The following is a 57,671-nucleotide window of genomic DNA, read 5'->3' on the forward strand; positions in this document are numbered from 1 at the left end:
TTTAGAATGTCATTCATATTACAAAACGTTAACATCAATTTTCTAATTAATCTAAATATTGATTTCTCTTAACGTAAAATACGATGGCATCAACTTTGTCTTCTACTTTTTATAATGTACCGATGATAAAAAATTTTCTCAAAAATTACAAAGTGTTAACACAGCACACAAATACATTTTTTTCTGTTAGAGTATTACTCGTTGTAAAAATGAATTACACGACTTACACGTATAAAATGTTAGTTACTCAAGCATATGGTCTTAATTGATAATATATAGAATTCTTTTTAGGAGGACTTTTTCAAATGAAAAAATTAATCGCTACAACTTCAATCGCTACTGCAGGTGTAGCTGCAATTACTTTAGCACACGGACATGACGCAGATGCTGCGGAATATAATGGTGGTTATAACCCTAATGACCCAACTTCATATAGCTATAGCTACACAATTGACCAAAACAATAACTACCACTTTACTTGGCAAGGTAACTGGTCTCCAGCACAATTTAACGGCGGAAATGGTTCAAGCTATTACTACACAACTCAAAATAATTATAATTACACATCAACTTCAAAATATCGCTACAACACTACTGCTTCTAATTATAATTACTCTGCACCAACGACTTCAGCTCCAAAAACAACAACGTCTAATCAGTCATACACAACTTCATCAACATCTGCTTCACGCACAGTTTCTAAAGGTACATCAGGATCCAACTTATACACTGCCGGTCAATGTACGTACTATGTTTTTGATCGTGTAGGTGGTACGATTGGTTCAACATGGGGTAATGCGAATAACTGGGCAAGTGCAGCTGCAACAGCAGGTTACACAGTTAATCATACACCTAAAGCTGGTGCGATTTTACAAACAACTTCAGGTCCATTTGGTCATGTTGCTTACGTTGAATCAGTAAACAGCAACGGTACCATCACAGTTTCTGAAATGAATTATGGACAAGGTCCTGGCGTTGTAACATCACGTACGATTTCAGCAGCTGAAGCAGCAAGTTACAATTACATTCATTAATTTAAAAAAAGAGGTTTCCGTCATTAACGGAGAACCTCTTTTTTTAAAACCAATATGCTATAGTGACCCAATATCCAAATGCGAATAAATATAATAATGGAAAGTTTTCCATTTGTTTCGATTTTATTTGTCTTCTCACGACATCTACACCGACGCCAACAAGTAATGCCGTCAGAATCAATCGTACAGTCAACATCATCGAAACATTTTCAACGTCATGGTTTGAGAACGTTAGTAAAACCAGTATTATCGACAATACAGCAATAATTACTGTATAAACCAGTGTATCAATAGACTTACGCAAGTGAGAGTACACCCATGCCACAATAAAGCCAAATATTGTAATTAGGATTAATTCATGGACTTTAAACACAAAAGTATGGGTTTCAGCTCTATAAAGTACAATCGCTACAAAATACAAGATAAAGCTGAAAACCCAAGAAATGATAGAAGGACTTTTTACAACATGTAAGTCTTTTTTGATAAATTGGTGTATCCCAAACCATAATAGTATCATCGCTACAAGACCTATTAAGTAAAATATGGAATCACCTCATTTACAGTTATAATATAACCGTTATTCAAATTTTTAAACATAGATGAACTTTAAAATCTTAAAAATATCAATTTAAAACACGCTGTTCACTCTGTTGTTTTTTTATGCTTATTCCTGTAAAACCATAACATAATGCAATGACAATACATAAATAACATGGCACCGCCCAAACAAAAAACTCCCCGACGTGAACACCTAATTGTTGTGTGTAATAGACACCTGATGTTCCCCAAGGAATAAGAGGCAACACCATTGTTCCTGAATCTTCGAGTGTTCGAGATAAATTCACACGGTCATATCCCATTTTGTTATACATATCCATAAGTAATACGCCGACCATAATAATGGCGACTGAAGCAACACCAGCAGCTAGTACCATCATTAAGGTACCTAAAACTGTCACTAATATTAATGAACCACGCGTATTGATTTGTTTAGAGATGCGTGCAAGTAATACATCTAAACAACCTGCCTTTTCAACGATACCTGCAAATGCATACCCACAAAATATCGTGACAATAATTTGTGTCATACTCATAATGCCACCTTGTTCAATCAAAGTTAATGCATTTTTAGATAATCCATCAACATTAGTGGTTAACATGTCAGGCGTAAATCCTGTGAATGTTGCTATCAATCCATCTTGAAATTTAAAACCATGGTTGAAAGTACCGACAATAATCGCTGAGGCGCTAGAGATTAACATTGCTGGTACTGTGGCCATTTTAAAGATTAAACAAACCACAATCACAACAATAGGTATCCAAACAATGATGTTGATGTGATACATCGCATCAATATCAGATAAAATCTTTTGAATATTTTTAGTGTTCGCATTGTGTGCTAAACCTATAGAAGCGATATGCCAAACTATCATTCCTATGATTGACGCAGGTATCGTCGTCCATATCATATGTTTAATGTGACTAAAGATATTCACACGTGTGACCAGCGAAGCAAGGTTCGTCGTATCTGATAATGGCGACATTTTATCTCCAAATACTGCACCTGATATAATAGCGCCCGCTGCCATACCCGCAGGAATATCCATTTGCAAAGCAATAGCGATTAATGCGATGCCTGCTGTAGAGGCAGAGCCCCATGCAGTACCCGTAGCAACTGAGCACACTGCCGAAATTAAAAATGCCGACACTAAAAAGTATTGAGGACTTAAAAATTTCAATCCATAATAAATTAAACCAGGCACGGTCCCTGAATACATCCATGTCCCCACAATAATACCTACAGCTAAAATGATAAATAGCGCTGGCATTGCTGTAGTTAATCTATGTACGATACCTTCCTCTAAATCTTGCCATTTTAGCCCGACACGCCATGCGATAAATGCAGCATAAGCTGAAGCCAAAATAAGCAACGGTTGGACTGGAATTTTAAAAATGATAAATCCAACACATACAATGATCATCATAACGATAATCGTTGAAATAGCTTCTAGAAATGACGGTTTGCGTGTCATACACCCTTCCCCCTCTACATTAGTATGATGTTAAACCGACGTTTTCACGGCCTAAATCTTCTATAGTGAGACCTTCTTTATAGAAATCACGTTCTAAAATCGTTGAAGCAATCACGATTATCGCATCTATATTTGGTGTAGGTACACCAATTTCACGACCTAAACTTGACCATAAAACAAGCCCATAAGCAATATCTTCTGTTAAATAACGATTATTCACTTGATGGGGACCACGAATTTGTGAAAATACTGGACTATCATTAAATAAATTTTTAAGCGGTTTATCCTCGTCTTCACGCTCGAGATAGCCCCTTTCGATGCGTCCTTCTTTTGCTGTTTCAAGCTCAAATCCTAATTTACGCCCTAACGTTAAACGTTCCAGTTCTACCGCATGCAATAATCTAACAGTATGTTTTGTAATCCCTTCTTTATAAAGTGCAAAGTCACCACTATAATCTATACGCCCTACATTTAGAAGTGTAGGTCCTGGGTGCACCTCTGGATTTCCATTTTCAAGATTTGTTCTCCATAGGCTTTCTTCTTTAACAATATATGGATATAGCGACTCAATTTTCTTAAAGGTCTCACTTAAATCAGCCTCATTAAATGTTGAAAAATAAACTTTACGTACATTTAAAGATAAATTGACAATTGCTTCATCAAAGTCCACACGCGTACCATATGTAAGCGTATTTGCTTCTGCAAAAATTGGACGCACATCATTTTTTAACTCTTTCAATACTTTTATAAAACGTGCAGATCCCATTGCCGCAGCCATATTAAAGAAGATGACTTGTCCTTCATGAATGTGCGAAGCCATGAGTTCAGCATAATATTCTATAAATGAAGAAGGAATAATTAGCATAATCACTTCGGCATCTTCTAAAACGTACGACATATCATCACTGATATTTGTAAATGGGACAAATGATTCTTGTCCTTCTTCATTAAATTCAAAGCCACCTTTAGCTTTTGCTTGATCAAATTTATGGATACTTTGATTTCTACAATATAAACGTACATCGTGACCCTTATTTGTCATTTGAACTGCAGCTGTAACTGCACCATTACCAGATCCTACGATAGCAATTTTCATAATACACTCTCCCCACTTAAAGTTATAATTATGTCTCATAAGCATGTTAACAAAGCTAACGATAAAATGAAATCAATAACTTAAATGCTTTAAAACCTTTTAAACCCTGTATCTTTACATTTTCAATAAATGAATTATATTACAACTTATGTTACGCTATAAATAATAAACTGACCCAAAATAGGAGGTTATAAAATGAGTCAATATAACGAAGATACGACGCACGCACCACCAGTTTCTAGTACATCCTCTTTACCCAATGACGATGAAAAATTAATGGCAGTTCTTATTTATGTTACATCTATTTTTGCACCCATTATAGGACCCCTTTTAATTTGGTTAATCAAACGTGACAATTCAAAATTCATTGATGTTGCGGGTAAAAACTATTTCAATTTTGAAATCTCATATACAATATGGGCAGTAATTGGAACTATACTCATATTTGTTCTTATTGGATTCCTCATTGTTCCTATCGTTGCATTGCTTTACTTGATTTTTAAAATTGTCGCAATTGTCAAAGCTTATAGTGGAGAAGATTATTTACCGCCACTTTCAATACCATTTTTCAAATAATCAAACCTTTTAATTGTTACAAAAAATATTACAAAATGTGGTGTCGAATAGAACATATTGGTCATTTTATTTTTAAAAATAATCCCCATACGTAGGTGTGGGGATTTTTTATATTGATTAAATATGGTCTGTAAAGTAAGCGTTGCTCCCCTTTTACTATTTTTCATACCCACTCTTTTTTAAATTTACGCCCCTATTTTTTCTGTTGTCACATCATTACAAAAAGTATAGTCACTTTTTACATTTGATTACAAAATCGTAACATTCCACACAAAAGGCTTATTTTCTGATAAAGTGTGTCTTGTCGTTAAATAAAGCGATTAGAAATCATAAATGCGTGTCTTCACGCTTGTAAGTCTTTAAGCAAATAAGGAATCTATTATAAAAAAATTTTTGGGAGGATTTTTATTATGTTAAAGAAAATCGCTACAGTAACTACATTAACAGCGGGAGTAGGTGCAGCAGCAGTAGGTTTAAACCATCAAGATGCTGATGCGGCTGAAGGTAGCTATAATTATTCATGGAGTTACAACTACAATACAAATGGTGGAACGACTAACTACGATTACACATCAAACAATTCTACATCATATACAAACGGTACGAACACATCTACAACGTCAACATCTACACAATCAACTGGTACAGCTTCAGCAGGTAATTTATACACAGCTGGTCAATGTACTTGGTATGTTTACGACAAAGTAGGTGGCTCAATCGGTTCAACATGGGGCAACGCAAACAACTGGGCAAGCGCAGCGACTGCAGCTGGCTACACTGTAAATCACACACCTGAAGCTGGTGCTATTTTACAATCATCTGAAGGACCATTCGGTCATGTGGCATACGTTGAATCTGTAAATGAAGATGGTTCAATCACTGTTTCAGAAATGAACTACAATGGTGGACCTTTCAACGTAAGTGAACGTACAATCTCTGCTGGCGAAGTAGGTTCATATAACTTTATTCACGTAAAATAATCAATATCTAATCATAGGAATGATTTAAGTGCAATTAAATCCATTCTAACTCAAAAGAAAGTATGAGACTCCCCTCTCATACTTTCTTTTTTTAGTTTCAATAGTCTTACCTTGTCACTAAGAAAACGTTTACTTTATACTGAAAGAGAGAGGTGGGAAATTAATATGAAAAAAATTTTTGTTGCTGGTCCGATACCTAAAGCCGGATTAGCGTTATTAGAATCACACTTTGACGTACACATGTATGAAGGTAAAGGTATTATTAGTAAAGATGAATTAAAACGAGGGGTTGAAGATGCATTTGGACTCGTAAGTCTATTATCAACTCAAGTAGATAAAGACGTTATCGATCATGCAAAGCAATTAGAATTTATTGCAAATTATGGCGCTGGTTTCAATAATGTCGATATCGATTATGCAAAATCAAAAGGTATCGGAGTGTCGAATACGCCTAAAGCATCTACTAACGCAACGGCTGAACTCACAATAGGTATTTTACTTGCGGTAGCACGTCGCATTCCTGAAGGAGATCAATTAATGCGTCACGAAGGTTTTGATGGGTGGGCCCCATTATTTTTCCGCGGTCGTGAAGTATCTGGCAAAACCATAGGTATTATTGGACTAGGAGAAATAGGAAGTGCCGTAGGGCGTCGTGCCAAAGGCTTTGATATGAATATTTTATATACTGGTCCAAATCGCAAAGAAGAAAAAGAGCAAGCGTTAGATGCAACGTATGTAGATTTAAATACGTTACTTAAAGAATCAGATTTTGTAGTCATTAACGCTGCTTACAATCCATCAATGGAACATATGATTGATGAAGAACAGCTCAATTTAATGAAACCAACTGCATACTTAATCAATGCCTCACGTGGACCCATAGTCCATGAACAGGCGTTACTTGAAGCATTACAAAATAACATCATTGAAGGTGCAGCACTTGATGTTTATGAATTTGAACCGCAAATTACTGAAGGGTTAAAGTCACTTAATAACGTCGTGATTACACCACATATCGGTAATGCAACCTTTGAAGCTCGTGATATGATGGCTGAAATCGTTGCAACAAATTTAATAAAAAAAGCTCAAGGTGAAACACCTGATTTCATCGTAAATCCTTAAACAAAAACGCGTATAAGCCCTATATTGAAGGTCGCTTATACGCATTTTTTCATATACTCTATTATTCACTTTTAGCTTTATTTAAAAACTTCATTTGCCTCATCACTAAACGGTCTGGCAATATACATAGCATTTTATTACGTATAGCGATAGCCATTTTGCTATCTTTTTGAGCCATAACCCCAATTTTTCTAGATTTACGGGTCACTTTCGCAGTATGTTTTACACGTAAGTGATCATATCGTTTTAATGCTTCTGGAAGTGCATATTGAGATAACACATTACTCAACACAATCGCATCTTCCATCGCTTGACCAGCACCCTGTCCCATATTAGGTGTCGTCGCGTGTGCTGCATCTCCAAGCAAGACGATGCGTTGATGATACACAAATGTTTTAAGCGGTTTTAAATCATAGATGTCATGATGCAATATTTCTGTTTCAGGCTGCTTATCAAGAATCATACGTACTTTTTGAGGGAAATGATTAAAGTACGCTTGTAAGTATGGCTTATTAAAGTGTAAATAGTTGGGATCCTTCTCTTTCGCATTGATTGTAGCAAACCAATAGGCTTTACCATTCAGTAATGGGACAATCCCAAAACGTCCTTTTTTCCCCCAATACTCTTCAGCAATATGTCCTAGAGTATCCATGTCCTCAACTACACCTCGAAAACACGTATAACCTTGATAGCGCACTTTAGATTCAGGAGCAACCGATTGACGCACATGAGAATGAATGCCATCAGCCGCCACAACGAGATCAAACTGTTCTGATTCTTTTGTAGCAAAAGTTAAAGTTACCCCATGATCAGTAGCATTAACTCCTGTCACTTCACAATTAAAATGAATAACGTGTTGATCCACATAAGTGGCAATAATATCCACTAATGACTGACGTAATAACGTGACATTTGTCGCTGATTTAGGAAAATCAACTTGACTCAGTGTACGGTCTTGTTCATCACTGATACGCATGGATTGCAAAATTTGCCCTTCATTTTTAATACCTTTGGCAAGATCATGTTTTCCCAATTTTGTTAAAACATTATCTCCAATGCCTATACCTGCGCCAACTTCTCCTGTTGTTGCGTTTTTTTCAAAAATATGTACCTCATGTTTTTGTTCACGTAAGAGTGCTGCAAGTGTTAAACCACCAATGCCCGCACCAACGATACCAATTTTCATTCTTTTCACCTCTTAAAAGCCTTTCATCACTTAAATGGTTAAAAACGTCTAACTTTATTTATCCGTTTTTATAAAAATCACGTCGTATATGGTCTTTTTTTATCCCATATTGATCGTAATAATGTTGCATTTGTTCTGCAATTTTAGACGGCCATGCAATATCACTCGCATATTGATTTGTTCCAGGATTTTGTGGATTCCACTTCATTTGATACAGTGTAATCTGACCATTTTTAAAGTATTGGTTACGCACAAAATGCGCACCGCCTTTGATTGCTTTTTCAGGAGACGTCCACTTTTCACGTACAGCATAACTTTTCCCTGTAGCTACTGCATCGCTATCAAACGCACCGATGCCAAAAAAATTGTAATATCGTTTCCCTTTATGCTTGATGCCATTAGCAAGTTCTGACTGCCCCTCACCTGTCTCAATTAAGGCATGACTGACGAGATAAATTACGTTCACGTCCGTTTCTTGTTGTGCCGCTAAAAAGGCATCTCCTTGATTTTCTAAAATCCCTTTTCCTTTCAACATACGATTCACTTCATCTTTTGAAAGGTGAACAGGTTCAGAAATATCCATATATTTTAAATCATGATCACGAAATTCCACACGCATGGCATCTTTGACTTCACTTTGACTTGCTTCAACAAATTGATTTTGATGTGCTACAGTATGCAAGACGCCTTGTGCAGTTTGACGTTGCACCGCTTCATCAAATGTCATTGTTTTATCGTTAGTAAACCAATGCGTTTCATTAATAAAAAGTAATATCATAAAAACTGTTAAAATCACAATTACCAGCATCTTTGAAGGATGCTTTTTAATCCAAGATTTCATAAAAGACTCCCCTAAAGTTTATAAAATCATTTAAATCATTTTAAATAGCACGGCAACCACCACAATGAGCACGATAACATAAGCAATGTTGATTGCATTGCGTACCCAATTTTTCCCTTTAAACATGCGATTAAAGATAAAAAGGCTTAATCCTAGTGATAATAAAAAGAACACGATTGCAACGATAGTATGTATAAAAAAGAGTGATATTAAGCCAAGTACTAATAACACATTCGATAAAATTGCTAACTTTTTTATTGTTTTAATATCCATAAATTCCCTCCTTATTAATACTTATCATTTTATCATGAATGCAACCACTCTGCTTTTAATCCTTTAGAAAAACCATCACATTTCATTCAGTTCCATTGCGATAATCCGTTTTCACATCTATGTATATTTATTGAAAATCGTCCTTTCACATTAATATCATAAACATAACAATCATTTCTATAATAATGAATAAAAGCCCTCAAAGTTCATGTTTAAATGGACTTTGAAGGCTCATTGATAAAGGTCAAGACGTTGAGTAAAGTTAACTTATGCTTATCTTGACATTCCTTTTAGTATGTTTAAAAAGTATGTGAGGCTTTGATTCATGTCGTCATCTCTTAAGATACCCATTAAACCTTTAATGGATGTACGTTGATTATCACTCGCTTGATGCGCCACACGTAATCCTTTGTTTAATTTGTTCATGAGAATTTTTAAATCATCCGGATTTAAGTCTCCTAATAAAAATGCCATTTGACCGATGTTATGAATTGCACCAGCATATTGGTCTTTATTAAGTTCAGTGACGACTTTTTCAGTGATAACGCCACGTTGTTTGATTGCACCTGTTAAAGCATCTAATATTTTAGCTTCATCTAATGCTTCCACGAGTTTAATCGCTTTTAAAATACTCTCACTATTTTCAGCAATGGCATCTGTCACTTTCGCAACTTGTTCTGCTTTGATTTCCGCTTCTGATTTTTCAATGCGTTTAATTTTAGAGATTCTTTCAGCCATTATTTCATCACCTGATCCCCTGGAAAGATGTAATCTGGTCTTTCCCATTTTTTCTCTACAGCAACACTATACTGTGGATGACGCTTTTGATTACGGAAGTTCGTCGGATTAAGTGGTGATTTACCACGCTTACTAAGTACTTCCATTCGGCAACAAGTCGATTTATACGCCGGTGTGTGTGTTTCTGGATCTGTTACACTACTTGTTAAATAGTTAATCGCGATCTCATTGCTATCATTAAGCGGCAAATAAATCTGTTTACCTTTTACACGGTCCGTAATGTGTACATGCCCCGTTGCTTCACCTGTTTCTGACGTTAATTTAACAGCCGCACCTTCATGGATATTGCGTTCTTGAGCAAGTTCTGGTGAAATTTCAATAAATGCTGTTGGCATTTTGTATTTTAAACCAGGCACTTTATACGTCATATTTCCTTCGTGGAAATGCTCGAGGACACGTCCATTATTAACATGTAAATCATACGTTTCATTCGTCTTGTAGAAGTTATCAAATTCTAATGGGAAGAATTTTGCTTTACCATTATCAAAGTTAAAACACTCTGTAAATAACAACGGTGAATCTGTACCGTCTGCCGCTACAGGCCATTGTAAGCTGTTGTATCCTTCTAAGCGTTCATATTTCACACCAGCAAACATCGGTGTTAAGCTTGATGCTTCATCCATAATTTCGGATGGATGTGAATAATTCCAATCAAATCCAAGTTCTTTAGCAATAAGTTGCGTAATTTGCCAGTCCGGTTTTGAATCACCGAGTGGTTCTAAAACTTGATATAAACGTTGGAAACGACGCTCTGTATTTGTAAATGTACCATCTTTTTCAAGAGAAGGACTTGCTGGTAATATTACATCCGCATATTCCGCAGTGAAAGTTAAAAATTCATCTTGAACGACTAGAAAATCAACTTTTTCTAATGCCGCTTGCACATAATTAATGTTTGAGTCGACGATACCCGTATCTTCACCCAGTATAAATAAACTGTGAACATCGCCAGCATGGATATGGTCCATCATTTGATGGTTATCATAACCCGGTTCACTTGGTAAAGTCACACCCCAAGCTTTTTCATAACGTGCACGTACTTCGTCATCAGCTACACCTTGATAACCTGGAAATTTATCTGGCATACTTCCAAAATCAGAACAGCCTTGAACATTGTTGTGACCACGCAATGGATAAGAACCCGCGCCTGGTTTCATATAATTACCTGTAGCAAGTAACATATTTGAAATTGCAGTACTCGTATCAGAACCTGTTTCTTGTTGCGTTACACCCATCGCCCAACATACGACAACTGAATTAACACTTACAATTTCTTTAGCTAAGTGAATCAAACGTTCTTTTGGAATGCCTGTCGTCTCCTCAGCAAATTCCATCGTATACGGCTCTAAAGATTCATAATACGCATCTGCATGATCAACCCATTTTTCAATAAATGCTTTATCGTGCCAATCATGATCGATGATATATTTTGTGACTGCAGATAACCATACTAAGTCCGTACCTGGATGTGGTTGGTAAAATTCATCTGCCCGTTCAGCCATTTCATGTTTACGAATATCAAACACATGCAATTTTTGTCCGAAAAGTTTGTGCGAACGTTTAATACGTGATGCAATAACTGGATGCGCTTCCGCTGTATTTGTACCAATCGTAATGACCATTTCTGCATTGCCGATATCATCTATAGATCCAGAATCTCCACCATGCCCTACAGTACGGAATAATCCTTTCGTCGCAGGCGCTTGGCAATAACGTGAACAGTTATCAATATTGTTTGTCCCAAATACTTGACGTGCAAGTTTTTGCATGAGATAGGATTCTTCATTCGTTGCTTTAGAAGACGAAATGAATGATAGCGCTTTCGAACCATGTTGTGTTTTAATGTCTTGCATGCGTTTAGCAACGTATGGAATCGCTTCGTCCCATTCCACTTCTTCAAAGTGATCACCACGACGAATTAAAGGTTTTGTTAAGCGCTCTTCGGAATTCACGTAATCCCAACCGAATTTCCCCTTCACACAAGAAGATATTTTATTCGCTGGTGAATCGTGAGATGGTTGAACTTTTAATATTTCTCGGTCCTTTGTCCAAACTTCAAAACTACAACCTACACCACAATATGTACATACTGTTTTTGTCTTCTTAATGCGTTCTTCACGCATTGCTGCTTCCGAATCAGATACTGCAAATAACGGTCCGTAGCCTGTTTCAGCTTTCTTCGTTAAATCAATCATCGATGCTAATGAACCTGGCTCAATATCTGTCATATAACCCGCTTTACCTACCATGTTATTTTCCATCATGGCATTACATGGACATACCGTTGCACATTGTCCGCAACCAACACATGATGATTCATTGATGGAAACGTCATTATCCCAAATCACTCGTGGTTGTTCACGTTCCCAGTCAATCGTTAATGTTTCGTTAACTTGAACGTCTTGACATACTTCTACACAACGTCCACATAATATACATTGATTAGGGTCGTAACGGTAGAATGGCCCAAAATCTACTTCATAAGGTTTCGGCTTATATTCATACGTCTGATGTTCAAGACCCCATTCGTCCATCGTATTATGAATTTCACAGTTGCCGTTATTATAATCACACACTGTACAATACAGTTGATGCTTTTCTAAAATACGATCTAACGCTTCTTTTTGTGAAGCTTGTACATTTTGACCTTGAGTATTCACGACCATTGAACGATCAATCGTAGTCCCACATGCACGTTCGATTTTGCCGTCGATTTCAACCGCGCACGTATCACATGTTTGTATCGGACCTAGTGATTCATTGTAACAAATGGAAGGTACAAATGTTTGTTGTTCTTTAATGAACGCAAGTAAGTTTTTACCTGGTTCTACAAGATAATCTTTACCATCTAATGTAACGATAAGATGTTCTTGCATAGTATCCCCCCTATAAAAACATTTTATATGCCTAAGATGCCCCCACATACTTAGTCACTTCTATTTTAAACTGTTTATGTCCAAATGTTAACCATTTACCATAATTTTAGCTAATGTTCACTATTCTAAAAAAATAAAATATTAATCATCTAGCTTTTTTAAATACGTAAACAACGCTAACTTATCGTCCCTAATGCTTCATGACTATCCGTTTTCTCATCAATCACAACACGAATGGCTATTTCAATCCCTTTAACCAAAGTATCTAGCGAAAGAGAAGGCGTACAATCACTTTTATCGATTTGTTCATGTGCGTATGGAAGATGAATAAATCCTGTTCGTACGTTTGGATACGTTGTATATGCTAGGTGTGCTAAAGCATACATAAAGTGATTGCAAACATAGGTGCCTGCACTGTTTGAAAGTGCGCTAGGGACGCCAGCTTCTCGCATTGCTTGAACCATTCTTTTAACAGGTAATTGTGAAAAATAAGCTGGAGGACCGTCTTTTAGGATGGGACGATCGATCGGTTGATACCCTTGATTATCAGGAATGACAGCATCATCGATATTAATTGCCACGCGTTCTGGTGTAATACACTTTCTACCACCCGCTTGTCCTAAACCAATGACCACATCACACGCGTTTCTCTCTAAATAGTGTCGCACTTTTTCCACACACAGATGAAAAGCTGTAGGCAATATAAGAACAGCTATTGAGTGTCCATTAATTGTCGGTGGTATTCGAGAAGCTACCATTGCTGACGGATTTGTTTCAGCCCCATGAAACGGCTCAAAAGCTGTGATGAGAATGTTCATAAAACTCACTCCTTTATCAATAATGACGATGGGTTATGACACTTTTTATCATATACTAAAAAACTCCGCCCACTATGGACGAAGTTTTCAAATTATATACCTAAATTATCTCGATAACTTTGAATGACTTCTTGTTTACTGTTTTCATCTGGAATAAAGTAATATAAGCCATCTTCTCCAGTCGTATCAGACCCTTTTAATTGGTGTTTAACGACATTATTATTACCTTCTTTGTAATTACTTCTGAATGTATTCAACTCACCTAAGGTCATATCTGTTGTGACATTTTTTCCGAGTTGATCCATTAAAGCGTTAAAATTTGTGATAGAGGATACACTTGTTAATTTATTCGCTAAACCTTGAAGCACAAGTTGTTGACGTTCTTGACGACCAAAGTCGCCACCAGCGCCTGACTCTTTACGACTTCTAATAAACGCCATTGCTTGATCACCGTCTAAGTGCACTTTTTGACCTTGGTTGTATTGTTGACCGTGTACGTTGAATGTGGCATTACTTACTACATCAATACCGCCTACCGTATCAATCGTATCTTTCAAGCCATCCATGTCTACTGTAGCATAGTGGTCAATTGGCACATTCATTAATTTTTCAAGTGATTTCACTGCCATATCTGGACCACCATATGCATACGCATGATTAATTTTCTCAGTTGTACCACGACCGACGATTTCTGCACGTGTATCCCTAGGAATACTAATGACTTCTGATGTCTTCTTATCTGGATTAATCGAAACTAACATAATCGTATCACTACGTTGACCATCGTGTTGTTGTTGACGTTTCGCATCAGAGTCAATTCCAAAAAGCGCAATCGAAATAGGTTCCCCTTTATTCATATCCACTTGACCAGACCGTAACGCTGAGTGTTCTCGTTTCAAAGGGTTATGAATCGCGTCACCTGTAACAAATATTTTAAACGCTAAATATGCGACAGCTATGATTGTTAAAATGAATAAGATTCCAATAATCCATAGTAAAGCTCTAACAATTGGATTTTTTCGTTTTTTTGATCGTTGGTAGTTCAAAGCGTTCCCACTCCATTCATTAAATTTGTTAACGCACTATCTTTAATCGTATATTAAACGTATCATATCCTAAATCGTAAATGTTTCAATCAGTCCTAAGACGCACTACTATTTATGATACCCACCATTAGATAAAAGTATATTTAAAACTTCATCGTGACATCCTGGATTACTTATAATAAAAGGACCTCCACGAACAAAATCAATGGCTTTATTATTAAAATCTGTCATTTTTAACCCTAATTCTGAAGCAAATAAGAATTGCGCTGCAATGTCCCAAGGTTTAGCATTTGTATGTATATGTGCACCAAACTGTCCAGTACAGACGCGAATAGAGTCTAAACCACATGCTCCTATGAGTCGGTAAGCAAACGAGGCATCTAATAAATCATGCATCGTTGCATCATTTAACACTTTATTATTAAATGAGACAATCAATTCACTTAAAGGCTGTGCTTGAACCTGTTCTAGTCGTTTATGATTCACAAAAGCACCTTCACCTTTTTTGGCATGATATAATGTTTGTCTTGGAAAATCATAGATATATGATAATGTAGGTGTTCCATCTACAAATAACGCCAAAATGATACAAAAGTCATTTTGTTGTTTGACTAAATTCGCAGTACCATCAATCGGATCCATCACCCATGTATAACCCTGCTTTAAATCTGTAGTGTCATGATGACTTTCTTCTCCATATAACTTATGATCTGGATATAAGTCTTTTATTAACCCTTCAAAATTAGATTCTAACGTTTGATCCACGTTTGTTACGAGGTCAAAACGATTCTTTTTCGTATCAGTCTGCATTTGTTTGATAAGTGAAGGAATGAGCAAATTTAATCCACGAAACCACGTCTTCACTTCATTATCAATGTCATTGATATCATATTGAGTCACCAAATTGATTCCCTCCTTCCACGGATTGCTTTTATTATACCCTCTATCGTAATTCAATACCAACCGTTATTAATATATTAATAAAATCAATTATATAAGTAATAAGTTCACGTAATTATCCGAACAAAAAAACCGATTGGATAAACCAACCGGCATAGAAAGGAAAGTAAGTAATAAATATTGAAGATGTTTAACTAGCCATAAGTACAACTTATCATGTCAAACTTTACTATCATAAGATAGTTTACCCCTCGTTTGATGATGCTGCACCATCCCCTAGTAGCTAATTTATACTATATCATAATTTTTTAAATAATGTAAGCGTTTTCTTACAATTTATTGAATTTTTTTATGGGTGACTCTTGTTTAATTTATGTTCCTTGATTTCAGTACGTTATGTGCGTATAAACCTTATTAATAAGTGTTCTATCATTTATGTGGTAAACTATTTATAAGATATAACACGATGCGGAGGTGTGGAGTGTGAATAAAGAAACGCGTCAGTCAAAAATAATTCAACTCATTCAAAAACAAAATCAAATATCTGCAGTCGAATTAGCTCGTAAACTTCAAGTTTCTAAAAGAACCATTCTTCGTGATATCCAAGAATTAGAAGCAAAAGGTGTTCAAATCTTAGCACATGCTGGTAAAAATGGTGGCTATAAAATTCAATCTCGTCCTCAAAATATTAAGCTTGATCTTACAGATGACGAAGTGATGGCCCTATATTTAATTTTGAATGAGCGCATACATCAAACGTCATTACCTTTTAAAAATGAAATACATCAACTCATTCAAAAATTAAAGCGGCAACCCAACACCGCGCTTCGCCGTCAATTAAAGGAATTGGACCAATATATTGTCTTTGAAGATGATACACACACGACACTCCCACCACTTTTTAAAAACATATTAATTTATTGTCATGAGCGCAAAGTTATGGGATTGTACTTTCATCCCTCAGTGCAACAACGTCAACAATTTGCAAATGTCGTCTTTATCGGATTACTTTGTAAAAATGCGGAATGGAAAGCGATCATCTATCATATCGGTGGAGATTATACTGAAATCATCGATATATCTTCAATTGATGACATTGATTACAGTTTCCATAAATCTATTCAAACGAATGATATTACGATTGCAAATTACCGTGATTATTTACAACATAATGCGTAAGCCAAAATATGGATCAGCCAACAAAGTTCATTTATGAATGCGTTTTGTTGGCTGTTTTAATTTATAGGATTGTTAACCCATCCCCTTATATGAAATAGAAGACACATTCTTAACGTCTATCAATCTTACATAGATTTAATGGAGCACTCACAGACGCTTTCACTTGAAATGAGTAATAAAATTGCGCTCTAACTGTAGCTTCATTTTTCAAAATATGACATATCAATTTAGCATATTGATACAATATGCAATAAAATTATTAAGGATATGAAAGGAGATGGCCACCCCTAAATTACGTCCACTCTTTATGTAAAGAAAAACTAAGGGAATGGCAATGATTAAATAATCAATAATTTCAATCCAATTCGATATTTCGATTAAATGCATCGCAGAAAACAGCACTATAGAAACGATGCTCATCACAATAAAATTAAGCTTCTTACCTAATTCACCGATTAAAATATGCCTAAAAAATATTTCTTCAACAATAGGCCCGGCAAATACAATTAATAGAAAGTTATATAATGTAAGCTCAGGTATGGATAACAATTGGTTAATCACTTGTTCATTTTGAGTTGTTTCTGTCGTGTATATATTTGGAAATAGGTCTTTCACCCAACCATAAGCCCAAGCCACTCCAAAAGTAACTATATAAGCGCAAATGATCCATAGCCAATAACATTTCAACCCATTCCACCACTGTCGCATCCACGTTTTGAATAAGTCGATGTTAAGGCACAAAAAGGCAGTAATGACTAGGATATAGGTGAACAATTGCGTAAGAACGTTAATTTCATCTATTCCAATGAGCGTAAAGTTTTCTATAAGAAGTGCTTCTTCAAAAATTGCCTTAGTAAAAACGATATAAATTATAGTACCGATAAATGTGACTATGATGATTGGCACCAGACTAAAATCACGCCATCTGATATCTCGCCAACGATATTTCTCCATACATACCTCCCAAATTCTAAAATTTTATATCAATATGGTCATTATAAATACCAATATGTTATAATCCTATATAAAATTTGAAAGGAAAACAACTATGCATCAATACAATGTTCCAAAATACTCCGAAGCTATTCTATTTTTAAATGACTGTCATAAAATGGCACTTTCTTTTCAACTGCTCTACAGAGAAAAGCCTGAAGATGCACATGACCTCTTGCATACGTTACACGCTACTTTAACAACAGCCTACAAACATTTACCCCCTCCACAGTCGACTTCATCTCCTTCGTATGACTATGCAACATTTTACCAATGTATTCACCATTTATATCACAACCCCTTAACACGTATCGATATAGGAAATCAAATGTGTGTGACACAAAATTATATAGATCACATCTTACACGCAAAATCGCACCTCCAAACCTAAAAATTAAAAATGTAAGCGTTTTAATCTCTTTTCATATATAATTAATTTAACACTATCTCTTTTACAATGAAGGAGGTTTAACGATGTTAGGATTTTCTGTTTATCTTGGTACACCGCTGAATGTAAACAATATATCACAAATGATAGCGCTTGGTTATGATACCGTGTTTACCTCTCTCCAAATACCCGAAGAATTACATATCGCACCACAATTTGAAGCGCTATTATCACAATTATCTCATCATGATATCACACTCATTATAGACACGAATGAATCGAATATTACATCACAGCTTTTTTCGCAACTCGCTAAATATCCCTCAATAGAATACGTCATTCGTATTGACGAAGGGACTTCCCTTTCATTAGTGAACGCCATTATACAACACGCACATAAGTGTTGTATCAATGCAAGTACGGTTTCTGAGCACTTTTTAAATATCATAAGCTCACATCCACGAATTCAACCTCATCTCATTTATTTGCATAACTATTATCCACGACCTGACACCGGATTGAGTCGCTCTTTTTTACAAGATCAAAATATACGCATACGCAACTATCATACCGACGCTCAAATATTAGCTTTTATTCCAGGGGAGACATATCGTGCACCCCTCTATAAAGGTTTACCGACTTTAGAATGTACTAGACATTGTCATCCTTGTCTTGCCGCACTCACATTAAAGGCTTTAAATATTGATGGCATCATTATCGGTGACCTATCTGTATCTACAAGAACTGCACAACGTTTAGTTCAAATGATTCAACATAATCATTTTATTTTACCGTGTCACCTTGTTAGTGGTGTAGATGACGCATTAATTTTAAAAACACACCAATCTAGACCTGATTGCGCGGCACATGTCATTCGTTCCCAATTTTCTCGCCAACATGTGGACGCATCTATCCCACCTTTCAACATTGAACCTAGAGCTAAAGGCACCATCACGATTGATAATGAACGTAATGGCCGTTATATGGGGGAACTCCAAATTACAAAAATCAATTTAAAACCGCATCCGCATGTTAATGTTGTAGGCACGCTTACTAAAGAAGGTTTACCTTATTTAAATTATTTCGACGCGTCAACTACATTTACATTTGTTTTAGCGGAGGAGGATGAGTGATGAACCAAAAAATAACAGAACAAAGTAATCCAAAATCATTACATTTAGATGAAATGTCTACAATTGACATACTCCAACTCATGAATGAAGAGGATCAAAGGTTAACTACAATTATCGGTCAACATTTACATGAAATCGAACGTGTCATCGCATTGACGACGAAAGTTTACCAAAATGGGGGGAAGGTCATCTATATAGGTGCGGGTACGAGTGGACGTCTAGGTGTTCTCGATGCAGCTGAATTAATCCCAACATTTAACGCAGACCCCAACCGTTATTTCGGATTAATAGCAGGCGGATTCGAAGCAATGACACGTGCGATTGAAGGTGCTGAAGATTTAAAAACACAAGGTGCTCAAGATTTAAAAAATGTAAACTTAACTTCTCAAGACGTTGTTATTGGTATAGCTGCGAGCGGTAGTACACCTTATGTATTAGGCGCATTAACTTATGCACAAAATATCCAATGTCATACAGTTGCATTAAGTTGTAATCATAACACGCCTATTAGCAAGCATGCTGACATCCCTATTGAGATAGCAGTTGGTCCAGAAATCGTAACAGGCTCTACGCGATTAAAAGCGGGATCCGTTCAAAAAATGATTTTAAATATGATTTCAACTATAACAATGGTTCGCGTTGGAAAAGTTTATAACAATTTAATGATTGATGTTCAAGCAACGAATGATAAACTCATCGATCGTGCGCTTCATATGATTCAAATGATTACTGGTTTAGATACTCTTGAAAGTAAAGCATTATATGAGGCGGCTCATCATCAGGTCAAAACTGCGATTGTTATGCATTTTAAAGAGATGCGTTTTGACGACGCAGAACACTGCCTTAAACTTCATCATGGCGTCGTGAAGGATGTATTGAAATCAAAAAACTTGTAAGGGGATGTGTCATATGCAAAAAGAAAAAGTACTTGCTGAACAATTGATATTACATGTCGGAGGCGTGGACAACATTCGCTCTATCATCCACTGCATGACGCGCATTCGATTAGATATTCGGGATAGTGATAAAGTAGATAAAGTTGCGATTAAAGCCACTGAAGGCGTGCTTGGCATCGTTGAGGATGAAAGATTGCAAATTGTTGTTGGCCCTGGTGTCGTCAATAAAGTTGCAAGTCATATGGCTAACATGACAGGTGTAAAACTTGGAGAAGAGATTCCTCAGGGCAACGCTCAATCGCTTGAAGCACATACGAAAGCTAAATACCAGTCCAAACCTAACCTGTTTAAACGCATTGCCAAAACCATTGCTAATATTTTTATTCCTTTAATTCCCGCTTTTGTCGGCGCCGGATTAATAGGTGGCATTGCAGCAATTCTCAATAATTTACTAAGTGCAGGTACAATTGAAGCAACATGGATTAAACAATTAGCACTCGTTTTCGATATTATTAAAAATGGAATGCTCGCTTATTTAGCAATCTTTACAGGATTTAATGCCGCTCGAGAGTTCAATGCTACACCAGGATTAGGCGGCGTCATTGGTGGTACGACGTTGCTAACAGGTATGTCTCCCGAGAACCCATTGCCTAACATCTTTACAGGCGAAGGGTTATTAGCTGGTCAAGGCGGTATCATTGGGGTCATTCTAGCTGTATGGGTTTTAAGTCTCATCGAACGACAATTACACAAAATTGTCCCTAATGCTGTAGATATCATCGTAACACCAACCCTTACATTACTCATTGTAGGTCTATTAACCATTTTCATTTTGATGCCTATCGCAGGTTGGATTTCAGATGGTCTTGTAGGCGTTGTGAATGGCGTCATTAATCATGGCGGAATATTTAGCGGTTTCATTTTTGGCACTTTTTTCTTACCGCTTGTGATGTTTGGCTTACATCATATATTTACACCCATTCATATTGAAATGATTAATCAATCTGGTGCCACATACCTTTTACCGATTGCAGCAATGGCAGGTGCTGGACAAGTGGGTGCATGTTTAGCATTGTGGTGTAAAAGTAAACGCAATCCTTTACTGAGAGATGTATTAAAAGGTGCATTACCTGTAGGGTTCTTAGGGATCGGAGAACCCCTTATTTACGGGGTCACTTTACCACTTGTAAGACCGTTCTTCACTGCTTGTATTGCTGGTGGTATTGGAGGTGCCGTTATAAGTGGCATTGGTCATATTGGGGCAAGTGCAATTGGTCCTAGCGGGCTTTCTCTCTTACCACTCATTACACACAACATGTTTTTAGGCTATTTAGCAGGTTTACTTGCTGCTTATGTGAGTGGATTTATACTTACATTTTTATTTGGTTCACCTAAACCACTTATCGATCAATTTGGTAAATAATAAAATACAAAAGACCCTCAAAATTTGTTAAACAACTTAATTTTGAGGGTCTCTTGTATTGACATTAAACGTTTCAAATCAAACGTTAACGTATTATAGTTTAAATTCCTCTTTACTTAATTTATGGTAACCTCTCATAAAGAAGAAGAGCGCCATAAATCCTAAAAATACAAATCCAATAATGACAGAAACACGTGTTTCAGCATTGATGACCATTCCAATTAAAACGAGCATAAAAAATGCAATCGTTAAGTAGTTAGAAAACGGAGCAAATGGCATTTTGAAAGGATGATCTTGAATTTTTTCAGGATATTTTCTTCTGAATTGAATATGACTGAATAAAATCATAAACCATGGAATCATACCTGGTAAAATTGAGGCACTATATACATAAACGAATATATTCTCTGCACCATCAATGATTAAAGGTAAAACAATATTTAAAATAACGCCAATGAAAATACCAATTGACACAGCAATAACCGTATAGAAAGGTACCCCATTTTTCATAACACGTGTAAAGATTTTTGGTAAGTGACCATGTTGCGCTAACGTATATATCATACGACTTGAGCTGAAAATACCCGCATTACAACCTGACATTGCTGCTGTTATCACGACAAAGTTAATTAAACCAGCTGCAATCGTAATACCAACTTTAGAGAAAGTTGCGACAAATGGACTACCAAGATCTTGAAGCTGATTCCAAGGATAAACTGTAACGATAACAAAAATAGCACCAATATAGAATATTAATATACGCCAAATGACTCCATTCACTGCACGTTTAATGTTCTTTTGAGGGTCTTTTGTTTCCCCAGCAGTAATCCCTATTAATTCAACACCTTGATAAGAACCAATGACAATTGATAATGCAAAGAAGAATCCCATGATTCCATTTGGTAAAAAGCCACCATGTGCCCATAAATTGCTTAAACCAATTGGATTCCCTCCATTACCTAATCCAAAGAATATTAAACCGAAACCGGCAATAATCATTAAAATAATTGTGACAATTTTGATTGTAGCAAACCAGAATTCAAATTCTCCAAATGCTTTTACAGATACTGCATTAGCTGCAGCAAGTAAAATAACAACGATAACACCTGGTATCCATGTGGGTAACTCGGGCCACCAAAAATTCATATATTCACCGACCGCTATAACTTCAGACATCCCAACTACAATCCATTGGAATATATTTGCCCATGATGTAACATAGCCTGCAACAGGATGTATGTAATCCGTGGCATAGTTTGCAAATGATCCTGTTGTCGGATATAAGTAAACCATTTCACCCATCGCACGCATTACTAAAAATAGAAAAATTCCGGCAATTAAGTATGCGAAAATAACAGCAGGTCCTGTCCATTTAATTGTGCTCGATGCCCCCATGAATAGGCCTACACCGATTGTACCGCCAAGTGCGATCATCTGGATTTGTCTCGAACTTAGCCCTCTGTGTAACTCTTGATTATCTTTCATGATAACTCCCCATCTCCTTAATATTATAAGGGTTTTCTAATTTTCCATCATGACGCTATTATACTACAATTTCAAAAACTGAAAAGTGTATTTTTTAAAATTTTGTAAGTGCTTTCATAAAATATATTGCATTTTTCACCTAAAAACAATTGTGCTAGGCGACCAACCTTTGTCCCTTTAAAGCGTTATGAAAACGCTTTTATAAAATATTATTCACTTGCACAACATCATAACCTAAAGCAATTGCTAAAAATTATTTGTGATTATATTCACAAATATAGTTGCACCCTTTATAATGTAGAAGTATATCTTATAAAGGAGTGCATGTCATGGAGGATCGAAATATTAAATGGGATAAAATTTTTTATGGACGAACATGGATTGCGAATATTATAGATACCATTCAAACGAAAGACATTTTAGAAAGTTTTTATTTTAAACGGTATTTACTACGTGCAATGATGGCTGGTTTCATCATTAGCATTATTAGTGTATTTGTATTAATGGTAAAAACGACGTTTGCGCCTGACTTAGGCCCCGGCATTGTAAGTATGATTAGTGCGATAACATTTAGTTTTGCACTCGTATTGATACTGTTCACCAATTCTGAACTACTCACGAGTAACTTTATGTATTTTACTGTAGGTTTATATTATAGACTCATAAAACCTTACCGCGTCGGTCATATCTTTATGTTATGTTTTATTGGCAATGTGGTAGGTGCGTTTGTGCTATTCAGTTTAATGCGCGCAAGTGATGTGATGACACCAGAGATGGTCACTTTACTCGACAAAATTATAGCGACAAAAATTCATGATTATACATTTCATAATATTTTGGTACGTGCTATTTTCGCTAACTTTTTTATAAATATTACCTTAGTCATTGCGATGCAAATAGATGATATATTAGCTAAAATGTTTGTAATGATGTTCGGAGTTACGATTTTTGCATTTATGGGCTATGAGCATGTCATTTATAATGCCTGTCTCTTTGCTGCTGGTGTCCTTTATAATATCGAGCATATGGCATTATGGCCAATTGCAAAAAATATCATCGCCGCATTTATTGGTAATTACATTGGTGGCGGACTCATTATCGGGTTATTTTATGCCTATTTAAATGATCATGGTCAATTTAAAGCACATCGTTTTAAATAAATTGCGGTCACTCTATGTTATAATGAACAAAAAATCCAATGAAGGAGTTCATTATGGAAAAAAGTCGCTTCGTACGCGGTGCGATAACCGCCATCTTAATAGGTATCATATTTTATATCGTAAATATGATTCAAAATCAGAGTGACGTCGGTAGCTTGCTGTTACGTACACTATTATTTATATGTATTTTTTATATTCTATATATAGTACTTTTTAGCATCTTAAATTCGGATCAACGTAAACGTCAATATGGCCCTCCGCTAATCATTTGTTTAATTTTAGGCCTATTAATAGGAAATATGATTCAGTTTCCACTTGCTGGCTTTGCTATTGGCTTGCTACTTGCATTACTTATTGGCTATTTCATTGGATGGTTTAAAAGGAGAAATTGATGATGTCCACACAAACAATTGGCATTTTAATCATTGTCATACTTTTACTCAGTTTTATTCCGAATATATATCTGTTATATAAAAGTAAACAACAACATACACCATCGACACGCTATGCATTAATGGTTGGTGTAGATGCAATCTTACTTGTACTTGTAATCACTGCACTTGTTCTTTTAACTTAAATATATGAAAGCCTTCAAAAATCGTAATATCTACGACTTTTGAAGGCTATTTTTATATTTTCCCTTGTAATAAGAAGTAATATGCTAATGTTGCACCTATGGCATATAGAATTAGCCCTATCAAACATGAAGTGACGTGCACTTGCATTGGTATATGACGTTGAAATTTAGGGGCGAGCACTAAGTTCCCAAAAACAATGATAAGTGGCGCAACAATAAAGAATAAAATCATTTCAACACTCATTTTAAGCCACCTTGAAAATAACGTTCTATAATTTTTGATAAATGAATATCTTTATCCAATAACGTAATTTGGGAAAAATCACTCACTTCTGTCATAGGATTGGTATTCACGATGACATCTAAACCAGCTGTAGCTGCCGCTGTTGCCCCATTAACCGAATCTTCAATCGCTAAACAATATGTCGGACTAAAATTCAACGCTTGCACAGCGCTTAAATATAACTCCGGATCAGGCTTCACATCTGATACATCTTCTCTTCCTTTTATCACACTGATATACGGTTGGATACCCAGTTCTTCTACTAAAGGTGCAATATCAGCACGTGCACTGCTTGTAGCAATGGCCATTGGAATGTGTCGTGCGTGAAGCTGTTCCATTAACGTTTGAATCCCCGGTCTCAGTGGTAGTTGACCTGCATGACTATGATGCGCTTTATAAATCTCTCTAACTTTTTGCTCACCAAAAACATCAATTAAATGTTGATGTAAAGCAAGCGCGCGTCCCCCGATATTTGCTCTATAAAAGTCCAATGTTACCGGTGACGCGTTAGCTTCAATTAAATGTGTATTGATCACTTCATAAAGATGTTGTTCTGTATCTATAATCGTACCATCAAAATCAAAAATGACTGCTCGATACATGTTGTGCCTCCTTGAAAACCATTTACATTCAGTGTAGCAAATCTCAACCTATGATTCACGTCTCACTAAAATCCAGGCTCTACTGTCGCAAATTCATAAGTGATAAAATTTTGTCTATAATACAACGATTCAAACCATTGTCGATTGATTACACCTGAATGTTGATGAGGTAAGTGGTCATGTATGTCCAATATCGTAGGCATATCCGCTTTTTTTATTGCAAAGGCGTGATGATGCACATACCCTTTTCCAGGTCTCACTTGAGGACCATCTTGTTGTATTAATACAATATCACTGTAAAACCCTTCCTCATTGAGCGTATAAATAGTCTCTTCAAAATCTTCACGTTTACGATATCCTAAATGTGCCGTGAGATAATGAGCTGTTGATGCGATATCCTCCACGTGTATTTCGATTGGCCCCATACCCAAAATCGTTGCAGCCGTAGTCGAAGTTTCTTCATTAGTTATATGCCAATGCGCCGGTAACTTGTAACCTTCATTTGCTATCATGACGAAAGATAGCGTTTCTGGATCATCGAAATAAAGCGCATCTTGATGTAAATATATTCCACGTTGTGTTGATATACCATGTTTTTCTAATTTAACCTCAAATAAATCTAACATGTTACGATCCTGTACTAAGAGTCCTATACGCGCAATCATATTCGTGCCTTTATACACTGTTCCAGCTAATGGAATTTCAAAAAAAGTTAATAACGTTCCTGGATCACCGCTAGCATTACCATAAAAAATATGCGGCATGGTTTCATTATCTTGATTAACGGTTTCTTTAATTAAATCGAGTCCTAATAAGTCTAAATAAAACGCTTTGTTACGTGTGATATTTTTTGTGTACATGGATATATGATGGTGACCTATAATTTTAGACAAACGACTCACTCCTTTCATCTTCAACCATAGTATACTTTTTATATCCTTGTCACGCTATGATTTTACATTAACATCACGAAACATACGAGTCCTATCAAAATAATTGAACAAGGAAATGCAATGGTTTGAAACAAGCGAATTTTACGCATCGATAACTGAGATTTAAGCAAGCATGTTTCAATCAAAAAATTAAATAACGTAATAACAAACGTTAATACGATTAATAACGCAACGCCATTATCATATTGGTTCACAAATCCTACTGAAAGCATCATCATCGTAATGAAAAGCGTGAAGGTAATAAAATAGTTTTGTAATATTTTAGTCACCATATTCTCAAACCCTTTCACGTTTTAATAAAATTTACTATTAATTTAAAAATATTTTCGCACAACCTAATTCAAATGTAAAGAAGCCCGAAATGAACGGTGGTGAAAAACAAATTGTTTTAATTTTTTGTTCTTAACACCTCGCTTTTCTGGAAGCAATCAAAGTCATGTTTTCATTTCTCATACAAACACCCCAATAAAGTTTTCACTTTTTAAGTGTCCACTTTATTGGGGCATATCTTGTTTAGTTGAGTTTTGAGATATACAAAATCGTTATGTCCAAATCCTTTTTAACTCGCAATGCAACTGAAAGCCCATGTGAGTTTTAAACTTTTGTTTGTTTTAAGGGTTTGATGATTTTTTGTTGCTTATCAAAACGTGACGACCAATAACGTGCAAGCGTTGGCCCTGTAATACAATGAACAAAACTAAACACCGCTCCCGGTACTGCTGCTAAAGGATTGAAATGTACCGTAGCTAACGAAGCAGCTAAACTTGAATTTTGCATGCCAACCTCAATAGACAACGTTTTTTTATCTTCATAATTCAATTTAAACAGCGCTGATAACGTATAACCGATCACATACCCTAAAACATTGTGTAAAATAACGACGGCAAAAATGAGTAAACCTGTTTCTACAATTAATGTTTTACTACTTGCAACAACCGTCCCTAAAATCACCGATATCGCTATGACAGAGATTAAAGGTAAAATATCATCTGTTTTCTCAGCAACTTTATAAAAAAGTCTTTGAATAACCAATCCTACGATGATTGGGATCAATACAATTTTAGATACAGATTCAAACATACTCATAAATGAGACATCCATCCATTGATGTGCCATTAAAAACATCAGTGATGGTGTAACAAATGGAGATAATATCGTAGATACAGAAGTGACTGCAACCGATAAAGCGACATTGGCTTTCGCTAAGTAACTGATAACGTTACTTGAAGTTCCACCAGGGCAACATCCAACGAGTAAGACACCAATGGCTACTTCAGGTGGTAACTGAAATAGTTTTACAATGAAATAAGCAAGTAATGGCATAATTGTGTATTGTAACACCACACCAATAATGACAGGTTTAGGGTATTTAAATACAATTTTAAAATCTTCTAATCGAATGGATAACCCCATCCCTAACATGACGATACCTAAAAGATAGGGTATCCATGGTGTAAAAGTAGTAAATGCAGATGGCAAAACAAATCCAATAAAACTTGTTAGCAACATCCATAATAAAAATGTTTTTGAAGCAAATTGTCCAATTTGTCGTAGCATTGTTGTCACCTCGTTATTATTTTAATATTCAGAATATTAACACAATGAATAACGAATGACAACACTATTTATGTAAATAAAATAGGAATGCGAAATGTTTACGTCTTTAGTCCTAATGCTTTTTGAAATTTAGAATGATACAATAGATTTAATAAATCACATTTAAAAAGAGGAAATGTCATGCTTATTGATAAATTAGAAAGCTATACCCTTCATATCTCTGAGTTAAATCGACGCAAACATCGAGCTCAATTAAGTCAATTGTTAAAACATGTGAATCTACCTTCTCCACTTCAACACGAATTTATTAAGACTCAGAAAACGTATGTACTTCGTGTACATATTCAAAAACAGACATTACCCTATTTGCTGAGCTTTTTAGGATTCCATCACTATGTTATTTATCAAGTGATTCGTTCAAAATTCGAACAAGAATTGATACCTTTTGATCAACTCGCATTGACAGAGCGTCGTTTTGAATTTTACATTGATGGCTTAACAGACCCATTTATTAAAGATAAAGTCATTGATATTCTTCACCATGGTACAACGCTACAATTAAAATATACTATACGTAAAAATATTTTAACTTTAACATCAACACTTGAAGAAGCAGGCACAATGTTAAGTCTATTAGCGTGTCACCATATTGATATCTATCAAGCATACGCGCCGTCACATCCACAATCTCATATTACGCGTATCTCATAAAAGTTTTGAGCTTTAAATTAAATAATATAGACGATTTGCCAATGATGAATCTTTTTAAATACACGATGGTAATCACGATCAAGCATTGACTTTAAAATTTTTAAAACCTGCAAAATTCATTCTCCAGAATTTTGCAGGTTTTATGTTGAACTCGAGGCTACTGCCCTGATTCATTGAGTGTTTGTTCTTCAATATACCGCTGCATCGTATCAAACATATTTTCAAAACCGTGTACAGTACTATCATGATATTCTTTCTTTTTTTGTTTATATTCAAGTTGCGTTAAACGTCTTTCTTTAGGCACTTCACTTTTGTAGAAAAATGTCATTTGTGTAATGCCCGGACTGCGTTCTTCGAAGTACACATTGATATCGTCTTGTTGATCACTGAAATCAGGCATTTGAATCGTTAAACAAAGGTGTTCTCCTGGAATTAATGTTTGATAAGTACCTTCTACACGTATTTTTTTACCTTGGCGTTGGTCAATAATTAAATAGTGACCCCCTTCAGTCACATCACTTTCGATTGTTTTATTCGATCTTGATGTAGTCATAAACCAGTGACGCAACATTTCAGGATCTGTCCAAGCTTGATAAGCAAACTCAGGTGAAGTTTTTAATAATCGAACTATTTTAACTTCGACCCGTTCATTTTGCGTATTATTCATGGCGATTCTCCTCACTTTAAAACCTTTTTCTCTATCATTAAACATCCTATTTATGATTCATTACCATATCTTACTAAAATGTGTATGCATCATAGTATTATAAACATTGCATCGCGCTTAAAAGTCTCCCATTTAGAGATTGAGTGACACTATCTTCTCATCTAATAGAAGGTGTACCATTATCACTGCACTATGAACTGTTATCGTTGCAATCTCACTATATTCCTTCATTATACCCTTTAGCCATTTATATACATACTATTTGCTTTTAAGTCTTGGTAAGTTAAAGATGATGGCTACAATCCCACATAAAGCTAACATTACTGGATAAATAGAATATGGGACTAACATCACAGGTGAAATACCCGCAACACCTGCTGCTGCAATCAGCTGTGGGCTATAAGGGATAAAACCTTGCCATGCACTACCAAAAATATCTAAAATGCTGGCCGATTTACGTCGATCGATTTCATATTCATCAGCGATATCTTTGGCTAATGGACCTGACATAATAATAGAAATCGTATTATTTGCAGTAGAAATGTCCGCCACACTTACGAGACTTGCAATACCAAATTCTGCGCCTCTACGTGATTTAATTTTACTTTTCACTTTGTGCAATAGCCAATTAATCCCACCATTATGCTCAACAAGTCCTATCATTCCACCAATTAAGAGCGCGATGATTGCAATATCTTCCATCCCCACTATACCTTCTGAAGCAGCTTTTAAAAACCCTGCTAAATTAAACGAACCGTCAGCAATGCCTATTATTCCAGATAGTAAAATCCCACCTAACAATACGAGCACGACATTAATGCCTATTAAAGCTAATATCAATACAAGTAAATAAGGGATGATTTTAATAAAATTGTAATCATAACTTTGTCCATGATTAACGTGGTTACCGAGTGTAAGTATCCATAAAATGATGATTGTAATCATCGCACCCGGTAAAACGATACGAAAATTCACTTTAAATTTATCTGCCATTTGTGTACGTTGCGTTCTCACTGCCGCAATGGTCGTATCAGAAATCATCGATAAATTATCGCCAAACATCGCACCACCTACCACAGTAGCCATCGCTAATGCAGCTGGAATGTCTGTCGCTTGACTCAACCCAAATCCTACAGGCGCTATCGCTGCCACTGTTCCAACCGATGTTCCCATCGATATCGAAACAAACATACAAATAATAAACAACCCTACTATCAATAAATTTTGTGGAATCATCGACAATCCAAAATTGACAATAGATTCAACACCGCCCATTTTTTCAGCAGTTTTAGAAAAAGCACCTGCTAATATAAAAATAAACATCATTAAAATAATATTAGGATGACCAGCACTTTTTGCGAACACTTCAACTTTGTGCGCAAAATTTTCTTTTCGGTTCATCAATAGCGCCATAATTACACCAATAATTGCTGCTACATTGAGCGGCATAAATGTAAAATCTTTCGTAATTATACCTGCGCCTAAAAATATACAAATAAATACAACTAAAGGTAGTAAAGCCCAACCATTCATTTTATCTTTAAAATCTGTAGACATTTTTTCTCCTCACAAAAATTAAGGTCAAACTCTAATAGTACATCATGCGCATACATACTATTAGGGCTTGACCTGATATCGTTTCTCGAACTTCTTATCTTCAGCCTCAAAGCTTCTGGAATTGGCACACGCATGACCATGTTGCCGAAGTTTCAAAGGGCCAGTCCCTCCACTTCTCTTGATATGAAGTATTTAATTTTACTGTTAAACTTTACATGAAATTTTGTGATTCGTCAATCTCTATGATGATTTCAAAATGAGTTGAATGGCATTTACGAAATAGTCTGTGACATTTTCAAAAATACGTTCATCTGGTTGATATAACGGATGATGTAAAGGATAGTCACTTTCGGAGCCTATCATAGCAAAATAACTTGGTGCTATCGCCTGATAACCCGAAAAATCTTCTCCTATTGTCAGTGGACGCACCAACTCCGCAACATCATAGCCCGCTTCTTTAGCGGCTTGAACTGCGAGCTTATGGAGCGCCTCTTCATTATTAACAGCTTTAGTTATTTTGAGATACTCTAAATCAATCTTAGTGTCAAATTGTGTAGCAACACCTTTGCAAATTTGTTTCATACGTGTTTCAACTTTTAGCTGTGTGTCATGGTCAAATGTACGTACAGTTCCCTCTACGATTGCATGATCAGGAATGACATTCCATGTCTGTCCACTGTGAATTTGACCAATAGTTACAACTGCTTCCTCGTAGGGAGCAATATTACGACTCACAATACTTTGAAAACTTTGAATCAATTGTGCCACGATGATACTCGGATCTTTAGCATCTTGCGGCATCGCCGCATGGGCTCCTTTAGCATGAACGATAATTTTAAAGCGATCAACATTTGATGTCATGATTCCAATTTTAGAGCGCCACTGACCTACTTTTAAAGTTGGATCATTATGAAATCCTAAGATGGCTTTTGCACCATTTAAGACACCTGTTTCCACTACACGGTTTGCACCAAACCCGAGTTCTTCAGAAGCTTGAAAGATGATACGCACACGACCATTTAATTTAGATTCCATCGTTTTAAGTCGTTCCACTGTGCCAAGTACACTCGCCATATGAATATCATGACCGCACGCATGCATCACGCCCTCAGTACGCGATTTAAATGCAACAGTCGCTTGTTCATGGATTGGAAGTGCGTCAATATCAGACCGTATCGCAATCATTGAATCACCTTGCCCTACTTCTGCAATCAAACCTGTTTGAAGTGGAACATCCAAAATTGACACATCCATATCTCGTAATATCGCTTTTAATCTTTTAGTTGTTTGAAACTCTTCATTAGAACGCTCGGGATACATATGAAAGTGACGTCTCCATGAGACCATTTGATCAAACCGATAAGACATAGAACTCCCCCTTATTGATTATTTAACAATGACCTAAAACGCTGAGATGTTATTAACACGTTTTGAATGAATAGTCATATTATCTCGTATACAGCATCTTACTTTCAATAAAATTTCCATATATCCTCATTATCATCAAGTATGCCTCATTCTAATACAAAACGTTCTCAAAATTTATTCAGAAATAAATTTCAAGAACGTCATATATCAATGTATTTTATCAAATTTAAGCTAGTGCAATGTCATGATTGATGATTACTTTACCATCTTTTATTACTTTTTCAACATGATTAATACCATAATGATATGGAATATATTCATGATTTGGCGCATGCCATATCACAATATTTGCTTTATCCCCTTTATTAATAGTGCCTGCATCCACATCTATCGCTTTCGCTGCGTTCACTGTAACTGCATTCCAAATTTCATTCGGTGATAATTTTAATTTCAACGCCGCAATAGCCATTACCATTTGAAGATTATTTGTTACGCAACTTCCGGGATTAAAATCCGTTGCAATCGCTATGGCACCATTGTTTTCAATCATACCTCGTGCATCAGCATAATCATTTTTGCCTAAGTAAAAGGTTGTTCCAGGCAATAGTACCGCTACCGTATCTGAGTCACTCAATTTTGCTTTATCAGTATCGCTTGATGCTACGAGATGATCTGCTGAAATGGCTTGTTGATCAATCGCGAGTCCTAATCCACCAAGAGGATCAATTTCATCGGCATGAATTTTAACTTTAAAGCCTTCTTTTTTAGCGGCTTCCATGTAACGTTTAGATTCTTTAATAGTGAATACACCTGTTTCACAAAAAATGTCTGCAAAATCGGCATAGGCCTTTACTTCAGGAAGCAAGGCAATCATGTCTTCTAAAAATGCTTCATTCGATGATGCATCTTTGGGTACTGCATGAGGGCCTAAAAACGTATGACGCATATCCAAATTATATTTGTCTTGTAAGCGACGTGATACTTTAAGTTGTTTCAATTCATTTTCTTTATCTAAACCATAGCCACTTTTACTTTCAACTGCTAATACACCATGGTGCATCATTGTAAGTAAATCATGCTCTGCCTTTTTGAATAAATCATCTTCACTCGTTTGACGTGTTGCTTGTACTGTTGAAAGGATGCCCCCACCTTGTTCTAATATCTCAAGATAAGACACGCCTTGACGTTTTAAAGACATTTCATGTTCTCGTGACCCTCCATGTACGAGGTGCGTGTGCGCATCTACTAAAGCTGGTGACACCACTTTGCCTGTCGCATCAATTGTTTCTTTTGCTTCAAAATCGTTTGTATAAGGTCCCGAATAAACAACTTTGCCGTCTTTAACAACCACTGTTCCATTTTCTACGATGTTCAGTTTATCTAAGTCTGCACCTTTTAAAGGACGTTCTGTTGATTTGGGTAAAATTAATTGTTTAATGTTTTGGATTATTAAATCATTCATTATTTGTCATCACCTTTACCTGTTATCATTGGAATATCTACACCCTTATCTTTGGCAGTATCAATCGCAATGTCATAGCCTGCATCCGCGTGTCTTACCACACCCATACCCGGATCTGTCGTTAATACTCGTTTTAAACGACGTTCTGCACGCTCAGACCCATCAGCAACGACAACCATACCTGCGTGAAGTGAATAACCCATACCAACACCGCCACCATGATGTACAGAAATCCATGAACCGCCTGCCGCAGTATTCACAAGCGCATTTAAAATTGCCCAGTCACCTACCGCATCTGAACCATCTTTCATCGCTTCTGTTTCACGGTTGGGTGAAGCGACTGAACCTGAGTCTAAGTGATCTCGTCCAATTACAATTGGCGCAGATATTTCACCTTTACGTACCAGATCATTTAATGCGAGACCCATTTTTGCACGGTCGCCATAACCGAGCCATGCGATTCTAGATGGCAATCCTTGAAACGCAATTTTCTCACTTGCCATATCGAGCCAACGCATTAATTTTTCATCTTCAGGGAATAACTCACGCATGAGTTGATCCGCACGTTCAATGTCTTTAGGATCTCCAGATAAAGCTGCAAAACGGAACGGTCCTTTACCCTCACAGAACAATGGACGAATATATGCGGGCACAAAACCAGGAAAGTTGAATGCGTCTTTTAACCCTTGGTCGAAAGCGACTTGACGAATGTTATTGCCGTAATCAAACGCTATGGCACCTTGTTCTTGAAATTGCAACATGGCTTCAACATGTTTTTTCATAGACTGAGATGCTAATTGCACATATTTTTCAGGATTTGCTTCACGAAGTTGCGCAGCTTCCTCTAATGAGTATCCTTCAGGTACATAACCATTTAATGGATCATGCGCAGACGTTTGGTCTGTTACGATATCAATTTTGAATTGGCGTTTCAAAATTTCATGATGTATTTCAGCCGCATTGCCTACTAATCCTATAGATAACGCTTGACCATTATTTTTAGCTTCTTCTGCTTTTTCTAACGCTTCATCTAACGAATGCGTCATAATGTCACAGTAGCGTGTATCGATGCGTTTTTGAATACGTGACGCATCTACATCTACCCCGATGACCACCCCTTCATTCATCGTAACTGCTAACGGTTGTGCACCTCCCATGCCACCGAGACCCGCAGTTAATGTAATGGTTCCTTTCAATGAACCGTTAAAATGCTGATTCGCACATTCTGCAAACGTTTCATAAGTACCTTGTACAATGCCTTGAGAACCGATATAAATCCAACTTCCAGCGGTCATTTGACCATACATCATGAGCCCTTTTTTATCGAGTTCATGGAAATGTTCCCAGTTCGCCCATTTTGGTACGAGCACCGAATTGGATAATAATACACGCGGCGCTTCTTCATGTGTTTTGAATACTGCGACTGGCTTCCCTGATTGAACGAGCATTGTTTCATCTTTTTCAAGGCGACGTAACGTCTTAACGATAGCATCAAAAGCTTCCCAATTACGCGCTGCTTTACCAATGCCTCCATAAACCACGAGTTTGTCTGGATGCTCCGCCACTTCTGAATCTAAATTGTTATAGAGCATACGTAAAACAGCTTCTTGTTCCCAACCCTTACATTCAATTTCGAGGCCTTTTTTCGCTTTAATTTCTCTAGACATTCTTCATCTCTCCCTTTGTTTAAAATATGAGTAACGCAATTGGTATTGTAATGAGTAGCGTGAGTGCAACACGTATAAACCAAATGACGACTAACTTCCATAATGGAATATGTATCTCTGTTGCTAAAATACATGGCACTAGTGCCGAGAAGAATATAATCGCCGACACACTTGTAATCGCAATGACAAAACGTACTTCCAGTGCTGCCTTCACAACAAGTAGTGATGGTAAAAACATTTCTATCAGTGATATCATCGAGGCTTTGGCTATGAGTGTTTGATCTTGGATAGGAAATATCATAACAAATGGATAAAAAATGTAACTAAGCCAATCAATAAATGGGGTATAATCGGCAATCATCAAACCTAATAATCCAATTGATAATATTGTAGGTAAAATAGCGATAGTCATCTCTAAACCATCACGCACATTCACCCCTATATTTTTGAATAATGGTAAAGATTGATGCGATTGGCGTTTCGCTTCTTCCCAAGCGGCAAGAAGTCGATTACCTTCAATGTTTGTGGGTGATCCCCCTTCTTGATTTTTATAATAATCTTGGCTTTCATTTGAAATAGGTGGCAAATGGGCTGTGATTGCTGTTACTACAAATGTGATAACTAAACAAAGCCAAAAGTACAAATTCCAATGTGACATTAAATCAAGCGTACGTGCAACGATGACCATAAACGTCGCTGAAACTGTGGAAAACCCTGTTGCAATAATCACCGCTTCTTTTTTATTGTACATACCGTCTTTATAGACACGATTCGTGATGAGTAGCCCAAGAGAATAGCTTCCTACAAATGAAGCGACTGCATCAACAGCAGATTTACCTGGCGTTTTAAAAATAGGCCGCATTATAGGTTCCATCAATACACCTATAAATTCGAGTAAGCCATATCCTACGAGTAATGATAATGCGATTGCACCAACAGGTATTAATACACTCAGTGGCAACATCAATTTTTCAAATAAGAATGGAACATAATTCGGACGAAACAAAAATGAAGGTCCAAATTTAAAGACATACATTATACCTATGATTGCACCACAACATTTAAAAAGCACAATCACTGCTTCTGTTTTAGATTGAGCAAAATCCTTACGTATCATTGGTACGATAGCCCCTAACATGATGAGTCCCAATGCTACATAGGGCATCGCATGACCTAATCGCGCACGTATGGCTAAATGAATGTGATCCACTATAATAGTTTCTGTTCCACGAATCGATATAGGTATAAAAAAACAAATTATACCGATGCAACTAAATAGCCAAAAACGCCACATTTTATAGCCTTTTATACGTTCTAACTTTTGAGGTTGCGTCATTTTAATACACACCCCTTCAACCTCAATCTCCCATTATCATGGAAACAATACCAATCATTTCTTCCTTGTGCCATGCACTGTAAGCATGGCATACATGAATATTTAAAATGGTTCGAACCATCCACACTTTTATTGTAATATGTTAAGATATTAATGACCAATATAAATAAACTAATTATTAATAACTTAAAACTATAAATGGACGGTGTTGAGATGAAAATTGTTCAACTGGAATATTTTATTGAAGTGGTGAACCAAAATAGCTTTACAAAAGCTGCGCGCACATTGCATATAAGTCAACCCTCTTTAACCGCTACCATTAAAAAAATGGAAGATCAATTAGGCTACGCATTACTGAAGCGAACAACAAAAGATATTTCAATTACCGAAAAAGGCATTCAATTTTATAATCATGCCCAAAAATTAGTGAACCAATATCATTTAACTTTAGAACAAATGTATGATTTAAAATTGAGTCAAACACCAAAAATTAAACTCTCTATTCTCGAATCAACTGCTCATTGGGTTGCTACAGTTATAAAACAACATCAACTTGAACATGTCGATCAACATTATCAAGTTACTGAAATTTTAGATTTAGATACTTTAACGCAACATTTACTTGATTTTGAAATTCATTTAGGGCTGTCCAATGACAAAATTAAACATGAAGCAATTACATCCATCCCATTATATACAGAAGATTATGTCGTATTGACACCAAGAGAAACATTTAAAGGGCAAACTTCATTATCCATTCAAAATTTACCTTTAATTGTACCAATACAGCCCTATCAAGTAAGAAAACATATTGATGACTATTTCACACATTTGCAAGCACGTCCAAATATCGTCATGGAAGTAGAACGCTTTGAAATGGCGACAAATTTTGTTCATCAGCAAATGGGCTATGCAGTGATACCTAGAATTTACTACCAATCATTTAAGACTAATCACCTCGACGCCATTCCTATTCAACCTAAAATAGAGCGAACTATATATATTAATGTTGCTAAAAACAGACAATTCACGCCCCAAATGACAGCGCTATTAGACAAAATTCAAAATTACTGGGCGGTACATCGTATATAGAAGTGGTTTTGTTCATGATGCAATGTTTTAAGATTTTGAGCGCTTTCCTACGGCACTCGAGTCATTCTCGACATGCTTAAAGATTATAAATTTGAGAAATCTCTCAATAAATCACTCATTGTCAAGCATTGAGTCCAACCTTTTTAAATCATCAAAAAGCCAGCCACACTCATATTTAATGACTGCAGCTGGCTCATTTTGGCGCCTAACACGACTGTACTTGTCTAAATATCGATTTTACGAATAGTGGATAAAATGAGACAAGAATTGACCAATAAGTTTAGCGGTACGTTGATCGACATCATAAGTAGGGTTCATCTCTGCGATACTTACTGTCGTCACATTATCAAATTGAAGAATACGTTTGGCTAACGAGAGTACACAATGGGGTGTCAAACCGAGTACAGCACTTGCACTAACCCCGGGTGCATAGGCGCTATCTATCACATCCATACAAATTGTAAATAAAATGACGTCATGGTGTGTAATAAAGTGCTCGATTTTATCTTTAATCCGTGGATCAATATGTTCCACTAGTTCATCTGCTAAAACATACTGAGTTTGCGTTTCTTCCGCATAACGAAATAAACTCGATGTATTCCCAGGTCTTTGAATACCTATGACAAAGTAATCTAAATTGGAATCTTCTTCTATCATTTGTCGAAAACTTGTGCCTGATGTTGACTCCGCTTCTTTGCGCGTATCAAAATGCGCATCTATATTAATAACGCCTATAGATTGATTTGGGTATGCAGCTCGCACACCTAAATACTGAGCATAAGCGATGTCATGTCCCCCGCCTAACAAAAAAGTACGCTGGTGATTTTTGATTAATTGATGCACATATGTACCAAATATTTTTTGAGTCTCAATAAGTTGTGATTGACTATGTGTTAAATTGCCATAATCGATAATGGACGTTTCCGTCGCAGCAGGAAGATTAGCGAAAGCTTTCTTAATAGCGTCCGGACCATCTTTTGCACCTGTGCGTCCCTTATTTAATTCAACACCTTTATCAACTGCATAACCGAATAACGCGATACCATTGGCTTGTGACGCGATATTATGAATATCACCGAAATGTATGGTTTGAAAATGGCGAAAAGATTCACGTTCGACTGCACTATCTAATCTCCCCGTCCATACATGACGTTGTGGCGATTGGTACATTTTAAGCATCCCCTTTCAATAGAATCAATAACGTGAGATTTCATGACTACTATTATCATCTGACCTACAGCTAAGCGTGGTTTCTAATCATAATACCTCTATATTATACCCTGTTTAATTCAATATAAAAACGCTTTCAAGGTTATACTTTTATTACAATTAGATGATAATTTCATGCATCAATTTATTTATTGTAAATATACCGTTATAATGTAAGCTAGATTCTAATATTGACTTGATATGATTTGTACTTAGTGCGTTTCATATTATTAAAAATGATAATTTTGCGTACCTTGAATATGGAGGATTAACTATGAAGCATTCTCGTATATCTGGCTTTCAATGGGCATTGACGATATTCATTTTCTTTGTTATTGCATATGCGAGCCCGATAATTTTAAGAGATTTTCAACAAGCATCTGGTTTAAAAAACTTTGTGTTTTCACTAAATAGTTTAGGACCATTTATTGCTGCAATTGTTTGTATACTCATCTTTAAGCATAAAAAAGAACAGCTTGAAGGTTTCAAATTAGGCATCAATTTAAAAGTGATTGAACGCCTTATCCTTGCCTTAACATTACCTTTAGTAATTTTTATTATTGGTATGTATAGCTTTAACACGTATGGTAATAGCTTTATTTTATTACAAGCAAAAGATTTATCAGAAACCGTTTGGACTATATTAATCGGACATCTTTTTATGGCATTTTTCATTGAGTCCGGTTTTCGTGCGTACTTGCTCAATATCGTTGAAAGACGTTTACCATTTTTAATCGCAAATGTTGGTGTCAGTTTACTTTACCTCATTTGGGATGTTAACACTGCGTTTGGTATGCCATATACGATGTACAGTGCAATTTATGTTTTCTCATTTTCAATGCTTGTTGGTGAACTTGTTAGAGGTACAGGGGGTCATGCCATTTATATTGCTACCCTCTTCCATGCGGCAATGTCATTCGCCAAAGTGTTTTTCTTTAGTGAAGAGATTGGCGATGTCTTTTCTATGCAAGTCCTTGCCTATGCAACAGCAGCAATTGCCATCATCGTGATACTTTTCAGTTTAATTAAGCGACTTATCATGCCCCGTCATGAAGGCGATGACGATGATACGCCGATGTTTAATAAGCAGTCCCGCGAAGCTGAAATTGAGGAAGCGGACAATGCAGCGAGACATGCTCACGATACCTCTGAAACTGAAAATCATGAGAACGATACAGAACATGAAGCATTAACGACGGAAACGCATGACCAAAATGCACATGTGAGTGAAGAAACACGTGCACGTGCAATTGTTCAGGAAGATGAACCACAATCATTCAACCGTCAACATAGACATATACGTCGTTAAATGAACTTAAAAAACAATAGCTAAATATTTCAAAAACCTTCAAAATTCACTTGAGTGAACGTTGAAGGTTTTTATATTTTCTCATTATTGATATATAGACCTGTACTTTAAAAATAAGTGCTTTTAATTAGTGTGATTTCGTTAAAATTTTTACACCCGTTTCTGTCCCAACTATCGCCTCATCCGCAATATCTAAGAAATACCCAGTTTCTAATACGCCTGTTAAATGAATAAGGTATTCATGAAACGCATATGGATCAATCTGAGATGTCATTTCAACATCTAAAATATAATTCCCATTATCTGTAATCAATGGCGTATCTTCAACCATACGACGATAGGCTTTTACAGGATAAGCGGCTTCAATTTGTTTACCAAGTTGATACCAGTTAAATTGGTCGACTTCTACAGGTAGTTTAAATGTCTCACCTAAGTAAGATACACATTTCGTTTGGTCAGCTAAAACGATAAAACGTGTCGCAAATGCATCTATGACTTTCTCTCTAAATAATGCACCTCCGCCACCTTTGATTAAATTTAAATTTGGATCAATTTCATCAGCACCATCAATAGCTAAATCAATCTTTTCAACATCATTAATGTCTAGTATAGGAATGTTCAGAGCTTTCGCTTGATATGCCGTACGTTCTGAGGTACATACGCCTTTAAGTTCATAGCCTTTTTCGATAAGTTTGGCGATTTCGGGAACTAATAACTCAATCGTACTACCTGTTCCAATACCTAGAATCATACCATCTTCAATACGTTCAACAGCATCTGTTAAAGTCATTAATTTAAGTTGTTTCGTATCCATCAAATGACGCTCCCTTGATTTATTTTATACTTTTATTTTACATGAATATGCACCATAATGGCACCCACTACAAGACGTTTTACATTTTTTCATATACAATATATTTATTGAAAGACAAGGAGGTTCATTGATGAATTACACAATCCAGGCGATTTGCGCAGGTAAAATTAAAACGTTACATTACGATGGGAAACCTATGAAGAGTGGTATGGATAAAACACCTATTGATGCGCCCACTTGGCTTTCTAAATTAGGTTTTGAAGGTGATGAACAAGCATACCACGGTCACGGTGGTCCTGATAAAGCGCTATGCTTATTTAGTACAACGCACTATACTATGTGGGAAGATGTGATTTCACCTATCCCTGAATATGCAATGTTTGGCGAGAACATTTCTGTAAATGATATTGATGAAAATGATTTATATTTTGGCAATCAATATCAAATCGGTGAGGCAATTATAGAAGTTTCAGAAATCAGGGAGCCTTGTAATAAAATTCAGCGTAAATATCAATATAAAGGCATCATGAAACGTATGATGGCAACCGGTAAAACAGGTTGTTATTTCAGAGTTATCAAAGAAGGGCTCGTGTATCCTGATAGTAATTTAACATTGATTAAAGAAGCTCCGAATGACACACGATTATCTGTTCAAGCTTTAAATGACGTGTATTATAATGACAAGAAAAATAAAGAAAAACTCTCATATGCCATAAAAAACCCGTTTATTACTACAGAACGCCGTAAGACTTTAGAAAAACGCTTAGCTAGATGCTCATAACATTATCATAGCAAACAGAAATCGCCTTCAGGATTCATTTAAAATGAATTGTGAGGGCGATTGATATTTTACAATGATAGTGACGCTGTACTACACATGATGTTAGTGGTCTTCATCAAATATGAATACATCTTCTACCTTTTCTCCAAATATTCGAGCGATTTTAAACGCCGTTAGAATAGAGGGCATAAATTCATTACGTTCAATAAGTGAGATGGTTTGTCTTGAGACACCAGCTTTTTTGGCCAATTCTGTTTGATTATAGCCCTCACGTGCACGTAATTCTTTTAAACGTGTACGCATTGCGTCATCTCCTTTAGCGCACAAAATTTTTTTTACATAGGTTCAACTTGATAGGATGTTTTTGAATAAAACGGTGTGTTGGCGCGTAAGATAGAATGCGCTTTATGACCAAACATATGTATGTCATTAGGCATACTTTGCGTTTCCAATGCAATACCAGAATGAGATTTAAAGAGCTGATTCGCATGTGTTCGCTTTTCTGGTGAATTAAATGTATACACTACAATTTGTGGTCGATCTGTAATGACATGTAATTTCACTTTATCGTTTGATAATGTGAGTTTTCCGTTACCAACTTCCATAGGATGATCTAATCCTTTAAAACGTTCGATTTGAGGATGTAATCTAGGATCTTGTGATTGAAATATTGTTTGAATCGGAATACGATTGACACCCATTGTTTTTATTAAATCAATCGGCTTATTCTGAGGTAACCGTGCATCATTCAAAGGAAATAAATGCATTTTGTCACTTATTAAAACATGATTATCGATTGTTCTATTATCTGGATTTAAATTAAAATAAGCATGATTTGTTGGATTAAATAGTGTATCTTCTGTTGAATTTGCATAGTATTCAATCGTCCAAGTATTGGTTACATCATAAGTAAAGACAATACGCACATCTATATTACCCGGGAAATTATCCTCAGAACTCAGTACTTGCGTCGTAAAAATGACCTTCACATCATGTCCATGTTGATGAATACTATAATCAAATAAACGTGACGATAATCCCTTAGACCCGCCATGTAAATGATGACCTTCAGCGTTTGTTTCAACATGATACGTTTGGTGATTTAATGTGAAGGTGCCTTTGTCTATTCTACCCGCATAACGACCTATGGTTGCACCAAAATAATATGGATGATTAGGATAAAATTCATCCGCTTCAACTTCATTCCCTAAAACAATATTATTATGATCGATTTTCCAACTGACAATACGTGCGCCATAATTTGTGAAGACGATAGACATGGTTTTATGATGTATTTTTATTAAATCTATGCCATTCGCTTGATGTTCAATCCCAATTTTCATACTTTCATCTAACTCCTTTAAAAGCGCTCCAATCAACCTCTTGATGGAAGCACCATCACTAATACCCCTACAATGCAAATGATACCGCCAATAACATCATATTTATCAGGTGGTTCATGGTCAATCCAGTGTGCCCACAGTAAACTTAAGATAATGAAGACGCCACCATAAGCAGCGTACACACGTCCAAATGTCGGAAAACTTTGAAACGTTGCAATCATGCCGTAAAGCATTAGAATCATTCCTCCGGCTAAACCTAACCACATCGGCTTATCATCTCTTAACCATAGCCAAATCAGATAACCCCCACCTATTTCACAGAAACCGGCTAAAATGAATATCGCGATGGGATAAAAAATGCCCATGATTCCACCTCAAATACTTTTTTATATTGTATCAGTTTCAACAATACTTGTGGATAGAATTTTTTGTGTCATTTAAAAAAGCCTTCAAATATCGCATATATACGAGATTTGAAGACTTATATGGTCATTCACGAGACAGATTCGAATGAATATCTACCATTTATCTTTTATTTTTGAAGTGCCCGTTTTAATGCTTTCCACCAACCTTTTTCAAAAGTAAGTACTGCATTTTGATATGATTTTGTTGCAAAGTAGAAAAGCACCATAATGAGCACAATGTGAATTACTATTGCGATAATTCCTTCATAAGTTGGTGTTTCAGGAATTGATAATCTCGCAAATGTAACAAATGGTGAGAAAAATGGAACATAACTCATAATTTTAACGAAAAGGTTATCTGGGTTTGTAACCGCACTAAAGTAGCCCGTATAAAAACTCGCAAGCATCAACATCGTTAATGGCATTAACGTTTGACCCATATCTTCAATTCTTGCGGTTAAGTTACCTAATATGGCTGCAAAAACGACATATGTGAACACACCTATTAATAAAAAGATGATGCCAAAAACAATCAATCTTGTAATGTTCGGTGTGAGCATAAAGTCCAACCCTTTTAATTTTTTCCCAAGATCAAAAAAGATGATACATGCAACAATGGTTGCAGCAATCGCAACAATTTGTGTCAACGCAACGGCGAGCACCCCTGAAATTTTAGCAATAATATGAAGTGAGGGTTTCACACTGGTAATTATCATTTCAGATACTCTTGATGTTTTTTCAGTTGCGACTTCCATTGCAATTTGATTCGCATAATTCAAAATAATAAACATCATTAAGAAACTGCCTAGCATTACAATAAAGGAACTAAAATCTTTTTCATTTTGGTTAATTGATTGTCCTTCTCCCACTTTAATCACTTTTGTATCCACATTACTTGGTGTAAATAATTGTTTTTGTTCTTGAGCTGACAGTCCTAATTTTTGAGCGACTTGTTGTGATTGATATTGTGTTAAAACAGTTTGAAGCTTTTTTTGCTCTTCTTCAGACGGTGCTTTACTCGCTTTAATTGTTGCCGATAAACGGCCGTCATCTGTATTAATAATATAAGCTTGATCAATCTTTTCATCTTTTAATGCTTGATCAACTTTAGATGCTGAAAGTTTCTTATAAGTTGTGTCTTTATGTAATGCTTCATTCGTTTTTTTAATATAGTTAAACACTTGATTATCTTGAGTAACAATCGCAATGTGATTCTGACCATCATCAAACATTTTTATAATTTTGTCTGCATTGGCTATCCCAATAATTGCTAACATAAATAATAATGTTGTAATAACAAAGGCTTTTGATTTAAGTTTACTGAAATAGGTTAATTTGAATGTCGCTAAAAACTTATGCATGATGATCACCCACTTTTTCAATAAAAATTTCTTGAATTGTTGGATCAAGCACTTCAAAATGTTTCACATATCCAAATGTTTGTATTTTGGAATATAATACTTTCGCTACATCTTCATTTTCAATAATGAAAACATATTTTTGAGGTGTATGTTTTGTATCAATCACACCAGGGACATCTTTTAAGTCGTCTAAATTAAATGTGGATTCGATAACTACACGCTGATAACCACTGTTACGTTTCACCGTTTGAATTGGCCCTTGTACTACCATTTGTCCTCTATTTAAAATGCATACGTCATCACACAATTCTTCGATATGTTCCATGCGATGTGAACTAAAAATGATGGTCGTTCCCTTTTGATTCAATTCAATTACGGCTTTTTTTAACAATTCAACATTGACTGGATCAAGACCACTAAAGGGTTCGTCCAAAATAAGCAACTGAGGTTCATGAATCATACTCGCAAGAAGTTGCACTTTCTGTTGATTCCCTTTTGATAAAGATTCAATTTTTTTGTTTCGATGTTCAGTAATATGAAATCGTTCTAACCAATAGTCAATCGCGCGTTTAATTTCTTTTTTATGCATCCCTTTTAGCGTTGCCAAATACGTTAACTCTTCTTCAACTTTTAATTTCGCATGTAAGCCACGTTCTTCAGGTAAATAACCGATTACATCATAATGGGAAGCCTTAATCGTCTCACCGTTAAAATAAATCTCACCTTCTGACGGTTCAGTTAATCCTAAAATCATACGAAATGTCGTCGTTTTACCTGCACCATTTCGTCCCAAAAACCCTAACATTTTACCCGTTTCAAGCTCGAAAGAAATATCATCGACGGCTGTGATATCTTTAAACTTCTTGCTGACATGCGCCACCTTTAATGACATAGCGTATCGCCCTTTCTCTATTTGATAATGTAAGTATACTATAACACGCTTTGATTTGACAAATATATTTGTCAAAAAGACTTATATAGTTTACATAAAGATACCTTTAATTTAAGAAAATATAAAAAGCAGAACAGCCATCGTGGTGATTGTTGTTCTGCATCTTTTGTAATTACATTTTTTTGTTATCCATGTTGTGATTCTCTTTTAGAGGAGTTTCCTCATTAGTTGTATTTATATTTTCACGTGCTGCTTCTGTTTCGTTTCCGTTATCAGTTATGTCACCCTGTTTTGGAGCTATGTATGGTGCTTCATACTGCACATACTTAGGTGAAGGTCCATACTTGTTCGCTTCCTCTTTACTATCCATAACACTAATCACTAATATAAAAATATGTAAGCTTAACGCGACAATCAACATAATAAATGACAAGAAAAAAGCACTATTCTCTATCGAATGTCCCGTATCAGTTGCATATGGATCAAATATCGTAAATATTGCATACATAAAAGACAAAAAAGACAAAATCCAAGCAACTATTGTAATGATCGGTGCTAATATTGAAAAGCCGTAATCATGCAAACGTCTCGTTGTGAGTGCCAAGTTAGGGATGAACGTTACTGTAAGATAAAATAAGGTAATCATTCGAATTAAGTACCCTAATTCAATTGTAATGGCAGATGCATAGGAAATTGAAAAATAAAATGGTAATAGTATTATTGTATGCCACAACACAACCCACCAAAATTCACTACGACGCGCACGCCCCTGAAAGTTGCAATAGTTCAACCAAAAAAGTTTAAATGCTTTTAAAAAACCTATTTGCGATGTTGCATACATAAAAAATCAATCTCCCTTAAATTGTAATCTATATAAATCTTCAACATAAGTATATTAAATGTTCATTTAAAAATAAATATGGATTACTGACAACAATAAAGATTTCTTTTTAAGATTTGTAGTGATATTTGTGATTTTTTCTTATATAAACTCTTAACTTTTGTATGCACGAGACTTTGAACGTCATTGTCAGATGGTTTTTCTTAACAATTACTGAAACTTTCCCTAATACGCCGTTACTTTCTATAGATAATTGAACTTCAAAGTTTACTTACCAACCGTTAAATACATTTAGTTAGGAAAATGAATGGAAAGTTAATATGTTTTATTACAACATTCCATATAAAATCCTAGTTGAAATTCAATAACGGCTCTTATAGCAGTTGATTTTAAAATATAAAAAAGCAGAACAATCATCGTAGTGATTGTTGTTCTGCATCTTTTATAATTACATATTTTTATGATCCGTGTTGTAATTGTCTTTCTGAGGTAATCCTTCTTCATTAGATGTTATAGGTTGATGCGTTTGTTGATGCATGTTGCCCTGATTAGGTTCTATGTATGATGCTTCATACTGCACATACTTAGGTGAAGGTCCATACTTGTTCGCTTCCTCTTTACTATCCATAACACTAATCACTAATATAAAAATTTGTAAGCCAAACGAAGCAATGATAAAAAGGATTAAAAAATTTAATGCTATCACACCAAAAGTTGATGAAGAACTTGCGATTAGGCCAACCATTGAACTTACTACTATTATTAAGTTCAAATAGCCTAAAATACACACAATTATATTAATGATCGGTACTAACATTGAAAAGCCGTAATCATGAAAACGTCTCGCTGTGAGTGCCAAATTAGGAAGAAACGTTACTATATAATACAAGATGATAATGGTTAGAATTATGTAACTTAATTCATCTGAAATGGCAGATGCTAAGCCATTTAAAAAATTAAATGGTAGAAGTATAATGATATGCCATAACATGACCCACCAATACTCACTACGTCGACTACGACCCTTAAAGTTAATATAGTTCAACCAAAAGAGCTTAAAAGCTTCTAAAAAACCTACTTGCGGTGTTGCTATCATAGAAGATAGTCCCCCTTTTAAATTTTAATCCATATAAAACCTTACCCTAAGTATATTAAACTTTTGTTAAAAATTAAATATTGATTTTTAACAATAATAATGCTTATGATTAAGATTATAATAAATTTAGGTGTTCTCCTTTTACGCAACGTGTTCTTTTCGTTACACTTACAGTAATGACTTATTGGAGGCAGTTCATTATGGATTTTATTCACCGACCTACGACAGAGGTTGCGAAAGACTTACTTGGCGTTAAACTCATTTATGAGAGTAATCAAATGACTTATACGGGTTACATCGTAGAGACGGAAGCGTATTTAGGTTTTGAAGATCAAGCCGCACATGGCTATAAAGGTAAACAAACACCTAAAGTACGTTCGCTTTATCAGTTAGGTGGAACCATTTATGGTCATATGATGCACCGTTATCTGCTCATTAATTTTGTTACTCAAGCAAAAGGTGTTCCAGAAGGCGTACTGATTCGTGCAATAGAACCAGAGGATGGCATTGAAATGATGATTCAAAATCGAGGTAAATCAGGTTATGAGCTCACAAATGGACCCGGTAAATTTACTACTGCGATGCAAATTCCACGTACTATAGATGGCACTCGGCTCAATGAAGGCCGTTTAAAAATAGATACAAAAAACCGTAAATATCCACGCAACATCGTTGAAAGTCCACGTATTGGTATTCCTAATAAAGGTCAATGGACACATAAACCTTTAAGATATACTGTGCACGGTAATCCTTACGTCTCTCACCAACGTAAACGGGATTATATACACCCTGATGAGACTTGGAAATAGAAAAAACGCACGCGATGATTCGTTCGCGTGCGCTTTCTATTATGCTGCTTTCTTTCCTTTAAACATACCTAAATGAATTGATATAAAAGTACATAATATTAAAATAACTGGATAAAATGAATATTGGAGTACTTCTAAATAAGACACATTGCCGAATTGTTCGGCCATTAACATTCCACTATCGTGAGGTAACACCATTAAAGCACTTGCGGCAAAGATATCCAAAATACTTGCCATCCGTTTCGGCGGAATTTGTGAAGCATCGCCAATTTCTTTAGCGATAGGTGCTGCAATTAAAATTGCAACGACATTGTTAACGAGCGCTGCTGATAAAATACCCGATAAAATCCCCATTGCATACTCAGCACTTTTGCGCCCACGTGCTTGCTTTTTCATCGTTTCGACAATCCAATCAATACCACCGTAATATCGAATCAATGCGACAAGCCCAGAAATTAAGAAGGCCACTAAAAAGATACTAAACGTAGATTCCATACCTTCTCCAACTTTGGCTGTCCATTCAAAGAAGTGCAAATGACCACGAATCATACCGATAATGCCTGTTAATACAATCCCTGAAAGTAAAACAAACATGACATTCATGCCGGCAATTGCGGCAATTAATACAAATAGATACGGGATGATATCGAAGAAATTGAAGGACAAGTCACCTTTAATCTTACCTGTGCCTCCTACAATCGCATAAATAATAAACGTAATGACCGCAGCGGGTAATGCAATCATAAAATTCGCTTTAAATTTATCTTTCATATTTGCGCCTACCCCTGTAGTTGCTGCAATCGTAGTATCAGAAATAATCGATAAATTGTCCCCAAAATACGCACCAGCAATCACAGCCGCTGCAGCCGCTGCAACATTTAAATCTGCAGATTGTGCGACTGCAATGCCGATAGGTAAAAACGCAGCTTGTGTGCCGGTTGATGTGCCCATTGCCGTAGCTACAAATGCACTCATCGCAAAAATACCTGGAATTAATAAACTAGGTGGTATTATTGACAATCCCATATTAACTAATGCGTCTTGACCGCCTGATGCGCTCGCTGCACTTGCAAATGCCCCTGCAAGTAATAAAATCAATCCTAATTCAGCGATACCTGACGACCCAGCATTTTCAGTAAAGATTTTTACTTTTTTTGCTAAAGGGGTACGTCTATCATAAGCGAGCCAAGCGATGGCAATGGCAATCATAATCGCAACATGTCTCGGTAGTTGATTAAATGCTTCGTCTTTTCCTATGATTGTAAAAAATAATCCTACACCAACATATATAATTAAAAATACAACCAATGGCAATAACGCTAATGCCCCATAATGTTTCTGACTTCGTAATTCGTTTGACATGGGTGACGCTCCTTAATCCATAGTTTTATGATATGAATTATACACCCATATAACAATTTGACAAGTCTAACTTTTTTTAAAGTTAAAATTGTATGCGTATACACCCTTTAATATTCACTTGTACACTTGTTTTTACTACATCGTAAATACTTTTGTAGGGTGTTGTGCTTCTATAGTAGGCATCACAAATTTCATCATTAATTCATGCATGATGACTTCATCTTGCGTTTCGAGCATTAAAGTTAAATGATGAATAGTACTGTCATCTAAAGTAATCGCGTTGAGATTCAAACGGTTCGATTGATCAATATTGACCTCATCTGTAACTAACGTTTCTCCAAACTGATCAAGAATACTGTAAGTGATTTGAGGTGCACCTTCGATATCTTTAATATTTAAGGTAGGTTGTAACAAACCTGTTTCAGATTCATATTGACAATATATATCAAAATCTTCTATACGATCATAAGCACGCGTAACAATATAGATGTCATCTAGTAAAATGTTGGCAGACGGATATGTTGCATCATTGCATTTTTGATAAGCTATTATTTTTAATTCATGACTACCCGAGGTAACGAGATGTGTGATATCGATACGGTGATATGTGTCATCTGGTTCTATATAAGAAACGATGGCGTCATCAATAACAATCAGCATCGGACATAGAATGTCATGAACATATAAATGGTAATCTTGAGCTTTGTCATAATCATCTACCATAAATTGTGCTGTTAACGTTGTACAGACATTTGGAACCACGGCGTTATCTTTTTGCCCTTGATGCGATACGTGGTCCAGCAATAATGATGAGTAATCTTCAAATTTGCTGACAAATTGGACAGGTATACATGCTGCCGCTTCTTCTTTTTGAGATATATTAAAATATTCTTGTTTATTCATAAATGGTGTTAAAAGTCTAGGAGATGAAATACGATTTTGATTTTTATAAGGGGTAATGCGTTTTTTTTCTATATACATAATAGACCTCCAATAAATAAGACTACACTTTTTTGTACTTTCATAACTTAACACACTTTTTTCACTTGTAATATATTACTATCATTCAAAAACATGGTAAAATGTTTCCATATTAAAGGAGTTGTTCTCGTGCAATTATTATGGAAATTATTTAAAAAGAATCATTTTGAAGCGAATATTGATGAATGTGGTATTGAAATTGGCACCCCTAATGTAAGTTATCAATATACAGTTGTAAAGCCTGCTGTATTACACATTATTATGTCTGGAACAGGAACGTTCACACACCAACACACGTCTTATGAGTTAAAAGCAGGAGATATGTTTTTATTACGAGAAGGCATGCGTGTCCATTACGAAGCGTCAACTGATGATCCATGGACCTATCATTGGGTGGGTTTTAGCGGAAACTTAGCAATGGACTATTTAAAACGCACCACGCTCATCGACTGTCCTGTCGTATTAAACCAAGATACTTCGAAACTTTCCAAATTAATGTATCAAATATGCGAACGTGCCATCACCTATGAAACCACAGCATCTGATGATATTCACCATTTAAGTGACTTATATAAATTATTATTTTTACTAACACAACTTTCTCCTAAACCTTTTGAAAGCCATCCTAATGAAATATACTCTAGCGTACAAGCCGCTGTGAATTATATGAATCAACATTATATGCATACGATTTCGATTGATGATGTGGCACAGCATGCTAAAGTAAGTCGCAGTTATTTATACAAATTGTTTATGACGTGGATGGATCAATCGCCTCAACAATACCTAGTCTATTTACGGTTATACCATGCATCCTCAATGCTTAAAACGACTTCAAAGCCTATTCAAGAGATTGCTCAAAATGTCGGATACAATGATCCGTTATTATTCTCAAAAGCGTTTCGTAAGCATTTTGACATGCCCCCTTCAACGTATCGGAAGATGTATAAATAATTTAAACATTGCAAAATAGGTATTTTACACGTAAACATGTATTAATCTCTTTAACATAAATTTAATATAGATTTTTATTTCTCATGTAGTATAATAAACTGACGTGAGCGTATAAAGCGCTCTCATTATTTATACGAGGAGGATAACCCAGCATGATTGAATTAAATGAAATATCAACCTTGTGTCTTGCCGTGTTTCTTTTACTCATAGGGCACGCCATTGTCAACAGGGTCGCTATATTTAACCGTTTGAGTATCCCGTCCCCGGTAATAGGTGGTTTAATATTTGCAATCTTAGCAGCTATTTTATCTAGCACAGGCATTTTAACAATTAAATTAAACGGAAAATTTTTCCAAGACTTTTTCATGTTAGCCTTTTTCACTACAATTGGTTTAGGTGCTTCATTTAAGCTCCTAAAGTTAGGTGGAAAGGTCCTTATTGTTTATTGGGTACTTTGTGGTGTCCTTGCGACAATGCAAAACGTGATTGGTGTTTCCCTTTCAAAAGTATTAGGTATTGATCCATTACTTGGTTTAACTGCAGGGGCAATGTCAATGGAAGGTGGCCATGGTAACGCCGCAGCTTATGGACAAACTATCCAAAACTTAGGCGTTAACTCAGCTGTAACAGCTGCACTTGCTGCCGCAACACTTGGTTTAGTCGCAGGTGGTCTTATTGGAGGTCCTGTGGTTCGTTATTTAATTAAAAAACATGATCTTGCACCGAAACAAATTGAAAACGAACAAAAAGACTACTCTGAAATCGATGAAAATACACATTTACATAAACGCTTTTCATTTTCGGAAGTGTTTTTTATTCAAATAGCCATTCTGCTATTCTGTATGGCAGTTGGCACATACTTAGGGGAATTATTTACAGATTTAACAGGATTTAACATTCCACTATATGTTGCGGCAATGTTTATCGCTGTAATCATTCGCAACATTTCTGAATACGGAAACTTAAACTTAATTGATTTAAAATTTACAAACCGTATTGGTGATATTTCGTTAGGTGTTTTCTTATCATTAGCGTTAATGAGTATTAACATTACGGAAATTTACGACTTAGCGTTACCTCTTGTTATCATCGTAATATGTCAGATTATTTTCGTGGCATTATTCTCAATCTTTATCGTCTTCCGATTACTCGGAAAAAATTATGATGCTGCCGTAATGATTGGTGGATTCATTGGTCACGGCTTAGGTGCTACACCGAATGCGATGGCAAATTTAGATGCAATTACGAAGAAGTTTGGTAACTCTCCAAGAGCCTATCTTGTTGTACCAATTGTAGGGGCATTTTTAGTTGATTTATTAGGGGTACCAATTATTACAACATTTATTAATATTTTTAAACCTTAAAAAAAGTCTGGCATTCGTGCCAGACTTTTTTATGATTGTCTTACAATTTCCCATTCATATGGACTTTTTAATTGAGACCAATCCGCATCGATTTCGTGACGATTTAAAAGACAAGCATCCAAGTCTTTTTCAATTTGTGCCTTATCTAAATCGATTCCTATAATAACAAGTTGTGTGTGACGGTCACCATACTCAGGATCCCAATCTGCACGCACATCTTCACGTTCTTGTAAAATCGCCGCACGTTCCGCTTTAGGCATCGCTGCAACCCAATATGTTACAGGATGAATGTCCACAGCTGTTCCTGCTTGAGACACTAAACAAGCGACATTGTTATATTGTGCTAGCCAAGCAATCCCTTTCGCACGCACGATAGATTCAGACATATGCTCTAACCATTCATTAAAGCGTTCAGCATGAAAGGGTAAGCGTCGCTTATATACAAAGGACGAAATACCATACTCTTCTGTTTCAGGTGTATGTGTTTCGTGCCCTCCTGCTTCTAACTCTTGTAACCATCCTGCAGATTGACTTGCTTTTTCGAAATCAAATTTTCCAGTATCCAATACTTTGTCTAAGGATACTTCAGAATTAACTGTTCGGATGATTTCTGCTGATGGTTGTAATTTACGTAACATTGCCTCTAAACGATTTGCATCTTCTTCTGATACTAAATCTATTTTATTTAAGATCAGCACATCGCAAAATTCTATTTGATCAATGAGCAAATCTGCTACTGTACGCTCATCTTCTTCTCCTACTGCTTGATCTCGATCAAGTAACATATCTCCAGACTGATAATCATTTATAAAGCGATTCGCATCAACAACGGTTACCATTGTATCTAATTGACAGATTTCTGTTAAATCAATACCTAGTTCCTCATCGACGTATGAGAATGTTTGTGCTACGGGTACTGGCTCTGAAATACCTGTTGATTCAATAACAATATGGTCAATACCCCCTTTTTCAACGATACGTTCCACTTCTTTTAGTAAATCTTCACGTAAAGTACAACAAATACATCCGTTAGATAACTCTACTAATTTTTCATCTGTGCGTGATAAGCCCCCACCTTCAGCAACTAAATCCTTATCGATATTGACTTCACTCATATCATTTACAATCACAGCGATGCGTCGTCCTTCACGCTGATTTAAAATATGATTTAGTAAAGTTGTTTTCCCTGAACCGAGATAACCACTCAAAACTGTAACTGGTACTTTCTTCATGATTAGACCCTCCACTTTTAAATCGTAATTGTTACGATTTAAAAGTATACGCCACATTTTATTACAATGCAATAGACTGAGAAAAATTTGAGACAATAAAAAAAAACAGGGACATAGGGCCCCTGTTAATTAAAGAAGCCAAAAAAATTCATTTATATATGAACTTTATTGGCTATTATCTATCCAAATAAATTTAATCTTAGTGATGTACCGTGTAATGAATTGTGATTGATTCTTTAAGTGAGACTTTTGGAGCATTAAGACGGAACCAAAAATTGAAATGATTTGTGTCCCAGTCCTTGTGAAATATTTATTTTATTCAACTTAGTATAGTTGTCGTTGTTGAATCCATGATTTTAAGTAATCATCTATTACAATAGAAGATTGACGTAACGAGACGATATCCTTAACGTTTAACAGCGTCATGATTTTTACCATCTGTTCATGAAACGCATTTAAATAATCAATGCCAGCCGCTACACCTTCTTCTTGAACAACTTGAAGAATATGACGTGACATACCAATGCCCTCTGCGCCTAATCGCAATGCCTTAATTGCATCAAGCGGGTTTCTAATGCCCCCACTCGCTAAAATATGAATACGGTTATTCAGATTACGTGCTTCTAATAGTGAAACAACTGTAGACTGCCCCCATTCTTGCATATATGACATATCCTTTAGTTTCCGTCTTTCATTCTCTATCGCTGCAAAATTGGTACCACCTTTGCCACTAACGTCAACATACGTGACACCACATTGAATCAGTGAACGAATGGTTTCATAGCTCATGCCAAAGCCGACTTCTTTCACGATAACTGGCACATGAACACCTGCTACAATCCTCGCAATCGATGCTGACCAGTGTTCGAAGTTTCTATTTCCTTCTGGCATAACCAATTCTTGCGGGGCATTGACGTGAATTTGTAGCGCCGCTGCATCTATCATCTCAATTGCACGTTTTGCCTCTTCAAGTGTCGCATCTGCACTCACGTTTGCCCATACTTCACCATCAGGGTTTTCTTGTCTCACAATCGCAAATGACTGTTTCACTGCATCATTGTTTAACGCAGCATGCATGCTACCCACTGCCATGGGTATACCGACTTCGCGTGCGACTTGTGCCAATTTTTGATTGATCTCTAATGTCCAATCTGATCCCCCTGTCATCGCATTAATATATAATGCTTTTGACAATTGAAAGTCTGGAAATTGCGACACCATTGTTACATCACGCGTATTCATATTCGGGATCGCATGATGGACAAAATGGATGCGATCAAATTCTGATATTGGTAAAGACGATTGTGCTAACGCTAATTTAACATGTTCATTTTTTCTCATCTCTCTTTGATTTACCAACCTGCATCCCTCCATATACTCGTATCAATTTAACTATATCACATTTATATGTGTAGACATGCGTGAAAGTTATAAAATAGGTTAATATAGTATTAATGAAAAATTGTTGAAGGAGTGTGACTCATGTTACAATTTCCATTTTATGATAAAAATGACGTTCAAGAAGCTTGGATAGATCGGAATGGTCATATGAATGATGCTGAATATGCACGTGTTTTCAGTTTAGCGATTGATCACTTTCACAATCAAGTAGGTTTAACAAATGTGGAACGCGATGCACGTCAATATACAGTCTTTACATTAGAAACACATATTTCTTATTTAAAAGAATTAAAAAAAGGAACACCGTTTAAAATTGAAGTTGCAATCTATGATATGGACGATAAACGGATCCATTTCTTTTTAACACTCATAAATGAAAATACGAATGAAACTTGTGCGACAGCCGAAACGATGATGATGGGCATGAGTCGTAAAACTCAAAAGCCTGCACCATTTCCCGACGATATCTTTGCACAAATCCAAACCTATGCTCAGTCTCAAGGTAACCTTGATTTTCCTCAACAGCTCGGTCATCAAATAGGTATTCCATCCAAAAATTAAAGTAGACCTGTGCACGACTTTGAGCCCCATTAAGTAAAACGAGGCTGGCAGATAGCAAATTTATTAATTTAAAATAAGCTAACAAAATTCATTTATACGTGAACTTTGTTAGCTATTTTTTATCTATATATCGGTTTAGTCTTAGTGAAGGACACTATGATGCATTGTGATTGATCCCTTAGCCGAGACTTCTGAGGCATATAGCCGCAACCGAAAATCCATTTTGAGAGCAACAATCTAAGACTATTGGCTTTTACAATATATAAGGCAGTAGCTGACTGGATTGCGTATGCGCTTAAAAGCTTTCCGCAATTAGGCTATTGACCACCTATTCACGCATGTTCATAGGTGTACTGAAGACGTAATTCATTTCATTTCTAACGTCTTCATGCACCGGCGGGCATTACAACGAAATCAATTAGATTTCTGTAATGCTCCCTAGTTGAGGTAAGGCGCCTAGAAAAGCGAGGCGTTAGGGACAATCATAGGTTTAATGATGTATGTCCTAATCCCATTGTTTTATGCGTCTACAGCGCCACGTGCGATCATATCTTGTTTAGTCACAATAGGATAATTTTTGAAAATTAATGATCCTACAAACCCCCAAATCGTACCAATCACTGCCATTATCACACCGTATATTAAAACGCTACTCCAATGATTAAAACCAAACATCACTAAAAATCCGGCAATTGGTGTTGCTGTACCTGTTGCATCATTTATCATGCCACTCATCGCAATCACTAATCCTGCTGATGCGCCGCCTAAAAAATTAGTGATATAAACAGGTATCGGATTCGCGGATACGATATCTGCTTGGGATAGAGGTTCTATACTCACTGAAATCGTTGACTTACGGTCACCTAATTTTAATCTGTGAAATAATGTC

57 protein-coding genes and 1 riboswitch (1 of these 58 cut by a window edge) are annotated in these 57,671 nt (G+C 36.0%); of the genes, 19 read left to right on the forward strand and 38 right to left on the reverse strand.

Annotated elements, in window-relative coordinates; all coding sequences use genetic code 11:
• The first annotated feature begins 305 nt into the window (after positions 1–305).
• Complete coding sequence (locus CD172_RS04725) at positions 306–1,034, forward strand: CHAP domain-containing protein (RefSeq protein WP_103345608.1); 729 nt, start codon at positions 306–308, stop codon at positions 1,032–1,034.
• Positions 1,035–1,077: 43 nt separating this feature from the next.
• Here the strand turns inward: CD172_RS04725 and CD172_RS04730 are convergent, their stop codons facing one another.
• From CD172_RS04730 to CD172_RS04740, 3 genes are all read right to left on the reverse strand, one after another.
• Positions 1,078–1,551: a hypothetical protein gene (locus CD172_RS04730; protein ID WP_103345609.1), complete on the reverse strand. Its 474-nt coding sequence runs from the start codon at positions 1,549–1,551 to the stop codon at positions 1,078–1,080.
• A 106-nt stretch (positions 1,552–1,657) separates the two neighbouring features.
• Positions 1,658–3,067 carry a Na+/H+ antiporter NhaC gene (nhaC, locus tag CD172_RS04735; protein WP_103345610.1) on the reverse strand — a complete coding sequence of 470 codons (1,410 nt, stop codon included), beginning with the start codon at positions 3,065–3,067 and terminating at the stop codon, positions 1,658–1,660.
• Between the two features lie 19 nt (positions 3,068–3,086).
• Complete coding sequence (locus CD172_RS04740; RefSeq protein WP_085622643.1) at positions 3,087–4,163, reverse strand: NAD/NADP-dependent octopine/nopaline dehydrogenase family protein; 1,077 nt, start codon at positions 4,161–4,163, stop codon at positions 3,087–3,089.
• Positions 4,164–4,358: 195 nt separating this feature from the next.
• Here CD172_RS04740 and CD172_RS04745 point away from each other — a divergent pair, with 195 nt between their 5' ends.
• The 3 genes from CD172_RS04745 (at position 4,359) to CD172_RS04755 (ending at position 6,841) form a co-directional block, all read left to right on the forward strand.
• A complete protein-coding gene (locus CD172_RS04745; protein WP_103345611.1) occupies positions 4,359–4,739 on the forward strand; it encodes a DUF4870 domain-containing protein in 381 nt (126 codons plus the stop codon).
• A 410-nt stretch (positions 4,740–5,149) separates the two neighbouring features.
• Positions 5,150–5,719, forward strand: a complete 570-nt coding sequence (locus tag CD172_RS04750) for a CHAP domain-containing protein (RefSeq protein ID WP_103345612.1) — start codon at positions 5,150–5,152, stop codon at positions 5,717–5,719.
• 165 nt (positions 5,720–5,884) lie between these two features.
• Positions 5,885–6,841 (forward strand): NAD(P)-dependent oxidoreductase, encoded by a 957-nt coding sequence (locus tag CD172_RS04755; protein ID WP_060551651.1) that lies wholly within the window; start codon positions 5,885–5,887, stop codon positions 6,839–6,841.
• Positions 6,842–6,902: 61 nt separating this feature from the next.
• Here the strand turns inward: CD172_RS04755 and CD172_RS04760 are convergent, their stop codons facing one another.
• The 8 genes from CD172_RS04760 to CD172_RS04795 form a co-directional block, all read right to left on the reverse strand.
• Complete coding sequence (locus tag CD172_RS04760; RefSeq protein ID WP_103345613.1) at positions 6,903–8,027, reverse strand: FAD-dependent monooxygenase; 1,125 nt, start codon at positions 8,025–8,027, stop codon at positions 6,903–6,905.
• A 58-nt stretch (positions 8,028–8,085) separates the two neighbouring features.
• A complete protein-coding gene (locus CD172_RS04765; RefSeq protein ID WP_060551653.1) occupies positions 8,086–8,868 on the reverse strand; it encodes an N-acetylglucosaminidase in 783 nt (260 codons plus the stop codon).
• Between the two features lie 30 nt (positions 8,869–8,898).
• Complete coding sequence (locus CD172_RS04770) at positions 8,899–9,141, reverse strand: hypothetical protein (RefSeq protein ID WP_060551654.1); 243 nt, start codon at positions 9,139–9,141, stop codon at positions 8,899–8,901.
• A gap of 273 nt (positions 9,142–9,414) precedes the next feature.
• Entirely contained in the window at positions 9,415–9,879 is a 465-nt protein-coding gene (locus CD172_RS04775; RefSeq protein ID WP_103345614.1) for a helical membrane plugin domain-containing protein, read from the reverse strand.
• The gene (gene fdhF, locus CD172_RS04780) at positions 9,879–12,815 is read right to left on the reverse strand and encodes a formate dehydrogenase subunit alpha (RefSeq protein WP_103345615.1); all 2,937 of its coding nucleotides are present in this window, start codon (positions 12,813–12,815) and stop codon (positions 9,879–9,881) included. Before fdhF ends, CD172_RS04775 begins: the two co-directional genes overlap by 1 nt.
• Positions 12,816–12,991: 176 nt before the next feature.
• A complete protein-coding gene (pcp, locus tag CD172_RS04785) occupies positions 12,992–13,633 on the reverse strand; it encodes a pyroglutamyl-peptidase I (RefSeq protein ID WP_103345616.1) in 642 nt (213 codons plus the stop codon).
• A gap of 92 nt (positions 13,634–13,725) precedes the next feature.
• A complete protein-coding gene (locus CD172_RS04790) occupies positions 13,726–14,679 on the reverse strand; it encodes an LCP family glycopolymer transferase (RefSeq protein WP_060551657.1) in 954 nt (317 codons plus the stop codon).
• Positions 14,680–14,787: 108 nt separating this feature from the next.
• Positions 14,788–15,564: an inositol monophosphatase family protein gene (locus tag CD172_RS04795; protein ID WP_404829335.1), complete on the reverse strand. Its 777-nt coding sequence runs from the start codon at positions 15,562–15,564 to the stop codon at positions 14,788–14,790.
• A gap of 498 nt (positions 15,565–16,062) precedes the next feature.
• On the opposite strand from CD172_RS04795, the gene CD172_RS04800 reads away from it, so the two are divergent.
• Positions 16,063–16,758 (forward strand): helix-turn-helix transcriptional regulator, encoded by a 696-nt coding sequence (locus tag CD172_RS04800; protein WP_060551659.1) that lies wholly within the window; start codon positions 16,063–16,065, stop codon positions 16,756–16,758.
• Positions 16,759–16,980: 222 nt separating this feature from the next.
• Here CD172_RS04800 and CD172_RS04805 read toward each other — a convergent pair whose 3' ends face one another.
• A complete protein-coding gene (locus CD172_RS04805) occupies positions 16,981–17,712 on the reverse strand; it encodes a CPBP family intramembrane glutamic endopeptidase (RefSeq protein WP_103345618.1) in 732 nt (243 codons plus the stop codon).
• 513 nt (positions 17,713–18,225) lie between these two features.
• On the opposite strand from CD172_RS04805, the gene CD172_RS04810 reads away from it, so the two are divergent.
• From CD172_RS04810 to CD172_RS04820, 3 genes are read left to right on the forward strand one after another with little or no spacing between them, the layout of a single operon-like run.
• Positions 18,226–19,272: a MupG family TIM beta-alpha barrel fold protein gene (locus tag CD172_RS04810; protein ID WP_103345619.1), complete on the forward strand. Its 1,047-nt coding sequence runs from the start codon at positions 18,226–18,228 to the stop codon at positions 19,270–19,272.
• The gene (murQ, locus tag CD172_RS04815; RefSeq protein WP_103345620.1) at positions 19,272–20,168 is read left to right on the forward strand and encodes an N-acetylmuramic acid 6-phosphate etherase; all 897 of its coding nucleotides are present in this window, start codon (positions 19,272–19,274) and stop codon (positions 20,166–20,168) included. Before CD172_RS04810 ends, murQ begins: the two co-directional genes overlap by 1 nt.
• Positions 20,169–20,181: 13 nt before the next feature.
• A complete protein-coding gene (locus CD172_RS04820; protein ID WP_103345621.1) occupies positions 20,182–21,591 on the forward strand; it encodes a PTS transporter subunit EIIC in 1,410 nt (469 codons plus the stop codon).
• A gap of 93 nt (positions 21,592–21,684) precedes the next feature.
• Here the strand turns inward: CD172_RS04820 and CD172_RS04825 are convergent, their stop codons facing one another.
• Positions 21,685–23,076 carry an amino acid permease gene (locus CD172_RS04825; RefSeq protein WP_037566646.1) on the reverse strand — a complete coding sequence of 464 codons (1,392 nt, stop codon included), beginning with the start codon at positions 23,074–23,076 and terminating at the stop codon, positions 21,685–21,687.
• Between the two features lie 329 nt (positions 23,077–23,405).
• Here CD172_RS04825 and CD172_RS04830 point away from each other — a divergent pair, with 329 nt between their 5' ends.
• The 3 genes from CD172_RS04830 to CD172_RS04840 are packed head-to-tail and all read left to right on the forward strand — an operon-like array spanning position 23,406 to position 24,813.
• Positions 23,406–24,236, forward strand: a complete 831-nt coding sequence (locus tag CD172_RS04830) for a formate/nitrite transporter family protein (RefSeq protein ID WP_060551665.1) — start codon at positions 23,406–23,408, stop codon at positions 24,234–24,236.
• Between the two features lie 53 nt (positions 24,237–24,289).
• Complete coding sequence (locus tag CD172_RS04835; RefSeq protein WP_060551666.1) at positions 24,290–24,628, forward strand: hypothetical protein; 339 nt, start codon at positions 24,290–24,292, stop codon at positions 24,626–24,628.
• Positions 24,629–24,630: 2 nt separating this feature from the next.
• Complete coding sequence (locus tag CD172_RS04840) at positions 24,631–24,813, forward strand: hypothetical protein (protein WP_103345622.1); 183 nt, start codon at positions 24,631–24,633, stop codon at positions 24,811–24,813.
• Between the two features lie 52 nt (positions 24,814–24,865).
• Here CD172_RS04840 and CD172_RS04845 read toward each other — a convergent pair whose 3' ends face one another.
• From CD172_RS04845 to CD172_RS04865, 5 genes are all read right to left on the reverse strand, one after another.
• Positions 24,866–25,057, reverse strand: a complete 192-nt coding sequence (locus CD172_RS04845; RefSeq protein ID WP_060551668.1) for a hypothetical protein — start codon at positions 25,055–25,057, stop codon at positions 24,866–24,868.
• Complete coding sequence (locus CD172_RS04850; RefSeq protein ID WP_103345623.1) at positions 25,054–25,698, reverse strand: HAD-IA family hydrolase; 645 nt, start codon at positions 25,696–25,698, stop codon at positions 25,054–25,056. Before CD172_RS04850 ends, CD172_RS04845 begins: the two co-directional genes overlap by 4 nt.
• A gap of 65 nt (positions 25,699–25,763) precedes the next feature.
• Positions 25,764–26,591, reverse strand: a complete 828-nt coding sequence (locus tag CD172_RS04855) for a VOC family protein (protein ID WP_225906109.1) — start codon at positions 26,589–26,591, stop codon at positions 25,764–25,766.
• Between the two features lie 62 nt (positions 26,592–26,653).
• Positions 26,654–26,923 (reverse strand): hypothetical protein, encoded by a 270-nt coding sequence (locus CD172_RS04860; protein WP_060551671.1) that lies wholly within the window; start codon positions 26,921–26,923, stop codon positions 26,654–26,656.
• Between the two features lie 322 nt (positions 26,924–27,245).
• Positions 27,246–28,208: a bile acid:sodium symporter family protein gene (locus CD172_RS04865; RefSeq protein WP_060551672.1), complete on the reverse strand. Its 963-nt coding sequence runs from the start codon at positions 28,206–28,208 to the stop codon at positions 27,246–27,248.
• Between the two features lie 180 nt (positions 28,209–28,388).
• Between CD172_RS04865 and CD172_RS04870 the strand changes: the two genes are divergently transcribed.
• Positions 28,389–28,919: a hypothetical protein gene (locus CD172_RS04870; RefSeq protein WP_085622651.1), complete on the forward strand. Its 531-nt coding sequence runs from the start codon at positions 28,389–28,391 to the stop codon at positions 28,917–28,919.
• Positions 28,920–29,076: 157 nt separating this feature from the next.
• Here the strand turns inward: CD172_RS04870 and CD172_RS04875 are convergent, their stop codons facing one another.
• The 6 genes from CD172_RS04875 to CD172_RS04900 form a co-directional block, all read right to left on the reverse strand.
• On the reverse strand, positions 29,077–29,586 hold the full coding sequence (locus CD172_RS04875) for an SRPBCC family protein (protein WP_103345625.1): 510 nt from the start codon (positions 29,584–29,586) through the stop codon (positions 29,077–29,079).
• Between the two features lie 258 nt (positions 29,587–29,844).
• A complete protein-coding gene (locus CD172_RS04880) occupies positions 29,845–31,143 on the reverse strand; it encodes a Na+/H+ antiporter NhaC family protein (protein WP_103345626.1) in 1,299 nt (432 codons plus the stop codon).
• A 91-nt stretch (positions 31,144–31,234) separates the two neighbouring features.
• Positions 31,235–31,331: riboswitch (SAM riboswitch) on the reverse strand.
• Positions 31,332–31,383: 52 nt separating this feature from the next.
• Positions 31,384–32,511 carry an amidohydrolase gene (locus CD172_RS04885; protein WP_060551676.1) on the reverse strand — a complete coding sequence of 376 codons (1,128 nt, stop codon included), beginning with the start codon at positions 32,509–32,511 and terminating at the stop codon, positions 31,384–31,386.
• 226 nt (positions 32,512–32,737) lie between these two features.
• On the reverse strand, positions 32,738–33,973 hold the full coding sequence (gene hutI / locus CD172_RS04890) for an imidazolonepropionase (protein WP_103345627.1): 1,236 nt from the start codon (positions 33,971–33,973) through the stop codon (positions 32,738–32,740).
• Positions 33,973–35,640 (reverse strand): urocanate hydratase, encoded by a 1,668-nt coding sequence (gene hutU, locus CD172_RS04895; RefSeq protein ID WP_103345628.1) that lies wholly within the window; start codon positions 35,638–35,640, stop codon positions 33,973–33,975. Before hutU ends, hutI begins: the two co-directional genes overlap by 1 nt.
• Before the next feature lie 19 nt (positions 35,641–35,659).
• Positions 35,660–36,976, reverse strand: coding sequence for a YjiH family protein (locus CD172_RS04900; RefSeq protein WP_103345629.1), 1,317 nt, complete (start codon positions 36,974–36,976; stop codon positions 35,660–35,662).
• 213 nt (positions 36,977–37,189) lie between these two features.
• Here CD172_RS04900 and CD172_RS04905 point away from each other — a divergent pair, with 213 nt between their 5' ends.
• Positions 37,190–38,068, forward strand: a complete 879-nt coding sequence (locus CD172_RS04905; RefSeq protein WP_060551680.1) for a LysR family transcriptional regulator — start codon at positions 37,190–37,192, stop codon at positions 38,066–38,068.
• A gap of 237 nt (positions 38,069–38,305) precedes the next feature.
• Here CD172_RS04905 and hutG read toward each other — a convergent pair whose 3' ends face one another.
• Positions 38,306–39,238 (reverse strand): formimidoylglutamase, encoded by a 933-nt coding sequence (gene hutG, locus CD172_RS04910; RefSeq protein ID WP_103345630.1) that lies wholly within the window; start codon positions 39,236–39,238, stop codon positions 38,306–38,308.
• Positions 39,239–39,551: 313 nt separating this feature from the next.
• On the opposite strand from hutG, the gene sdpC reads away from it, so the two are divergent.
• Positions 39,552–40,586, forward strand: a complete 1,035-nt coding sequence (gene sdpC / locus CD172_RS04915; RefSeq protein WP_103345631.1) for a peptidoglycan release complex CPBP-like subunit SdpC — start codon at positions 39,552–39,554, stop codon at positions 40,584–40,586.
• Positions 40,587–40,713: 127 nt separating this feature from the next.
• Here the strand turns inward: sdpC and CD172_RS04920 are convergent, their stop codons facing one another.
• Entirely contained in the window at positions 40,714–41,403 is a 690-nt protein-coding gene (locus CD172_RS04920) for a ribose 5-phosphate isomerase A (RefSeq protein ID WP_060551683.1), read from the reverse strand.
• A gap of 127 nt (positions 41,404–41,530) precedes the next feature.
• On the opposite strand from CD172_RS04920, the gene CD172_RS04925 reads away from it, so the two are divergent.
• The gene (locus CD172_RS04925) at positions 41,531–42,181 is read left to right on the forward strand and encodes an MOSC domain-containing protein (protein WP_103345632.1); all 651 of its coding nucleotides are present in this window, start codon (positions 41,531–41,533) and stop codon (positions 42,179–42,181) included.
• A 102-nt stretch (positions 42,182–42,283) separates the two neighbouring features.
• Here CD172_RS04925 and CD172_RS04930 read toward each other — a convergent pair whose 3' ends face one another.
• From CD172_RS04930 to CD172_RS04960, 7 genes are all read right to left on the reverse strand, one after another.
• Entirely contained in the window at positions 42,284–42,484 is a 201-nt protein-coding gene (locus tag CD172_RS04930; RefSeq protein ID WP_060551685.1) for a helix-turn-helix transcriptional regulator, read from the reverse strand.
• A gap of 32 nt (positions 42,485–42,516) precedes the next feature.
• Positions 42,517–43,524, reverse strand: a complete 1,008-nt coding sequence (locus CD172_RS04935) for an aldose epimerase family protein (protein WP_060552505.1) — start codon at positions 43,522–43,524, stop codon at positions 42,517–42,519.
• A gap of 32 nt (positions 43,525–43,556) precedes the next feature.
• A complete protein-coding gene (locus CD172_RS04940; protein ID WP_103345654.1) occupies positions 43,557–43,883 on the reverse strand; it encodes a YnfA family protein in 327 nt (108 codons plus the stop codon).
• 173 nt (positions 43,884–44,056) lie between these two features.
• Positions 44,057–45,289 carry an ABC transporter permease gene (locus CD172_RS04945; protein WP_103345633.1) on the reverse strand — a complete coding sequence of 411 codons (1,233 nt, stop codon included), beginning with the start codon at positions 45,287–45,289 and terminating at the stop codon, positions 44,057–44,059.
• Complete coding sequence (locus CD172_RS04950; protein ID WP_103345634.1) at positions 45,282–46,181, reverse strand: ABC transporter ATP-binding protein; 900 nt, start codon at positions 46,179–46,181, stop codon at positions 45,282–45,284. The genes CD172_RS04945 and CD172_RS04950 overlap by 8 nt, the downstream gene beginning before the upstream one ends.
• A 172-nt stretch (positions 46,182–46,353) precedes the next feature.
• Entirely contained in the window at positions 46,354–47,022 is a 669-nt protein-coding gene (locus CD172_RS04955) for a DUF805 domain-containing protein (RefSeq protein ID WP_103345635.1), read from the reverse strand.
• Between the two features lie 448 nt (positions 47,023–47,470).
• Positions 47,471–48,118, reverse strand: coding sequence for a DUF805 domain-containing protein (locus CD172_RS04960; RefSeq protein WP_103345636.1), 648 nt, complete (start codon positions 48,116–48,118; stop codon positions 47,471–47,473).
• Positions 48,119–48,318: 200 nt separating this feature from the next.
• On the opposite strand from CD172_RS04960, the gene CD172_RS04965 reads away from it, so the two are divergent.
• Positions 48,319–48,927 (forward strand): DNA-3-methyladenine glycosylase, encoded by a 609-nt coding sequence (locus CD172_RS04965; RefSeq protein WP_103345637.1) that lies wholly within the window; start codon positions 48,319–48,321, stop codon positions 48,925–48,927.
• Between the two features lie 39 nt (positions 48,928–48,966).
• Here CD172_RS04965 and CD172_RS04970 read toward each other — a convergent pair whose 3' ends face one another.
• Together CD172_RS04970 and CD172_RS04975 are read right to left on the reverse strand one after the other, a co-directional pair.
• A complete protein-coding gene (locus CD172_RS04970) occupies positions 48,967–50,289 on the reverse strand; it encodes a Na+/H+ antiporter NhaC family protein (protein ID WP_037566621.1) in 1,323 nt (440 codons plus the stop codon).
• A 135-nt stretch (positions 50,290–50,424) separates the two neighbouring features.
• Positions 50,425–51,270, reverse strand: a complete 846-nt coding sequence (locus CD172_RS04975) for a hypothetical protein (RefSeq protein ID WP_103345638.1) — start codon at positions 51,268–51,270, stop codon at positions 50,425–50,427.
• Positions 51,271–51,399: 129 nt separating this feature from the next.
• Here CD172_RS04975 and CD172_RS04980 point away from each other — a divergent pair, with 129 nt between their 5' ends.
• Both CD172_RS04980 and gltS read left to right on the forward strand, forming a co-directional pair.
• Positions 51,400–52,224, forward strand: a complete 825-nt coding sequence (locus tag CD172_RS04980) for an AraC family transcriptional regulator (protein WP_103345639.1) — start codon at positions 51,400–51,402, stop codon at positions 52,222–52,224.
• A 152-nt stretch (positions 52,225–52,376) separates the two neighbouring features.
• Complete coding sequence (gene gltS / locus CD172_RS04985) at positions 52,377–53,588, forward strand: sodium/glutamate symporter (protein ID WP_060551692.1); 1,212 nt, start codon at positions 52,377–52,379, stop codon at positions 53,586–53,588.
• Between the two features lie 29 nt (positions 53,589–53,617).
• On the opposite strand, the gene CD172_RS04990 is transcribed toward gltS, so the two are convergent.
• Both CD172_RS04990 and fni read right to left on the reverse strand, forming a co-directional pair.
• Positions 53,618–54,820 carry a GTP-binding protein gene (locus CD172_RS04990; protein WP_037566615.1) on the reverse strand — a complete coding sequence of 401 codons (1,203 nt, stop codon included), beginning with the start codon at positions 54,818–54,820 and terminating at the stop codon, positions 53,618–53,620.
• A gap of 324 nt (positions 54,821–55,144) precedes the next feature.
• The gene (gene fni / locus CD172_RS04995; RefSeq protein WP_404829333.1) at positions 55,145–56,161 is read right to left on the reverse strand and encodes a type 2 isopentenyl-diphosphate Delta-isomerase; all 1,017 of its coding nucleotides are present in this window, start codon (positions 56,159–56,161) and stop codon (positions 55,145–55,147) included.
• Positions 56,162–56,302: 141 nt separating this feature from the next.
• On the opposite strand from fni, the gene CD172_RS05000 reads away from it, so the two are divergent.
• On the forward strand, positions 56,303–56,782 hold the full coding sequence (locus tag CD172_RS05000; protein ID WP_103345641.1) for a thioesterase family protein: 480 nt from the start codon (positions 56,303–56,305) through the stop codon (positions 56,780–56,782).
• A gap of 519 nt (positions 56,783–57,301) precedes the next feature.
• On the opposite strand, the gene CD172_RS05005 is transcribed toward CD172_RS05000, so the two are convergent.
• Positions 57,302–57,671 carry the end of a PTS sugar transporter subunit IIC gene (locus CD172_RS05005; RefSeq protein ID WP_234022025.1) on the reverse strand. It continues 620 nt past the right edge of the window, so 370 of the gene's 990 nt are visible here — the last part of the coding sequence; its start codon lies off the right edge, out of view; its stop codon occupies positions 57,302–57,304.

The organism is Staphylococcus agnetis, from assembly GCF_002901865.1.
GTDB lineage: Bacteria > Bacillota > Bacilli > Staphylococcales > Staphylococcaceae > Staphylococcus > Staphylococcus agnetis.

Excerpts from the sequence above, each read along its gene's own strand:
- fdhF (WP_103345615.1), bottom strand. The coding sequence starts at position 12,815 with ATGCAAGAACATCTTATCGTTACATTAGATGGTAAAGATTATCTTGTA.
- CD172_RS04825 (WP_037566646.1), bottom strand. The coding sequence starts at position 23,076 with ATGAAAGATAATCAAGAGTTACACAGAGGGCTAAGTTCGAGACAAATC.
- CD172_RS04725 (WP_103345608.1), top strand. The coding sequence starts at position 306 with ATGAAAAAATTAATCGCTACAACTTCAATCGCTACTGCAGGTGTAGCT.
- CD172_RS04845 (WP_060551668.1), bottom strand. The coding sequence starts at position 25,057 with ATGAGTGTTGAAATGATTTTATTCTTTATTGTTGCGCCACTTATCATT.
- CD172_RS04965 (WP_103345637.1), top strand. The coding sequence starts at position 48,319 with ATGGATTTTATTCACCGACCTACGACAGAGGTTGCGAAAGACTTACTT.
- CD172_RS04905 (WP_060551680.1), top strand. The coding sequence starts at position 37,190 with ATGAAAATTGTTCAACTGGAATATTTTATTGAAGTGGTGAACCAAAAT.
- CD172_RS04950 (WP_103345634.1), bottom strand. The coding sequence starts at position 46,181 with ATGTCATTAAAGGTGGCGCATGTCAGCAAGAAGTTTAAAGATATCACA.
- CD172_RS04775 (WP_103345614.1), bottom strand. The coding sequence starts at position 9,879 with ATGGCTGAAAGAATCTCTAAAATTAAACGCATTGAAAAATCAGAAGCG.
- CD172_RS04750 (WP_103345612.1), top strand. The coding sequence starts at position 5,150 with ATGTTAAAGAAAATCGCTACAGTAACTACATTAACAGCGGGAGTAGGT.
- CD172_RS04835 (WP_060551666.1), top strand. The coding sequence starts at position 24,290 with ATGGAAAAAAGTCGCTTCGTACGCGGTGCGATAACCGCCATCTTAATA.
- CD172_RS04885 (WP_060551676.1), bottom strand. The coding sequence starts at position 32,511 with ATGTCTTATCGGTTTGATCAAATGGTCTCATGGAGACGTCACTTTCAT.
- CD172_RS04875 (WP_103345625.1), bottom strand. The coding sequence starts at position 29,586 with ATGAATAATACGCAAAATGAACGGGTCGAAGTTAAAATAGTTCGATTA.
- CD172_RS04805 (WP_103345618.1), bottom strand. The coding sequence starts at position 17,712 with ATGGAGAAATATCGTTGGCGAGATATCAGATGGCGTGATTTTAGTCTG.
- CD172_RS04870 (WP_085622651.1), top strand. The coding sequence starts at position 28,389 with ATGCTTATTGATAAATTAGAAAGCTATACCCTTCATATCTCTGAGTTA.
- CD172_RS04960 (WP_103345636.1), bottom strand. The coding sequence starts at position 48,118 with ATGATAGCAACACCGCAAGTAGGTTTTTTAGAAGCTTTTAAGCTCTTT.
- CD172_RS04955 (WP_103345635.1), bottom strand. The coding sequence starts at position 47,022 with ATGTATGCAACATCGCAAATAGGTTTTTTAAAAGCATTTAAACTTTTT.
- CD172_RS04745 (WP_103345611.1), top strand. The coding sequence starts at position 4,359 with ATGAGTCAATATAACGAAGATACGACGCACGCACCACCAGTTTCTAGT.
- pcp (WP_103345616.1), bottom strand. The coding sequence starts at position 13,633 with ATGAACATTCTCATCACAGCTTTTGAGCCGTTTCATGGGGCTGAAACA.
- CD172_RS04970 (WP_037566621.1), bottom strand. The coding sequence starts at position 50,289 with ATGTCAAACGAATTACGAAGTCAGAAACATTATGGGGCATTAGCGTTA.
- gltS (WP_060551692.1), top strand. The coding sequence starts at position 52,377 with ATGATTGAATTAAATGAAATATCAACCTTGTGTCTTGCCGTGTTTCTT.
- CD172_RS04880 (WP_103345626.1), bottom strand. The coding sequence starts at position 31,143 with ATGTCTACAGATTTTAAAGATAAAATGAATGGTTGGGCTTTACTACCT.
- CD172_RS04930 (WP_060551685.1), bottom strand. The coding sequence starts at position 42,484 with ATGCGTACACGTTTAAAAGAATTACGTGCACGTGAGGGCTATAATCAA.
- CD172_RS04830 (WP_060551665.1), top strand. The coding sequence starts at position 23,406 with ATGGAGGATCGAAATATTAAATGGGATAAAATTTTTTATGGACGAACA.
- murQ (WP_103345620.1), top strand. The coding sequence starts at position 19,272 with ATGAACCAAAAAATAACAGAACAAAGTAATCCAAAATCATTACATTTA.
- sdpC (WP_103345631.1), top strand. The coding sequence starts at position 39,552 with ATGAAGCATTCTCGTATATCTGGCTTTCAATGGGCATTGACGATATTC.
- CD172_RS04810 (WP_103345619.1), top strand. The coding sequence starts at position 18,226 with ATGTTAGGATTTTCTGTTTATCTTGGTACACCGCTGAATGTAAACAAT.
- CD172_RS04945 (WP_103345633.1), bottom strand. The coding sequence starts at position 45,289 with ATGCATAAGTTTTTAGCGACATTCAAATTAACCTATTTCAGTAAACTT.
- CD172_RS04740 (WP_085622643.1), bottom strand. The coding sequence starts at position 4,163 with ATGAAAATTGCTATCGTAGGATCTGGTAATGGTGCAGTTACAGCTGCA.
- CD172_RS04760 (WP_103345613.1), bottom strand. The coding sequence starts at position 8,027 with ATGAAAATTGGTATCGTTGGTGCGGGCATTGGTGGTTTAACACTTGCA.
- CD172_RS04770 (WP_060551654.1), bottom strand. The coding sequence starts at position 9,141 with ATGGATATTAAAACAATAAAAAAGTTAGCAATTTTATCGAATGTGTTA.
- CD172_RS04860 (WP_060551671.1), bottom strand. The coding sequence starts at position 26,923 with ATGGTGACTAAAATATTACAAAACTATTTTATTACCTTCACGCTTTTC.
- CD172_RS04900 (WP_103345629.1), bottom strand. The coding sequence starts at position 36,976 with ATGACGCAACCTCAAAAGTTAGAACGTATAAAAGGCTATAAAATGTGG.
- CD172_RS04730 (WP_103345609.1), bottom strand. The coding sequence starts at position 1,551 with ATGATACTATTATGGTTTGGGATACACCAATTTATCAAAAAAGACTTA.
- CD172_RS05000 (WP_103345641.1), top strand. The coding sequence starts at position 56,303 with ATGTTACAATTTCCATTTTATGATAAAAATGACGTTCAAGAAGCTTGG.
- CD172_RS04840 (WP_103345622.1), top strand. The coding sequence starts at position 24,631 with ATGTCCACACAAACAATTGGCATTTTAATCATTGTCATACTTTTACTC.
- CD172_RS04765 (WP_060551653.1), bottom strand. The coding sequence starts at position 8,868 with ATGAAATCTTGGATTAAAAAGCATCCTTCAAAGATGCTGGTAATTGTG.
- hutI (WP_103345627.1), bottom strand. The coding sequence starts at position 33,973 with ATGAATGATTTAATAATCCAAAACATTAAACAATTAATTTTACCCAAA.
- CD172_RS04820 (WP_103345621.1), top strand. The coding sequence starts at position 20,182 with ATGCAAAAAGAAAAAGTACTTGCTGAACAATTGATATTACATGTCGGA.
- CD172_RS04990 (WP_037566615.1), bottom strand. The coding sequence starts at position 54,820 with ATGAAGAAAGTACCAGTTACAGTTTTGAGTGGTTATCTCGGTTCAGGG.
- hutG (WP_103345630.1), bottom strand. The coding sequence starts at position 39,238 with ATGTACCAATCGCCACAACGTCATGTATGGACGGGGAGATTAGATAGT.
- CD172_RS04755 (WP_060551651.1), top strand. The coding sequence starts at position 5,885 with ATGAAAAAAATTTTTGTTGCTGGTCCGATACCTAAAGCCGGATTAGCG.
- nhaC (WP_103345610.1), bottom strand. The coding sequence starts at position 3,067 with ATGACACGCAAACCGTCATTTCTAGAAGCTATTTCAACGATTATCGTT.
- CD172_RS04850 (WP_103345623.1), bottom strand. The coding sequence starts at position 25,698 with ATGTATCGAGCAGTCATTTTTGATTTTGATGGTACGATTATAGATACA.
- CD172_RS04865 (WP_060551672.1), bottom strand. The coding sequence starts at position 28,208 with ATGCTACGACAAATTGGACAATTTGCTTCAAAAACATTTTTATTATGG.
- hutU (WP_103345628.1), bottom strand. The coding sequence starts at position 35,640 with ATGTCTAGAGAAATTAAAGCGAAAAAAGGCCTCGAAATTGAATGTAAG.
- CD172_RS04925 (WP_103345632.1), top strand. The coding sequence starts at position 41,531 with ATGAATTACACAATCCAGGCGATTTGCGCAGGTAAAATTAAAACGTTA.
- CD172_RS04975 (WP_103345638.1), bottom strand. The coding sequence starts at position 51,270 with ATGTATATAGAAAAAAAACGCATTACCCCTTATAAAAATCAAAATCGT.
- CD172_RS04935 (WP_060552505.1), bottom strand. The coding sequence starts at position 43,524 with ATGAAAATTGGGATTGAACATCAAGCGAATGGCATAGATTTAATAAAA.
- fni (WP_404829333.1), bottom strand. The coding sequence starts at position 56,161 with ATGAGAAAAAATGAACATGTTAAATTAGCGTTAGCACAATCGTCTTTA.